General features: G+C 70.7%; 49 protein-coding genes and 1 pseudogene (2 of these 50 cut by a window edge). 22 read left to right on the forward strand and 28 right to left on the reverse strand.

Annotated features, from left to right (window positions below; translation table 11 throughout):
- The 4 genes and pseudogenes from IE307_RS47430 to IE307_RS15360 form a co-directional block, all read right to left on the reverse strand.
- A protein-coding gene (locus IE307_RS47430) for a cold shock domain-containing protein (protein WP_373306018.1) crosses the window boundary here: on the reverse strand, positions 1-189 show its start. 516 nt of this gene lie to the left of the window's left edge; the window shows 189 of its 705 coding nt (coding positions 1-189); the start codon lies at positions 187-189; its stop codon lies beyond the left edge, outside the window.
- A 30-nt stretch (positions 190-219) separates the two neighbouring features.
- Positions 220-423, reverse strand: a pseudogene (locus IE307_RS46740) (cold-shock protein); the annotation flags it as partial.
- 161 nt (positions 424-584) lie between these two features.
- A complete protein-coding gene (locus IE307_RS15355; protein ID WP_191298619.1) occupies positions 585-1,358 on the reverse strand; it encodes a maleylpyruvate isomerase family mycothiol-dependent enzyme in 774 nt (257 codons plus the stop codon).
- Positions 1,359-1,473: 115 nt separating this feature from the next.
- Positions 1,474-2,334, reverse strand: a complete 861-nt coding sequence (locus IE307_RS15360) for a helix-turn-helix transcriptional regulator (RefSeq protein ID WP_191298620.1) — start codon at positions 2,332-2,334, stop codon at positions 1,474-1,476.
- A gap of 101 nt (positions 2,335-2,435) precedes the next feature.
- On the opposite strand from IE307_RS15360, the gene IE307_RS15365 reads away from it, so the two are divergent.
- From IE307_RS15365 to IE307_RS15380, 4 genes are all read left to right on the forward strand, one after another.
- A complete protein-coding gene (locus tag IE307_RS15365) occupies positions 2,436-3,353 on the forward strand; it encodes an MBL fold metallo-hydrolase (RefSeq protein WP_191298621.1) in 918 nt (305 codons plus the stop codon).
- Positions 3,354-3,358: 5 nt separating this feature from the next.
- The gene (locus IE307_RS15370; protein WP_191298622.1) at positions 3,359-4,837 is read left to right on the forward strand and encodes a carboxylesterase/lipase family protein; all 1,479 of its coding nucleotides are present in this window, start codon (positions 3,359-3,361) and stop codon (positions 4,835-4,837) included.
- Positions 4,838-4,942: 105 nt separating this feature from the next.
- On the forward strand, positions 4,943-6,229 hold the full coding sequence (locus IE307_RS15375) for a hypothetical protein (protein ID WP_191298623.1): 1,287 nt from the start codon (positions 4,943-4,945) through the stop codon (positions 6,227-6,229).
- Between the two features lie 44 nt (positions 6,230-6,273).
- A complete protein-coding gene (locus IE307_RS15380) occupies positions 6,274-6,537 on the forward strand; it encodes a hypothetical protein (RefSeq protein ID WP_191298624.1) in 264 nt (87 codons plus the stop codon).
- A 6-nt stretch (positions 6,538-6,543) separates the two neighbouring features.
- Here IE307_RS15380 and IE307_RS15385 read toward each other — a convergent pair whose 3' ends face one another.
- Both IE307_RS15385 and IE307_RS15390 read right to left on the reverse strand, forming a co-directional pair.
- The gene (locus tag IE307_RS15385; protein ID WP_191298625.1) at positions 6,544-6,918 is read right to left on the reverse strand and encodes a hypothetical protein; all 375 of its coding nucleotides are present in this window, start codon (positions 6,916-6,918) and stop codon (positions 6,544-6,546) included.
- Positions 6,919-7,024: 106 nt separating this feature from the next.
- The gene (locus IE307_RS15390; protein ID WP_191298626.1) at positions 7,025-7,492 is read right to left on the reverse strand and encodes a hypothetical protein; all 468 of its coding nucleotides are present in this window, start codon (positions 7,490-7,492) and stop codon (positions 7,025-7,027) included.
- On the opposite strand from IE307_RS15390, the gene IE307_RS15395 reads away from it, so the two are divergent.
- The 3 genes from IE307_RS15395 (at position 7,472) to IE307_RS15405 (ending at position 10,569) form a co-directional block, all read left to right on the forward strand.
- Positions 7,472-8,044 carry a hypothetical protein gene (locus IE307_RS15395; protein ID WP_191298627.1) on the forward strand — a complete coding sequence of 191 codons (573 nt, stop codon included), beginning with the start codon at positions 7,472-7,474 and terminating at the stop codon, positions 8,042-8,044. The two genes, IE307_RS15390 and IE307_RS15395, sit on opposite strands and share 21 nt — an antisense overlap.
- A 249-nt stretch (positions 8,045-8,293) precedes the next feature.
- Entirely contained in the window at positions 8,294-9,127 is an 834-nt protein-coding gene (locus tag IE307_RS15400; protein WP_191298628.1) for an alpha/beta fold hydrolase, read from the forward strand.
- A 44-nt stretch (positions 9,128-9,171) separates the two neighbouring features.
- Complete coding sequence (locus IE307_RS15405) at positions 9,172-10,569, forward strand: cytochrome P450 (protein ID WP_191298629.1); 1,398 nt, start codon at positions 9,172-9,174, stop codon at positions 10,567-10,569.
- A gap of 9 nt (positions 10,570-10,578) precedes the next feature.
- Here IE307_RS15405 and IE307_RS15410 read toward each other — a convergent pair whose 3' ends face one another.
- Together IE307_RS15410 and IE307_RS15415 are read right to left on the reverse strand one after the other, a co-directional pair.
- Complete coding sequence (locus tag IE307_RS15410) at positions 10,579-11,262, reverse strand: response regulator (RefSeq protein ID WP_191298630.1); 684 nt, start codon at positions 11,260-11,262, stop codon at positions 10,579-10,581.
- Positions 11,259-12,488, reverse strand: coding sequence for a sensor histidine kinase (locus tag IE307_RS15415; protein ID WP_191298631.1), 1,230 nt, complete (start codon positions 12,486-12,488; stop codon positions 11,259-11,261). Before IE307_RS15415 ends, IE307_RS15410 begins: the two co-directional genes overlap by 4 nt.
- A gap of 135 nt (positions 12,489-12,623) precedes the next feature.
- Between IE307_RS15415 and IE307_RS15420 the strand changes: the two genes are divergently transcribed.
- The 3 genes from IE307_RS15420 (at position 12,624) to IE307_RS15430 (ending at position 15,596) form a co-directional block, all read left to right on the forward strand.
- Complete coding sequence (locus tag IE307_RS15420) at positions 12,624-13,760, forward strand: serine hydrolase domain-containing protein (RefSeq protein WP_191298632.1); 1,137 nt, start codon at positions 12,624-12,626, stop codon at positions 13,758-13,760.
- A gap of 66 nt (positions 13,761-13,826) precedes the next feature.
- A complete protein-coding gene (locus IE307_RS15425; RefSeq protein WP_191298633.1) occupies positions 13,827-14,750 on the forward strand; it encodes a helix-turn-helix domain-containing protein in 924 nt (307 codons plus the stop codon).
- Between the two features lie 150 nt (positions 14,751-14,900).
- Positions 14,901-15,596: a GAF and ANTAR domain-containing protein gene (locus IE307_RS15430; RefSeq protein ID WP_191298634.1), complete on the forward strand. Its 696-nt coding sequence runs from the start codon at positions 14,901-14,903 to the stop codon at positions 15,594-15,596.
- A gap of 46 nt (positions 15,597-15,642) precedes the next feature.
- Here the strand turns inward: IE307_RS15430 and IE307_RS15435 are convergent, their stop codons facing one another.
- The 5 genes from IE307_RS15435 to IE307_RS15455 form a co-directional block, all read right to left on the reverse strand.
- On the reverse strand, positions 15,643-16,857 hold the full coding sequence (locus IE307_RS15435) for a putative PEP-binding protein (RefSeq protein ID WP_229904728.1): 1,215 nt from the start codon (positions 16,855-16,857) through the stop codon (positions 15,643-15,645).
- Between the two features lie 133 nt (positions 16,858-16,990).
- The gene (locus tag IE307_RS15440; RefSeq protein ID WP_229904729.1) at positions 16,991-18,808 is read right to left on the reverse strand and encodes an FAD/NAD(P)-binding protein; all 1,818 of its coding nucleotides are present in this window, start codon (positions 18,806-18,808) and stop codon (positions 16,991-16,993) included.
- 124 nt (positions 18,809-18,932) lie between these two features.
- The gene (locus tag IE307_RS15445; protein WP_191298636.1) at positions 18,933-19,997 is read right to left on the reverse strand and encodes a cobalamin-independent methionine synthase II family protein; all 1,065 of its coding nucleotides are present in this window, start codon (positions 19,995-19,997) and stop codon (positions 18,933-18,935) included.
- 127 nt (positions 19,998-20,124) lie between these two features.
- Complete coding sequence (locus tag IE307_RS15450) at positions 20,125-20,649, reverse strand: DUF6239 family natural product biosynthesis protein (RefSeq protein WP_191298637.1); 525 nt, start codon at positions 20,647-20,649, stop codon at positions 20,125-20,127.
- A gap of 1 nt (position 20,650) precedes the next feature.
- Positions 20,651-21,205 (reverse strand): hypothetical protein, encoded by a 555-nt coding sequence (locus IE307_RS15455; RefSeq protein ID WP_191298638.1) that lies wholly within the window; start codon positions 21,203-21,205, stop codon positions 20,651-20,653.
- A gap of 181 nt (positions 21,206-21,386) precedes the next feature.
- Here IE307_RS15455 and IE307_RS15460 point away from each other — a divergent pair, with 181 nt between their 5' ends.
- From IE307_RS15460 to IE307_RS15470, 3 genes are read left to right on the forward strand one after another with little or no spacing between them, the layout of a single operon-like run.
- Positions 21,387-22,559 (forward strand): acyl-CoA dehydrogenase family protein, encoded by a 1,173-nt coding sequence (locus IE307_RS15460; RefSeq protein WP_191298639.1) that lies wholly within the window; start codon positions 21,387-21,389, stop codon positions 22,557-22,559.
- A gap of 21 nt (positions 22,560-22,580) precedes the next feature.
- On the forward strand, positions 22,581-22,982 hold the full coding sequence (locus tag IE307_RS15465; protein WP_191298640.1) for an SgcJ/EcaC family oxidoreductase: 402 nt from the start codon (positions 22,581-22,583) through the stop codon (positions 22,980-22,982).
- A complete protein-coding gene (locus IE307_RS15470; protein WP_191298641.1) occupies positions 22,940-25,057 on the forward strand; it encodes a helix-turn-helix transcriptional regulator in 2,118 nt (705 codons plus the stop codon). The genes IE307_RS15465 and IE307_RS15470 overlap by 43 nt, the downstream gene beginning before the upstream one ends.
- On the opposite strand, the gene IE307_RS15475 is transcribed toward IE307_RS15470, so the two are convergent.
- Both IE307_RS15475 and IE307_RS15480 read right to left on the reverse strand, forming a co-directional pair.
- The gene (locus IE307_RS15475) at positions 25,047-26,438 is read right to left on the reverse strand and encodes an NDP-hexose 2,3-dehydratase family protein (protein WP_191298642.1); all 1,392 of its coding nucleotides are present in this window, start codon (positions 26,436-26,438) and stop codon (positions 25,047-25,049) included. The genes IE307_RS15470 and IE307_RS15475 overlap by 11 nt on opposite strands.
- A complete protein-coding gene (locus IE307_RS15480) occupies positions 26,435-27,538 on the reverse strand; it encodes a DegT/DnrJ/EryC1/StrS family aminotransferase (RefSeq protein WP_191298643.1) in 1,104 nt (367 codons plus the stop codon). The genes IE307_RS15475 and IE307_RS15480 overlap by 4 nt, the downstream gene beginning before the upstream one ends.
- A gap of 151 nt (positions 27,539-27,689) precedes the next feature.
- On the opposite strand from IE307_RS15480, the gene rfbA reads away from it, so the two are divergent.
- On the forward strand, positions 27,690-28,565 hold the full coding sequence (gene rfbA / locus IE307_RS15485; RefSeq protein WP_191298644.1) for a glucose-1-phosphate thymidylyltransferase RfbA: 876 nt from the start codon (positions 27,690-27,692) through the stop codon (positions 28,563-28,565).
- Here rfbA and IE307_RS15490 read toward each other — a convergent pair.
- Genes IE307_RS15490 through IE307_RS15500 form a run of 3 tightly spaced genes read right to left on the reverse strand, consistent with a single transcriptional unit; the run spans position 28,515 to position 31,406 of the window.
- Positions 28,515-29,519 (reverse strand): NAD-dependent epimerase/dehydratase family protein, encoded by a 1,005-nt coding sequence (locus tag IE307_RS15490; RefSeq protein WP_191298645.1) that lies wholly within the window; start codon positions 29,517-29,519, stop codon positions 28,515-28,517. The two genes, rfbA and IE307_RS15490, sit on opposite strands and share 51 nt — an antisense overlap.
- Positions 29,503-30,666: an epoxide hydrolase family protein gene (locus tag IE307_RS15495; protein WP_191298646.1), complete on the reverse strand. Its 1,164-nt coding sequence runs from the start codon at positions 30,664-30,666 to the stop codon at positions 29,503-29,505. The genes IE307_RS15490 and IE307_RS15495 overlap by 17 nt, the downstream gene beginning before the upstream one ends.
- A 2-nt stretch (positions 30,667-30,668) precedes the next feature.
- The gene (locus IE307_RS15500; protein ID WP_191298647.1) at positions 30,669-31,406 is read right to left on the reverse strand and encodes a DUF2306 domain-containing protein; all 738 of its coding nucleotides are present in this window, start codon (positions 31,404-31,406) and stop codon (positions 30,669-30,671) included.
- Between the two features lie 290 nt (positions 31,407-31,696).
- Between IE307_RS15500 and IE307_RS15505 the strand changes: the two genes are divergently transcribed.
- From IE307_RS15505 to IE307_RS15515, 3 genes are all read left to right on the forward strand, one after another.
- Complete coding sequence (locus IE307_RS15505; protein ID WP_229904731.1) at positions 31,697-32,980, forward strand: nucleotide disphospho-sugar-binding domain-containing protein; 1,284 nt, start codon at positions 31,697-31,699, stop codon at positions 32,978-32,980.
- Positions 32,980-34,215: a class I SAM-dependent methyltransferase gene (locus IE307_RS15510; RefSeq protein ID WP_191298649.1), complete on the forward strand. Its 1,236-nt coding sequence runs from the start codon at positions 32,980-32,982 to the stop codon at positions 34,213-34,215. Before IE307_RS15505 ends, IE307_RS15510 begins: the two co-directional genes overlap by 1 nt.
- Before the next feature lie 72 nt (positions 34,216-34,287).
- The gene (locus IE307_RS15515) at positions 34,288-35,088 is read left to right on the forward strand and encodes a TIGR03084 family metal-binding protein (protein ID WP_191298650.1); all 801 of its coding nucleotides are present in this window, start codon (positions 34,288-34,290) and stop codon (positions 35,086-35,088) included.
- Between the two features lie 423 nt (positions 35,089-35,511).
- Here IE307_RS15515 and IE307_RS15520 read toward each other — a convergent pair whose 3' ends face one another.
- A complete protein-coding gene (locus IE307_RS15520; RefSeq protein WP_191298651.1) occupies positions 35,512-37,098 on the reverse strand; it encodes an MFS transporter in 1,587 nt (528 codons plus the stop codon).
- Positions 37,099-37,205: 107 nt separating this feature from the next.
- On the opposite strand from IE307_RS15520, the gene IE307_RS15525 reads away from it, so the two are divergent.
- Positions 37,206-40,334, forward strand: a complete 3,129-nt coding sequence (locus IE307_RS15525; RefSeq protein ID WP_191298652.1) for an AfsR/SARP family transcriptional regulator — start codon at positions 37,206-37,208, stop codon at positions 40,332-40,334.
- 77 nt (positions 40,335-40,411) lie between these two features.
- Here IE307_RS15525 and IE307_RS15530 read toward each other — a convergent pair whose 3' ends face one another.
- Positions 40,412-40,858 carry a winged helix-turn-helix transcriptional regulator gene (locus IE307_RS15530; RefSeq protein ID WP_191298653.1) on the reverse strand — a complete coding sequence of 149 codons (447 nt, stop codon included), beginning with the start codon at positions 40,856-40,858 and terminating at the stop codon, positions 40,412-40,414.
- Between the two features lie 87 nt (positions 40,859-40,945).
- On the opposite strand from IE307_RS15530, the gene IE307_RS15535 reads away from it, so the two are divergent.
- The 3 genes from IE307_RS15535 (at position 40,946) to IE307_RS15545 (ending at position 44,017) form a co-directional block, all read left to right on the forward strand.
- Entirely contained in the window at positions 40,946-41,890 is a 945-nt protein-coding gene (locus IE307_RS15535; protein WP_191298654.1) for a carboxymuconolactone decarboxylase family protein, read from the forward strand.
- A gap of 137 nt (positions 41,891-42,027) precedes the next feature.
- A complete protein-coding gene (locus tag IE307_RS15540) occupies positions 42,028-43,014 on the forward strand; it encodes a DUF1702 family protein (RefSeq protein WP_191298655.1) in 987 nt (328 codons plus the stop codon).
- A 7-nt stretch (positions 43,015-43,021) separates the two neighbouring features.
- Positions 43,022-44,017, forward strand: a complete 996-nt coding sequence (locus IE307_RS15545) for a carboxymuconolactone decarboxylase family protein (protein ID WP_191298656.1) — start codon at positions 43,022-43,024, stop codon at positions 44,015-44,017.
- Positions 44,018-44,049: 32 nt separating this feature from the next.
- Here IE307_RS15545 and IE307_RS15550 read toward each other — a convergent pair whose 3' ends face one another.
- The 3 genes from IE307_RS15550 to IE307_RS15560 are packed head-to-tail and all read right to left on the reverse strand — an operon-like array spanning position 44,050 to position 47,578.
- Positions 44,050-45,393, reverse strand: a complete 1,344-nt coding sequence (locus IE307_RS15550) for a cytochrome P450 (protein ID WP_191298657.1) — start codon at positions 45,391-45,393, stop codon at positions 44,050-44,052.
- The gene (locus tag IE307_RS15555; RefSeq protein WP_191298658.1) at positions 45,390-47,051 is read right to left on the reverse strand and encodes an FAD-dependent oxidoreductase; all 1,662 of its coding nucleotides are present in this window, start codon (positions 47,049-47,051) and stop codon (positions 45,390-45,392) included. Before IE307_RS15555 ends, IE307_RS15550 begins: the two co-directional genes overlap by 4 nt.
- Positions 47,048-47,578, reverse strand: coding sequence for a DUF5987 family protein (locus tag IE307_RS15560; protein WP_191298975.1), 531 nt, complete (start codon positions 47,576-47,578; stop codon positions 47,048-47,050). The genes IE307_RS15555 and IE307_RS15560 overlap by 4 nt, the downstream gene beginning before the upstream one ends.
- Positions 47,579-48,219: 641 nt before the next feature.
- Between IE307_RS15560 and IE307_RS15565 the strand changes: the two genes are divergently transcribed.
- Positions 48,220-48,933, forward strand: a complete 714-nt coding sequence (locus IE307_RS15565) for a helix-turn-helix domain-containing protein (RefSeq protein ID WP_308436364.1) — start codon at positions 48,220-48,222, stop codon at positions 48,931-48,933.
- Between the two features lie 66 nt (positions 48,934-48,999).
- On the opposite strand, the gene IE307_RS15570 is transcribed toward IE307_RS15565, so the two are convergent.
- The 5 genes in view from IE307_RS15570 to IE307_RS15590 are tightly spaced (at most 20 nt apart) and all read right to left on the reverse strand, a layout consistent with a single transcriptional unit that may run on beyond the window.
- Positions 49,000-49,509, reverse strand: coding sequence for a flavin reductase family protein (locus tag IE307_RS15570; protein WP_229904732.1), 510 nt, complete (start codon positions 49,507-49,509; stop codon positions 49,000-49,002).
- A 20-nt stretch (positions 49,510-49,529) separates the two neighbouring features.
- Complete coding sequence (locus IE307_RS15575; protein ID WP_191298660.1) at positions 49,530-49,967, reverse strand: acyl-CoA thioesterase; 438 nt, start codon at positions 49,965-49,967, stop codon at positions 49,530-49,532.
- Position 49,968: 1 nt separating this feature from the next.
- Positions 49,969-55,701, reverse strand: a complete 5,733-nt coding sequence (locus IE307_RS15580; protein ID WP_191298661.1) for a type I polyketide synthase — start codon at positions 55,699-55,701, stop codon at positions 49,969-49,971.
- Positions 55,698-56,735 (reverse strand): enediyne biosynthesis protein, encoded by a 1,038-nt coding sequence (locus IE307_RS15585; RefSeq protein WP_229904733.1) that lies wholly within the window; start codon positions 56,733-56,735, stop codon positions 55,698-55,700. The genes IE307_RS15580 and IE307_RS15585 overlap by 4 nt, the downstream gene beginning before the upstream one ends.
- On the reverse strand, positions 56,732-57,671 hold the 3' portion of the coding sequence (locus tag IE307_RS15590) for a CRTAC1 family protein (protein ID WP_191298977.1). It continues 920 nt past the right edge of the window; the window shows 940 of its 1,860 coding nt (coding positions 921-1,860); its start codon lies beyond the right edge, outside the window; the stop codon is at positions 56,732-56,734. The genes IE307_RS15585 and IE307_RS15590 overlap by 4 nt, the downstream gene beginning before the upstream one ends.

Raw genomic sequence — 57,671 nt, forward strand, 5'->3', positions numbered from 1 at the left:
CGGCACCACGTGCTGGGCCTGCGGCCCCTTCTCCCCCGCGGTGACGACGAAGGCCACCCGCTGCCCGGCCGCAAGGACACCCCCGGTGACGATGGCGGAGGAGTGCACGAACACCTCCGCACCCCCGCCGTCCGGCGCGGCGAACCCGTAGCCCTTGGCCGGCTCGTACCAGGACACGGTGGCCAGCACACCGAGGGCCGCGTCGGGCGCGACGTCCCCGGTGACGGCGACGTGCAGCGCCTGCGGACCGCGGGGTCCCTCACCGGTCTCGAACTCCACCGTCTGGCCCTCGCGCAGCGCCCTGGCCGCGCCCTCGCCCTGCACCTGCGAGACGTGCACGAAGATGTCAGCGCTGCCGTCATCAGGCGCGAGGAAGCCGAAGCCCCGCTCGAGGTCGTACCAGCGGACGGTTCCCTGCTGCACAGTGCACTCCTGGTCTCGCGTGTGGTCGAGGGTCCAGTGTCCCAGGCGCCGGATCCCCGCTGCACCTGGTGCGCCCCTGACGTGACCCGCGTGCCGCCGCGTCCGCTACCCGTGCGCGACGATCCGTCGGCACGCGCGACGGCTTCGAACGCTGTGGATGTTCAGAAGCCGGGAAACACGCGGCGCAGTTCGTCGAGAGTGACGCTGCCCTCGACGGTGACGCCGTCGTCGTAGGGCGCCCTGAGACGGCCGTTGATCAGGCGGACGAGCGCCTCCTGGGGCCCGTCGAACGTCGCGGACGGCGACTCGAGGTGGTCGACCACGGTGACCGCGTCGTCGATCACCAGACCGCCACCGGGGACCGCGACGGACACGGGGGCCGCGAGCTCGGCCGGCTTCGCGAGGAAGCTCAGCATGAAGCCCATGGGCCGTGCCAGGAGGTCGACGAGCACCGCGGCCGAGTCTGCGTTCACCCCGGCGTGCGGGTCGAAGGCCACGCGCACGTCCCACGAGTGGTTGGCCACTTCGTTGAGCCGCATGCCCAGGGCGGTCAGCAGCGGGACCGGCTCCGGCAGGAAGCCCAGGTCGACGGTCAGCGACGAGCGCTGTTCGGGCGTGAGCGCCTCGACCATGTCGATCCAGCGGCTGTTGTGCTCCAGGAAGCCTTCGGCCTGCGCTCGGGGCGAGGACGCGTCCCAGCGGGCCCAGATCGTCTGGTTGTCCTCGGCCTCCACGGTCTCTCCGGCGGCCTGGGCGATCGGCGCGCGGCCGATCTCGGCGCCACTGCCGAGGTGCGACAGAGCTTGAGCGACGGTCCACTCCGCCGCTCCGCTGGTGAGGGCCAGTTGCTCGTCGGTGAGGGTGCGGACGAGGTCGGCCAGCACGTCGTGCTCGGCACGCAGGACACTGATCGTGCGGTCCACGAGTTGACTCATGACATCCCCAACTCCGCGGCCCGCGCATGTGTTCCACAGGTGCAACGCCAGGCACGTTCGGAAGCTCTTCTGATGCCGACCGAGTCAAGCAGCCTAGCGACCCGATCCGCGGGGCTCACCTCTCCCCCGGACCGTGCGCGACGGCCTGGGCGAGCAGGGTGAGCGCGGCCTGAGCGGCCGACCCGGGCCCGGCCGTGACGAGGGTCAGCGTCAGGTCCGGGGCGTGCGGGATGCGGAGCGTCTGCTGGTTCACGACGAGCTCTCCCGCGACCGGGTGGTGCATGTGGTGCGTCGTGCTGTCGCAGGCGCGCACCCGGTGGTCCGCCCACATCTTCGCGAACTCGGGACTGCGGGTCGCCAGCTCACCGACGAGCGCGCTCAGCTCCTTGTCGTCCGGGTGTTTGCCGGCGGTGAGCCGCAGATTCGCCACCACGGCACGGGCTTTGAGCGTCCACTGCGGATAGAGGGCGCGGGTGTGCGCGTCGAGGAAGAGCAGCCTGGTCATGTTCGGGCGATCCGCGGGTCGCTGCGGGCCGTCGAAGTCCAGGTGGCCGGCGAAGAAGGCGTGGCCCAGCGGGTTCCACGCCAGCACGTCCCCTCGTCTGCCGAGCAGGACCGCCGGCACGTGGGCGAGCGACGCGATGAGCTGGGCGGTGTCGGGTGACACCCGTTCGGCAGGCGGCTTCGGCGCGGGTCGCCGGCGCCGGGGCGCGGCCAGTTCGCTCAGGTGGGCGTGTTCGTCGGCGTCGAGTTGCAGGGCACGGGCGAGCGCGGTGACGACCTCCTGCGACGCGTGCGACGCCTGCCCCTGTTCGAGCCGGATGTAGTAGGAGGCGCTGACTCCTGCGAGACCGGCGACCTCTTCTCTCCGCAGCCCGGGGACTCGCCGTCGTTCGCCGTAGGTCGGCAAGCCCGCCTGTTCCGGCTGCAGCCGAGCACGGCACGCCTGGAGGTACTCCGCAAGCTGTCCGCTCATCTGGCCAGTATGCGCACAACGCCCGCGTCCAGCCTGACCACGTCAGTGGTAGGCATGAGCGGATCTGGTTGCCGGGCGCGGGCGTGCGCACCATCGAGGTCATGACCCGAACCACGGACACGATCGAACTCGGCGAGGTCTCCGTCACCCGCGTCTGGGAGTACTGCGGCTCGGTGGAGATGACTCCGCAGACCTTCTTCCCCGAGGCCTCTTCTCAGGTGTGGGAGGAGCCGTGGCTGGCTCCGGAGTTCCTCGACCGCGCCACCGGCACCGTGCACGCCGCCATCCAGACCTGGCTGCTGCGTAGCGAGGGCAGGAACATCCTCGTCGACACCGGCGTCGGCAACCACAAGGAACGCCCGTACTCGCCGGTCTGGAGCCACCTCGACACCGACTTCCTCGGCAATCTGGCCCGCGCCGGCGTCCGCCCCGAAGACGTCGACGTCGTCGTCAACACCCATCTGCACGTCGACCACGTCGGCTGGAACACGCGGCTCGACGGACGGGCCTGGGTACCCACCTTCCCCAACGCCACCTACCTGATGCCCAAGGAGGACTTCGACTTCTGGAATCCCGCGAACAACAGGCCGGCGCTGCTCGGCCGCGGCAACCAGAACGTCTTCGAGGACAGCGTGGCGCCGGTGCACCAGGCAGGGCTGGCGCTGCTCTGGGAGGACGGCCACCAGATCGATGCGAACCTTCGCCTCGAACCGGCTCCCGGCCACACCCCGGGATCCAGTGTCCTCACCCTCACCTCCGGTTCGGATCGCGCGGTGTTCGTGGGCGACATGGTGCACAGCCCGGTCCAGGTCTTCGAACCGGACGCGAACAGCTGCTTCTGCGAGGATCCCGGCCAGGCGCGCGCCACCCGCCGCAGGGTTCTGGGTGAAGCCGCGGACACCGGCGCACTCGTGTTCCCGGCGCACTTCCCCAGCGGCGGCGCGGTGGAGATCAGCCGCGACGCGAACCGGTTCACCATCAAGGACTGGGCTCCCTTCGCCCGGCACCAGGAGAGGTGAACCCCATGGAGGTCACCACCACCCGAGGCGCCGTGCGCGGGCTCAGCCTGGACGGCGTCACGAGCTTCCGCGACATCCCGTACGCGGCCGCTCCCGTCGGTGCCGCCCGGTTCGCAGCGCCCGCGGAGCACGAGCCGTGGAAGGGCGTGCGCGATGCGACCGCTTTCGGCCCCACTGCACCACAATCACCCCGTGTGCTCGGCGTCATGGACCTGCGCGCCTACTTCGGCGAGGGATGGCATCGGGGAGAGGACTACCTCACGGTCAACGTCTGGACCCCTGCTCCAGCGCGCACCGGCCTGCCCGTCATGGTGTTCGTGCACGGCGGCGGTTTCGTCGCGGGTTCCGGCCGGGCCGAAATGTACGACGGAACGGCCTTCGCCCGTGACGGCGTCGTCCTCGTCACGGTGAACTACCGCCTCGGCATCGCGGGTTTTCTCGACCTCCCAGGCGCTCCGGCCAACCGCGGCCTGCTCGACGTCGTGGCGGCCCTGCGCTGGGTGCGGGAGAACATCGCGGGTTTCGGCGGTGATCCCGGCAACGTCACGGTCTTCGGCCAGTCCGCGGGGGCCACCATCGTCGGTGGGATCATGGCGTTCCCCCAAGCCGCGGGGCTCTTCCGGCGCGCGATCGTCCAAAGTGGAAGCGGTCTGGGCGCGTTCACCGGCGAGCAGGCGTCTCTGGTCAGCCGCGCGGCTGCCGGTCTGCTCGGTGTGGAACCCCACGCCGACGCGTTCGCGGACATCTCCGACGACCGGCTCGTCGACGCGGCCTCGCGCCTCGCCGGCATCGGCCTGAGCACCGCGACGCACACCGATCCGTTGCTGGGCCTCAGTCCTTTCAGCCTGGTCCTCGACGTGCAACCGGCGGACGCGATCGCCGCCGGACTCGGTGCCGGCATCGACCTGCTCATCGGCACGAACGCCGAGGAGGGCAACCTCTACCTGGTCCCCGTCGGCAAGTACGCGGACTCAACCAGTGCCGACGTCGACGCGGTGGCCGCCCAGGCGCATCAGAACCCCGATCGGCTCACGAAGACATACCGTGACCAACGACCGGCCGCCACCGACGCGGAGATCCGCTCGGCGGTCCTCGGCGACGCGCTCTTCGGCGCGGGCACCTGGGCACTCATGGAGGCACATGCCGCGCGGGCGACCACGTTCGCGTACGAGTTCGCATGGCGATCCCCCGCGCTCAACGGGGATCTCGGTGCAACCCACACGGTCGAACTTCCTTTCGTGTTCGGGCGAACGGACCTCCCGTCCCTGCGAGGACCGAACAGGGTCCTGGGTGACCAGGAACCACCGGCGTCACTGGCCGAACACGTCCACGACAGCTGGGTCCGCTTCGCGCACAGCGGGGATCCGGGCTGGCCGGCGTTCACGGAGCAGAGCCGCACCACGATGCGTCTCGACGTGGACGGTGGCCCGGTCGACGATCTCCGTGGTGCGGAACGCCGGGCGTGGAGCCGCAGCACCGGGTGACCACAGCTCGTTTCCGCCTCGGCAGGCTGGTTTGCCGCGCCGCGCGTCCTGAGTGAGTAGATCTGCGGATGTCCGCGCGGCGGCGACCGGTGCGAGAGTGGCCGGGTGGACGAGATGGGGGCTCGGCGCCGGTGGTGGCTGCAGATCGCGCTGGCGGGGATCACGGGCGCGGTGATGGTGCCGATCGGGACCGGTGCGGTCATCGCCGGCATGTTCGCGGGGACGGCCGGGTTCGCCGCCACGGCGCTCCTCGTCGTGGTGCTGTTCGTGGCGCTGATGGCCCTCGTGGCCCAGGTGGCGCCCGAGGAGTCGCGGTTCGGCGGCAGTGGTGGCGGGCGGGTGTTCTGGGCGGTGCTCGTCGCGACCGCGGGCACCGTGCTGTGGCTGGTGGGCTGGTCGATCAGCGACGAGGCGCGGCTCGGCCTCAGCGACTCGGCGGCCCGGTGGATGCCCGCGACCGCCCTGCTCTTCGCGCTGGTGGCGGGCGTGCTGCTGCGCCGGTGGTACCTGGCGCTCGGGTCGGTGGCCGCACTGACAGTCTCCGGCCTGGTGCTGCTCCAGGCGCTCGCCGCGACGCTGCCGTCCGACGTGGACCGGCGAGCGGAGGGGGTCGACCTCGACTCGCTCCTGGTCGCCACGGTGCCGGGGTACGGCGTGGTGTCGAACCAGCTGTCGTGGCAGCTGAGGCCGCTCGACGTGGATCCCAACGTCACCCCGCCGTCGCCGTTCGTGCAGCTACACGCGGTGGACGACGAGCCGGACTGCCAGATCGACCCGTACCAGACGAGGTACCCGGCCGGCCCGGCCTGCGAGGTCGAGCGCCCCGGCCTGTTCTTCGTGCAGGGCCAGGACAGCAACGCCTACGCCCACCGGGTCGACGGCCGGCGGCTGGTCCTCGTCGCCCCGAAGTCGTTCGACCGTGACGCGCTGCGGAACGCACTGCTCAGCGCACGCGCAACAGAACCCGCCGGGTCGTTCATCGCGACCGTGCCCGCCTACACGGCGACGTCGGTCTCCTCGCAGCTCACCGTCTTCACCCCGGACGACCGGACGCTGCTGCCCGGCGCCCGGAACATCGAGTTTTCCACTCGCACCTCGTTCGACGGCCAGTGCACCTACGGCGCACTGGAGTGCGTGGTCGAGTCACCGTCGTTGCTGCGCTACGAGCGTTTCGAGGACACCCACACGGTCGTCCGGCCGGTGGGCGGCAAGGAGGTGACCGTCCGGGGAGGCCTGGCGGTCGGCCGGGACGTGCTGCGCACCGCCGCCCTGGCCGCGCACCCGCCCTCGGACGACGAGCTGCGGGCGATGCTGCCGCAGGAGCGGCCGTCCACGCCGGATCGTTCCCCGATGTGGCTGGCGCGTGAGGTGGCCCGCACCCTCTTCGGATGACGGCGTCGCCTCCATCGCCGCGGGAACCGCCCTCGGAGTCCTTTGTGGAGAAAACTGGGAACTGCTCGCCCCACCGGACTATTGCCTGCGGTGCGGCCCTGGAACCGACGGGCGGCCGGAGCGGTTTCGCCGCACTCGCCGTGCCCGCAGCACTGGTGAAGGTGACCGTGAAGCTGTTCGACGCCACCGCGGCACCGCTGCTGGAAGGCACGGCGGAGGCGACGGCGACGACCGGGACGGCGCCGTGCGGCGGCGAAGGCAGGCAGATCGCGCTCGTGGTCACCCCGGCCGGAGTCACCGCTTCCTGATCCGGCTCAGCTGGTCCACGGGCGACCTCGCGAGTCGATCACGGTCACGTCCGGAGGAATGCCGAACGCGACAAGTGACCCGAGGATCGTCGGCCTCACCCCCGCCAGTTCGATGAGAACGCCGTTCCCGAGTTTGCGGCGCAACAACTTCACGAGCATGACCAGTTGGGCACCGGGGACGCTGGGAGCGCCGTCCAGATCGATCGTGAGCTTCTTGATGGCGCGAAGACCTGGTTCATCGGGGTCGTCCGCCATCGCCGCCTGCACCCTGGACACGATGGCCGACAGGTACTTCCGCAGTTCGCGAACCTCGTGCGGGGCGAGTCGCAGTCGATGAGCGCCTCGCGGCGGGCTCTGGACGTCGCTGAACGACCTCGTCACTTGATGCCTCCTTGCGTTGTTGCCAGATGAGTCACCGGTAGGCCAGCGAGATGCTTGTACCGATTCCAGGATGCTGCGGATAGAGAGCAAACCGGTTGTCCGGAAACTACAATCGCCGGTCAGTGGTTGTCGGTTTCCGACACCTCCGCCGCAACACGATCTCTTCTACTGAGGCCGTCACCGCGGCGTCAGCACGCCGCCCGGTCCGAGCGTCGCGCCAATCGGCACCACCGTCGAACCCTTCGGGCGCGTCGACCGCCACCCGGTGCTCGGCGGCCAGGCGTCGCAGGGTGGCCAGATCAGCGCCGTGCACCTCGCCGCCGTACTCGTCTTGCTGCTCCACCCGGCGCACCGCTTGCGAATTGAGCTGATGTGCCTTCGAGTTCAGTGTTCGTTCAATCTGCGTCCAGTCCGCCAAGTGAGCCTGGTCTGCGTCAACAAAGGATGTCGGAGCCGAGCAACCAGTGCTTTTCAGGCCGACATCTCCGCACAACGCACGGCGAAACACACCGAACGGCGCTTGTCCGATCACGACAACCAAAGGGGTGTTCCAGTGTTCGCACGCTTCAAACACCTGCTCATCTCCGCCGTGGCGGCCACGATCGCAATCGTGATCGCGGCTCCGGCGGCGTCGGCGGCGGAGCCGCCTGACAAGTCGGCGTTGAACACCGGCTCGTCGTACAGCGCGACGGACGTCAGGACCAACGCGTGGCCGATCACTCCTCCCGGCGCGTTTCCCCCTGGCACTCCCTGCTACCGCGAGGAGGTCGTCGAGCCCATCTACGAGACCGGCCAGGGGCAGTTGATGTACGAGTTCTACTTCGGGGCGAACGTGTGCATCTTCAGCGACCGCATCGTCGTGTACGACCCCGAGTCCGAGGTGATCTACCCCGGCGGACAGCAGGACGTGCGGCTGGCGTCGGTGACGTACTCGATCCGGAACACGATCGTGCCGGTCGACAACCCGTCCACGCCGAACGACGTGTACACCTACTCGGCGCTCAACGTGATCTTCTGTCCCGATCTGCCGCGGCCCAGCGCGTGCCAGCAGTACCACCACCAGTTGGGCCTCGAGTTCACCCGCGGCTGGGTCTACCCCATCGGCCGCTTCGACCGGATCTCCTGATCTCGCGGAGAACCGGGTGCACGAACGGAAGGGCGGGACCGCCGATTGCGCATGGGTAAACGGGCTGTTGTCGAGAGCGCACTTGTCGCTGTGTTGATCGCCATTTAGATTCGACAGGGAGTTCACGGCTGCATGCCGAGTAGCGAACGAAGTGCGAGAAACTACTTCACACCAACACTTCTCGCACTTCGTCCTGCCCGCATCAGCTGACGCGATAGCGAATCAAGACACTGAACAAGAGGACTTCGAGTGCAGCAGTCGAGCGTTGAGATCAACGGGCAGCGGATCAGCTACCTGGAATCTTCTCCCGGTCCGGGGCACGAGGACGCCCGCACGGTGGTGTTCGTCCACGGGAACTCCTCGTCGGCCAAGACCTGGCTTCCGGTGGTGCAAGGGGACTTCGGCAGGCGCTTCCGGTGTCTCGCGGTGGACCTGCCGGGTCACGGTCAGTCCGAACCGGCTCGCGACCACGCCGACTACTCGTTGCCGGGATACGCCTCCGTGCTCATCGGGTTCGCGAAGGAACTCGGGGTCACCGACGCGGTCTTCGTCGGTTGGAGCCTCGGTGGGCAGATCGTGCTGGAGGCGGCTCCTGAGCTGCCGGAGGCGGCCGGTTTCGTCATCTTCGGGGCGCCTCCGGTCGCCACGCCCGCTCAGATGGGTGAGGCGTTCCTGCCCCATCCGGCGATGGGGGCGCTATTCAGCGAGCACGTCAGCAAGGACGAGGCGGAGTTGGCCGCGGCCAGCTTCACGGCACCGGGTTCCGGGTTGGACCTGGACGAGGTCGTCGCGGACATCCTGGCCACTGACGGTGCGGCCCGTGCCGCGCTCGGGGCCAGTGCGGGTGCCGGTCGGTTCGCTGACGAGCTCGCGATCGTTGCGGCGCTGCGTCAGCCGGTGGCGGTCCTGCACGGCGCCGAGGAGCAGTTGGTCAGCCTGGAGTACCTGCGCGGGCTGGACTTTCCCGCGTTGTGGCGTGGTGAGGTGCAGGTCATTCCCGGCGCTGGTCATGCTCCGCACCTGGAGGCGCCGGAGGCGTTCGTCGCGCTGCTCGCCGGCTTCGCGGTGGACCTCGCAGGATGACCGGGGTCCGGAACGAGGCGGTTCGCGGCGGCGAGGTCCGGTCGATGAGCGTTTCCGAGCTGCCTGAGCCGCGCGGGCTTCCGCTCGTCGGGCACGTGCCGGCGTTGGCTCGTGGGGGTGTCATCCACCGGGTGTTGCACGAGTGGTGTGATCAGCACGGGCCGACGTTCCGCATTCGGCTGGGCACTCAGACCGTCGTGGTGACGGCTTCGCCCGAGATCATCGGCACTGTGCTGCGCGAGCGGCCGGAGAAGTACCGGCGCGGGCAGGCGATGGGGCGTTTGATCGCCGAGCTGGGGGCGGCCGGGTTGTTCGACGCGGAAGGTGACGACTGGCGGGCACTGCGCAAGATTGCGATGAAGGGGCTCAACGCCGGCTATCTCCGGGAGTCCTTCGGCGTGATCAGCCGTTCGACCGGCAGGTTGCGCGAGCAGTGGTCGGCGGCTGCCGCGGCAGGTGAGGTCGTGCCGGTGCTGGACGATCTGATGCGCTACACGCTCGAGATGACGGTCGGCATGACCATGGACCACGACCTGGACGCGGTGCGGCGGCGGGGTGAGGACGGGCCGCACCGGCACCTGCCCCAGGTGCTGACGACGTTGGGGCAGCGGCTGAACAGTCCTGTGCCGTACTGGCGGTGGGTGCGGCTGCCCGGTGATCGTCGGGCTGACGCCGCCGTTGAGGAGTTCAGCGCTCTGATCCGGGATCGGTACGTGCGAGCGAAGGAGCTGATCGCCGGCGGAAAGCGGCCCGGCACGTTCCTGGAGTCGCTCGCCGAGGCGGAGCGCGACGGTGGAGACGTCACGGAGGAACGTGTTGTCAGCGCCGTGTTGAACATGATCATCGCGGGTGAGGACAACATCGCCGCGACCACGGCGTGGGCGATGCATTACCTCGCGACCCACCCCGAGGTTCAGCGGCTCGTGCGGGAGGAGGCCGCCGAGGTCCTCGGCGAGGATGCGCACCCGGCGGATCCGTTTGTCGTGGCGCGGCTCAAGTACGCCGAGGCCGTGGTCAACGAGACGATCCGATTGCGTCCGACGGCGCCGTACCTCCTGCTGGAGGCCATGACGGACACCGTCTTGGCCGACAGCACGATGGAACTGTCCGTTGCTCGCGGCACTCATGTCATGCCACTGCTGGGTTACCGGTCGGACAGCGACGCGCAGAAGTATCCGAACCCCGGTGAGTTCGATCCTGGACGGTGGCTGGCCGAGCCTGCGGAACAGGCGGAAGGGGCACCGTCGTTCCTGCCGTTCGGCGCTGGTCCGCGTTTCTGTCCCGGTCGCAACCTGGCGCTTCTCGAAGCCACCGTCTTCGTCTCGATGGCGTGCCACAACTTCGTGATCGAGGCCGACACCTCGGGTGGGCCCGTGGGAGAGAAGCTGACCTTCGTCGTGCTGCCGACCAATCTCAGCGTTCGGCTGAGGTCGGTTCGGTGACAACCGGTGTCACAGGCCAGAGGTGTTGTGCGGTTCTATGAGGCCGTAGTGATGTGCGAAGCGCACGGCGTGCACGCGGTCACGTAGGCCGAGCTTGGACAGGATGCGCGAGACGTGCGTTTTGATCGTTTCGCCGCTGACGAAGAGCTGGTCGCAGATTTCGGCGTTCGTGAATCCCGCGGCCATCAGCAGGAACACCTCGTGCTCGCGTGCGGTGAGACGTTCGAGGCCGGGTGCGGCGGTGCGCGCCGGGGCGCTCGCGGCCAGGGTTTCGGCCAGTCGCGGCGCGAGCCGGCGGGTGATCGTCGGGTCGATGTAGGTGTCGCCCCTGGCCGCGACGCGGATGGCGGTGACCAGTTCTTCGGGGGGCAGGCTCTTGAGCAGGAAGGCGTTCACGCCCGAGGCCAGTGCCGTCCGGACGTACTCGTCGGTGTCGAAGGTGGTCAGCAGGGCGATCTTGAGGGGATCGATCCGCGCGGCGCGGAGTTCGCGGGCCGCCGCCAGGCCGTCCAGCTTGGGCATGCGCACGTCGAGGACGGCCACGTCCGGTCGCAGGGAGCGGGCCGTTTCGACCGCGCTGTACCCGTCCCCCACGTCGGCGACGCACTCCATGTCCGGCTGCGCGTCGAGCACCGCGCGCAGGCCGGACCGGAACACCGCGTGGTCGTCGGCGATCAAGATGCGCAGGGTCATGATCCGCTTCCGGCCGGCATCGTCACGGTGGTCTGCCAGTACTGGCCGTCCCCGGCAGGTCCCGCCTGCACCGAGCCGCCCAGCGCCTCGGCCCGCTTGCGCATCCCGTCGAGGCCCAGGCCCATCCCCTGGTGCCCGGCCGGGACGTCGCGCCGGGAGTGTTCCTCGCCGGACCGGATCCGGTTCCGGGCGGTCACCGAGACGTGGTCGTCGCCGTACTCGAGTTCCACGCGGGCCGTCCCTCCGTCGCCGTGCCGCAGCGCGTTGGTCATCATCTCCTGCACCACCCGGTACAGCATGGTGTCGATGCCGCGCTGCACCGGACGGGGGTCGTGGTAGACGACGAAGCTGACCTGGAGTCCGGAGGCCCGCACCCCGTCGAACAGGTCCGGGAGCTTCGCGAGGCCCGGCTGGTCCGGTGACGCCTCCCCCTCGTGCAGCAGCGAGAGCAGTCGCCGCAGGTCGATCATCGCCGCCCGGCTGGACCCCTCCACCGCGGCGAGCGACGTGTGCACCGGGCCGGTGCCGTGGTCCACCAGGTTCAGCCGCGCGGCCGTGGCGTGGACGCCGATCGCGCTCACGTGGTGCGCGATGACGTCGTGCAGGTCGATCGCGATGGCTTCGCGCTCGCGGGTCAGCGCCTGGTCCAGTTCGGCCTCGGCGTCCCGCACGGCGGCCTCCCGCTGGTTGCGGAGCTCGTCCACGTACTCCTTGCGCGCGGTGGTGTAGCGGCCGACCAGCCACGGCAGCAGCGCGTTGGCGACGACCAGCGACAGCACGGTCACGGGCTCGCTCAGACCGCTGATCAGCAGTGACGACAGCACGCCGGCGGCGAGGACGACCAGCGACCCGGTGGCGGGGCGGCCCCGCAACCACGCGCCGGCGCGGTAGCCCGCGACCAGTTGGCCGGCGGTGCTCGCGCTTCGGCCTGGGAGGGCGACGGCCAGCACCGGGACGAGGACCGCGTGGACGAGCGCGACCCACCCGGACAATCGCGGGGACGTCGCCAGCGCCGCGTCGGCGACGACGATCCCGGCCAGGAACACGAGGTTCGCCGGCCCGAGATCGGGGCCGCGCGTCGCGAAGCTGACCACGTCGGTCACCAGGCACGCGGCCGCCACCACGATCGACTGCCGGGCCAGCGAACGGGCCACCGGCTGATCGTCCTCCGACCGGTGCACCCGTCGGGCCGCCGTCCTGGCGAGGGCCGTCACGCTGCTGAACATCCGGTCATTGTGTCGACGCGCGCAATGGCGGTAGTCACCCCGCAGGGGGATAAATGATCACGGCGCAGGGCGACGATCAGCGCGTTCCGGCTCCCTAGCGTTCTCTCCACCAGCTCATCCGCGGAGGGACCTCTCGTGAAGATCGGTATGACCGGCAAGCTCGCCGCACTCGCCTGCGGCCTGGCGCTGTTGGTGTCGTCGTGTGGTTCGGATGCGGCCCCGGCGGCACAGCAGCCAGGAGGTGTCGTGCAGCCTGAACTGGACGAGCTCACCTCGGCCGGCGGCGTTCCCGGCGCCGAGGCGCTCCTGCGGGACGAGGACCAGGTGCGCACCTCGACCAGCGGTGTCGCGAACCTCGCCGACAAGACGCCGATGATCTCCGACGGCCGGATCCGCGCGGGCAGCATCACCAAGTCCTTCGTGGCCACCGTGGTCCTGCAGTTGTCGGCGGAGGGCAAGGTGGACCTGGACGCGCCGATCGACAGGTACCTGCCGGGGCTGGTGGCCGGCAACGGCAACGACGGCACGAAGATCACCGTCCGCCAGCTCCTGCAGCACACCAGCGGGTTGCCGAACTACCTGGGCAAACTCGCGAGCATCGACCCCGAGACACTCCGCAACCAGGGAGCGAATCCCGCCGACCTGATCGCCACGGCCGTGCAACAGCCCCCGCTCTTCGCCCCCGGCACGGCGTGGACCTACTCCAACACCAACTACATCGTGCTCGGCATGCTGGTCGAGAAGGTCTCCGGTGACCGCCTCGCGCACCAGATCGACTCGCGCGTCGTCCGTCCCCTGAACCTGACCAGCACCTACCTCCCGGAACGCGGCGACACCAAGCTTCCCGAACCGCACCCCGTCGGTTACGTGCCCGGGAAGAGCGGCGTGATCGACTTCAGCGACTACGACTCGACCCTCGCGTGGGCGGCGGGCGGGCTGATCTCCACGTCGAGGGACATCACGACGTTCTACGACGCACTGCTGGGCGGCCGCATCCTGCCGCCCGCCCAGCTGAAGGAGATGAAGACGGCCGTGCCCGCGCCGAACCTCGGGGTGGCGAACGCGTCCTACGGCCTCGGCCTGTTCACCGTGCCCCTCCCCTGCGGCGGCCAGTACTGGGGCCACGAAGGATCCACCTTCGGTTACATGTCGATGGCCGGCGTCGGCCCGGACGGCCGCGTCGCCGTCATCGCGGTGAACGCCTACCCCGTGAAGCCCGAGACCTCGGCCGCCGTCATGTCGACGTTCGCCACCGCGCTGTGCAACAAGTGACCCGCTTTCGGTGGCTGTTCTGACAGCGGTTGACCTTCCAGTGGCTGCAAGGTCGAGGATCTCGGCATGGACGAACGCACGGACCTGCTCACCATCGGCCGGCTCGCACGCAGCACGGGCATCTCAGCGCGCACTCTGCGCTTCTGGTCGAACGAGGGGGTCATCGCGCCGGCAGGCCGCTCAGCAGGTGGTTACCGGCTCTACGACGCCGAGTGCGTGGCCCGCGTCGAGCTCGCCCGCACCCTGAGGGAGCTGGGTCTCGGGCTCGACGAGGTGCGCGACGTCCTCGAACGCAGGGCGACGGTCGCCGAGGTCGCCGCGGCGCACGTGGCCGCGATCGACACGAGGATCCGCGCCCTCAAGGTGAGCCGGGCCGTGTTGTCCACCGTGTCGAAACGTCAGTCCACTCTCGAGGAGACAGCACTCATGAACCGGTTGGCCCGGCTTTCCTCCACCGAACGCGCGCAGATCATCGACGACTTCAAGGCGGACGTGTTCGGACGCCTCGACATCGAACAACGGTTGCGCGAGCGGGTGAGCGCGCTCGACATCGACCTGCCGGACGATCCCACACCCGACCAGGTGGACGCCTGGATCGAGCTGGCGGAACTGCTGCAGGACGCCGATTTCCGCGCTCGCCTGGGAATCTTCCTGGAGCTCAACACGCCCACCGGTGATCGGAAGGCGCCGCCCGGCGCGACCATCTGGTGGGCGCGGCAGGTGGTGAACGAGGTCGCGCGGGTGAGGGAGGAAGGCGTCGCCCCGGACGACCCCGCCGCCACGGAGTTGATCTCCAGGATGTTCGGTGACGCCGATCCGGGCGAGGTGCTCGCCTCCCTGGAGTCGGGGATCAGCGCGGGCGCCGAACGCTACCGCCGGTTGGTCAGCCGGGTGCGGGGACGGGCCGGCGCGCCGGACGCGACCGAAGAACTGCACTGGCTGGCCACCGCTCTGCGGAGCGCGACCGGAGGAGAAGCCGCGCGGAAATGACCACCGCGGTCGAGGTGCGCCCATCGGCATGGACACCTCGGCTCACCTGAGAGCCGTCCCGACGCGCCGGGATGCAACGTGTGGTGCGCTCCATCCGATAATTCGGCAAGGTAGGACGATCAGTGTCCCGATCTTGGTGGTGGAGGCATCATGAGCACGACCGATGGCGGCAGCTTGAGACAACTCGCTGACACGCTCAGCGGAGTCGCACGGACCTTGCAGGCGGAACCGGACGTCGAGACGACCCTGAGCGCGATCGTCAAGGCCGCGATCGACTACGTCGACGGTGCCGAGCACGCGGGAGTCTCACTCGTCGAACGCGGCAGGATCCGGACCGTCGCGCCGACATCGGAGATCGTCAGGACGATCGACCAGCTGCAGTACGACCTCCGCGAAGGGCCGTGCGTGGACGCGATCGCCGAGCACCAGACCTACCGGGTCGGTGACGTCGGTGACGAGCCGCGGTGGCGGGCGTTCGGGCCTGCCGCGGCCGAAGAGGGGATCCACTCCCTGCTGTCGTACCGGCTGTTCGTGACGGATCGGACGCTGGGTGCGCTCAACCTGTACTCGAGCCGTGTCGACGCGTTCGACCAGAAGACCGAGGACGACGGCACGTTGTTCGCCACGCATGCCGCCATCGCGCTGGTCGGTGCGCAACGTGAGGCGCAGCTGGGCATCGCCATCGAGAACCGCGACATCATCTCGACGGCCAAGGGCATTCTCATGGAACGTCACGACGTCGATGACGCTGCCGCGTTCCGCATGTTGGTGGAGGCCTCGCAGTCGGCCAACCTCAAGTTGCACCAGGCCGCCAGGTGGCTCGTGGAGAACCGGCGCGCCACCTAGGCCTGGGGATCGGCTCCGGCGGATCCCCAGGCGGGAACCAGGCGCGCTACGCGGGGAGCTCCACGGGTCCGGCCAGGTGGCGGAGCTCGGCGTTGCACATCATGATCCGGCGCGTCGGTAGTTGGCGCAGGTAGTGGTCGACGTCGATGCCCAGCGCGAACACGTGCACCGGGACGCCCGAGGCGGTGCCCGACTCCACGATGTCGCGCAGGGCGGCCAGCACGGCCGGGTGGCGGGTCTGGTAGGTCGCCGCGACTCTGTGGTTGCCGCGGTCGGCGGCCAGGTAGAACTGGATGAGGTCCTTGGTGCCCACGAACAGTTCGCTGGCACCGGCCGCGCAGAACTCGGCCGCGGAGTGCACGGCTGCCGGAGTCTCGACGAAGACGCCCAGCGGGGTGTCGTCGGTCAGGCTCAGGTGGTCGCGCAGGCGGAGGAACTCGTTGCTGTCGTTGATGAACGGCACGGCGAAGCTGACGCGGGCGGCGTCGGCGCCGAAATTGTCGGCCACGTGGGCGCGCAGTGCGTGGAACGCGGCCGGGTAGTTGCGTTCCGCCAGCAGCCACCGGGCGCCGTGCAGGCCCATTTCGGGGTTGGGCTCGTTGTCGACCTCGATGCCGGTGGTCATGCGGGCGGCGTCGTCGGAGCGGAGGTCGAGCAGTCTCATCACGAGCCGTTGGCCCGGAAGGAGTTCCTTCACCATCGCGTGCAGTTCCGCGGCCACGGCCTTGCCGTAGCGCTCGGCTTCGTGCGGGCCGGCGCGGAGGGCGTCGATGGGGCTCAGGCCCGCGCTGAGGCAGAGGAACTCCTCGCGGATGAAGTAGCTCGCCACGTGGGGCGTCAGGTCGTTGGTGGTCCGGATGTCCGTGGCGTCGGCGATCACCACGCAGATCGACTCGACGTCGTCGATGCCGGACGCGGTGGGTTCTGGCCGTTGCGGCACGTGTCCGGTGGTGCCGTGGATGATCGAGCCCCGGTCGAGGCGGATGGTGATGTCGCCGGCCAGCGCGTCCAGGTCGTCCGGGTCCACGCGCAGGACGGGGATGCCGCGGGAGCGGCAGAGCGACTGCATGTGGCCGGTGCGGCCACCTCGTGCGCAGATCACGGCGGAGGAGGCCATGATGGCTTCGTAGAGGTCCGGGCGCAGCTCGCCGGTCAGCAGAACGGTGCCGTCGACGGGTTTCCCGGTGCGGTTGCACGTGCCGCGGAAGATCTTCGGGTGTCCGCCGACCAGCACGTCCGCTCGTGTTTCGCGAAAGTTCACAGGCGTCCTTCCACCAGTCCCCGACCGAAGCACCTCGGCCGACGGCGTGTCGACCGGACGGTCCAGGTTGATCTGAGGATGGCAGTCGCCGAACCGGCCCTGCATCTTCCGGAATGCTTGGTGCTCCGCCGCTTCAGCCGGTCTGCTCGTCGAGTCCCAGCAGGGAGCGGAGGTCTCTCGGCGTCACCGAGAGGTCGTTGAGCTTCGTCGTGGCGGCCTCGTTCGCGGCGAACCGCAGTGCGTCGGCGGCCGGGGGGACCTGGCCGTCGCGGGCCAGGGCGTCGCGCACGGCCGCGATGCTCTTGTCGAGCCGGGCCGCCAGTTCCTCGCGGTCGCGCCGTCTTCGTGCGGCCATCCTGTGCGCGTCGAGCGAGACCGCGCTCTCGAACGCTTCGCGTGCCTCGAAGTTCGCCGTCACGTCGACGGGCTGGTCGTCGTAGCGGGATTCGAGGCGGCGCAGCACGTTCGCGGCGACGCCGACCGAGTGGTTCTTGATCGCGGCGAGGTTGAACGCGAACGCGCCGATGCGGCCGTGCCGGACGATCTCGTCGCCCTCCCGGGGACCGCCGACGACGGAGATCGGGCCGGACGGGACACCGGCGGGGCCGAGCAGGACGCCGCACTCGTCGACCTCCACACCGCGACCGGTGCGCTGGTGCCGCACGGCGAGGTCGTTGTCCAGGAGGTTCGTCCAGAGCGCGGAACCGGCCCGCTCGTAGTCCGGCTCCCGGCCGAAGTTCGAGATCACCAGGTCGGCCTCGATCGTCCTCGTCGAGTCCGGTGTGGACACCGTCAGCACCAGCGTGCCGTTCCCCGTGTCCTCGACCTCGCTCACCTTCCCGGTCGTGACGGTGATCTGCCCGTCCCCGGCCATCGCCGCGTCGACCACCTCGGTCGTGTACGCGACGGCGCTCACCCTCAGGGTGGCGAGCACACTGCCGTAGCCGTCGAGGAGCGTGCGCAGATCGGCCGTCGGAACGCATTTCAGGAGTTCGGGCAGGTGCGGCTCCCACGACTTGGCGACCCGTTCGGTCACCACCGCCGGCGCCACGTCGGGGTGTTCCTCGGTGACGACCGCGCAGGCCCGTTCCCACTCGTCCTTGACGTGCTGCACGAGTTGGTCGGGTCCCTGGTAGTCGCCTCGCAGCCGCGGAGGAGGCAGGTCGAGGACCTGGTGGCGGTGGTCCGGCGGGTAGGTGCGGATCGTGAGGCCGGACCGCGAGATCATGTGGATCTTCCCGGTGTGGCCGCGGCGCAGCAGCAGCGCCGCCGAGTCGTACCCGGTGAGCAGCGTGCCGATGATCGCGACGACCGCGTCGCGCCGCACGCCGAGCACGCGTTCGACACCGGCCGCGGAGTAGGGCTGCCGGACGAACGACGGGTGGTCCTGCACCTCGGGCGCGAACGGGAGCGCCCGCTGCTCCAGCCCCGTCGCGATGACGAGGTGGTCGGCCCGGATCACCACCGGGGAGGACACGGCGTCGCCGAGTGCCTTCGGCAGCGCGAAGTTCTCCACCACGACGCGCACGTCGTCCGCGCCGGCCGTCACGTCGACGACCTCGCCGTCGACCTCCACGAGCGTCACGCCCTCCGCGGCCTCGCGTGCGGCTTCGGCGAGGCGGTCGGCCAGGTAGTCGGCGTAGATCCGGCGCGGCGCGGGCCCGGACTCGGTGAACGCGACGTCGCGCCACTCCGGTGGCCAGCCGGTCCGGTCGGCACCGGTGTTGGCCCACGCCACGAAGTCGTCGACGTCCTCGCGGAACATCGACATGCGTCCGGCCTGGATGTTGAACACGTGGTGCCAGGGGTTGCCCGCGGGGTGGTAGGCCACCCCGGCGCTGCGGTGCTCCGGGTGCCGCTCGACCAGCACGACCTGCAGGGGTTCCCCGGCGAACCGGAGGAGCCGGACGGCGGTGGCGGTGCCGCCGAGTCCCGCTCCGACGATCACCACCCGCCGAGATCGATCGGAGAATCCCACCCTGCTCGTCACTCCTGTTCCCCCACCACGTGAAAACGCTCGTCCAAGAAAGCGGGCAAGTCCCCGCGCACGGGGGACCTGCCCTGCCGGTGCCGGCTCAGATGCCCAGTGCCTCCCTCGCCAGGGCGGTGCCCTGCACGCGAGCGGTGATCTTGGCGAACGCCGTGTCGCGGGAGGTCGAGGTGTCGTCGGCGAACGGCGAGAAGCCGCAGTCGTCGCACGTGCCCAGGCGGTCGGCCGGGATGTGCCTGGCCGCCTCGAGAACGCGGTCGCGCACCTCTTCCGGCGTCTCGACCCGCGGGTCGATCGGGTCGATCACGCCGACGAAGACCTGGGCGTCGGCCGGGGCGTGCTCGGCGATGATCCGCAGGACCCGCTCCCGGTCGGGCTCGCTAGCCAGCTGGAGGTAGAAGCGGCCGGCGTGCAGGGAGAAGAGGTCCGGCAGGAGCTCCGCGTAGTCGATGTCGAGGCTGTGGGTCGAGTCCTGGTCGCCACCGGGGCAGGTGTGGACACCGATGCGCCGGCGCTCCTCGGCGGAGAAGCGGTCCAGGACCTCGTTGTTGAGCTCCACGAAGCTGCGCAGCAGGCCGCGGCTCGGGTCGAGCTTGAGCGACAGCCTGCCCTCGGTGAAGTCCAGCTGCACCGAGGAGGCGCCGGCGTCGAGGCAGCGGCGGATGTCGGCCTCGCTCTGGTCGGCGAGGTCGGCGAGGAACTCGTCGCGCGAGTACCCGGCGATCTCGTCGGCCGGGTAGAGCAGGCTCAGCGCGGAAGGGGCGATCACCGCCTGCTTGACCGGCAGGTCGGTGTGCTGCGAGACACCGCGGAAGTACTTCTCCGCGAAGGAGGCGTAGCGGAACGGGCCTTCGGTCAGGCGCGGCAGCTGACGGCTGTGACCGTCGGCGAACGGGATCACCGCGCCGTCACCGGCCAGCGACGTGGCACCGTCGAGCGGGTAGGTGGCGAAGCTCGACTTCGCCTGCTCGCCGTCGGTGACCACGGGTGAGCCGGTGGCCTCGAAACGGCTTATGGTGTCGGCGATCGCCTTCTGCGTCAACGCGTCGAGCTCGGCCTGGCCGATCCGGCCGGACGCGAACGCGGACAGTCCCTCGACCAGTTCGGGGGAACGAGGAATGCTGCCGATCGGCTCGGTTGGAATGAGCAAGACAACCCCTTGGAGCGTGGTGCGAGACAAACCGGAAAATTCGCCCGAAAGCTAGCAGCGCGATCATGGGAAAACATCGGCGCGCGATGCTCTCCACCCGTGTGGTGGATCAAACTGCCGGTTGCCGCTACAGCCGGCCACCCGCTGCCGCCACCATCGCGGTGAACGCCACCACCGACAGGGCGAGAATTCCCGCCGCCACGCGCACCAGGACGAGGCCCGCGCGGGACCTCGGCACGCAGAACGTCAGCCAGGACACCGCGGTCAGCGCCGCCATGAACGCTCCGGCCTGGTCGGCCGGAGCACGCAGCACCGCCGTCGCGAACGCGGCGGCCACGAGCCACGGCGCCACGGCCACCACCCGCACGACCAGGTGCGGAGCACGCCACCAGATCGCGAACGGGACGATGCCCGCGGCGAGCAGGAGCACGATCGCCTGTGGTGGCAGCGCGATCGACGGGTGGAGCAGCATCGCCACCAGGAACGTCGTGGTCGACGCGCCCGTCACCAGCAGCGCGTCGACCCGGCGCGGCGGTGGCGTCACGATCCGCATGAGCGCGAACCCCGCCACCGCCGGCGCCGAGAGGTAGCCGACCAGGTAGAGCAGCACCGGCCCGAACAGCACCGGCACGGTCGAGCCGTGGTCGTGCACTTCAGGCCGCCGCGCCGACCGCGCAGGTGCAGCGCATCTCGGCCCTGTCCTGCGGCGAGGGGCGCATGTGGAAGTACATGGCGACCACCATCGGCACGAACACGATCGCGTTGTAGAACAGGTGCAGCTCCACCCGCGGCAGCACCAGCTGCAGAATGCTGACCGGCACCGGACCACCGAGCAGGTTTCGCCCGGTCAACGCCTGGATCAGCAACAGCAAATGCTCGAAGTGGTGCCAGAACTGGATCCACAGAGCGATTTTCCACCATTTCTTCGCCCGGCCGGTGAATCCCGGCGCCAGTGCGAAGAATCCAATCATCATGATGACCGCGTAGCCGTAGTGCATCCATTCGGACGTCACCAGCCACGGGATCCACAGGCCGAGCACGCCGCCCGCCTGGGGACGTGGCCAGCCCAGCACGAACACCTGGATCGCCTGCACGATGTGCTCGGCCCAGTGCGCGATCACCACGAACGCGAAGAGGTTGAGCGCGACACGGTGCCATCGGTCGTTGAGTGAGCCGGGCGCCGACCGCGCCCCGGCATGAGTTGTCATCTGGCGGCTCCATCCGGGGAGGCGACGAGCGAGCCGGACATTACTGGGCGATCAGCGAGGTTCCTTCTTCCAGATTGCGCAGGTTGTGCATCCAATTCTGCAATTCGAGAGAAGCGCTCCGGCACGGCCCGCTGCCAGGATCGGTGAGCGGGACATCCACACACACTTTCCGGAGGACAGGTTGAACTCCCAGTCGCGCACGGAATTCGTGCAGAACGCCTCGAAACTCGTTCCGCTGCTGCAGTCGCACGCGTTGTGGCACGAGGAGAACCGCCGCCTCCACGACGACGTCGTCGACGCCCTGACCGAGGCCGGCGCCTACCGGATGCGGGTGCCCACCCGCTACGGCGGTCTGGAGACCGACGCCGGCACGACGTTCGAGACGATCAGCCAGCTCGCGCTCGGCGACGGGTCGGCCGCCTGGAACGTCGCGGTCAACGCGGTCAGCTGCTGGCTCGCCGGTCTCTTCCCGGACTCCGTGCAGGACGAGGTGTTCGCCGACCCGGACTCGCGGGTGTGCTCGGTGCTCAGCCCGACGGCGATGGCGACCCCGGTCGACGGCGGCGTGACGATCAAGGGCGGCTGGCAGTTCGTCAGCAACGCGCTGCACAGCAAGTGGCAGGTCGTGCTCGCGATGGGGCCGACGCCCGATGGCAGCAGCCTCTGGCCGTTGATGGCCGTCGTACCGATGTCGGACCTCGGGATCGTGGACGACTGGCACCCGTACGGGCTGCGCGGCACGGGCAGCGTCACGACCGTCGCGGAGGACGTGTTCGTCCCCGCGGAGCGCGTGCTGCCGCTGGTCCTGATCCTGCAGGGCCAGTACGCCTCGCAGGCCAACGCGGGCGCGCCGATGTTCCGCGCGCCGCTGATGGTCACGGGCTCGGCGACGTTCACCGGTGCGGCGATCGGCCTCGCCAACGCGGCCAAGGAGAACTTCTTCGACCGCCTGCCCAACCGCAAGATCACGTACACGAAGTACGAGAGCCAGCGCGAGGCCCCGATCACGCACCTGCAGGTCGCCGAGGCCGCCATGAAGATCGACGAGGCGACGTTCCAGGCCACCCGGCTCGCCGAGCACATCGACGCACGGCAGGCCGACGAGCCGTGGTCCGTGCACGAGCGTGCGCGCGCACGGGTCGCTCTCGGGCGCGTGTTCGACCTCTCGAAGCAGGCGGTGGAGGTGCTGGCCACCGCGAGTGGCGGTTCATCGCTCTACAACACCGTGCCCATCCAACGGATCCTGCGCGACGTCCAGGCGCTCAACATGCACGCGCTCATGCACCCCAACACCAACTACGAGCTGTACGGGCGAGTGCTCTGCGGCCTCGAACCGAACACGGACTACCTCTGACCCAGCCGGAAAGGACACACGATGTCGATCACCGAACTCGGTGCGGAGCAGATGCACGAGCTGCCCACCAAGATGATCGAGACCTGGGCCACCAACGACGGCGCGGCGTTCAGCGAACTGTTCACCGAGGACGCCACGCTGATCCTGCCGAACGACATCTTCCTGCGCGGCCGTGACGGCATCCGCGGGTTCATGACGCAGGCGTTCGCCGGCCCGTACCAGGGCACCCGCGTGTTCGGCGAGCCGCTCGACGCGCGCTACCTCGGCGAGGAGGCCGCCGTGATCGTCACGCAGGGTGGTGTGCTCGCACCCGGCGACACGGCGGTCGCGCCGGAACGCGCGATCAGGGCGACCTGGGTGCTGGCCAGGCAGGACGGCCGATGGCTGATCGCGGCTTACCAGAACACGCCCATCGGCGCCTGACCCGATCCGCGCCCCGCCGGTCGAACGACGGTTCCCGGCGGGGCGCGGATCCCCATCCCCTGCTCGAACGCGACACGGCGCTGCACACCGTGTTGTCCGGTCCGCCGCAGGTCGTCGTCAGCGGCGGCATCGGGTGCGGACGCACCACCCTGCTCCGCGCCGCCGCAGAACTGTCGGCCGCACAGGTCGTGGCCGCCACCGCCGTCCGATCCGAACGGACCGTCCCGCACGGCATCGCGAACCAACTGGCACCCCACCTCTCCCGCACCCGGCCGACGCTGGTCGCGGTCGACGACGTCCAGCACGCGGACTCCGAGTCCGTCGCGTTCCTGGTGTGGTTGCGACGGTTCCCGAACATCCGCGTGGTCGTGACGCACTCGGCGACGGACTCCCCTCACCGCGTCGCGTTGTCGGCCTGGCACCAGGTCTGGCTGCGCCCGCTCTCCACCGGCAACCCGGCGCTGCTGTCCGCAGTGCGCGACGACGGCGACGAGGTCGGTCCCGTGACACGGCGGACGTTCCTGGACCTGTTGCGCGACAACGACCTGTTCGAAGTCGCATGTGGACTCGCGGTGCTCGGGCGCCACAGCGCCTTCCTCGGCGCCCTCACGAATCGGCACCCAAAGGCCGTCACCACGCTCACCGACAGCGGGCTGCACGACGGCACCCGCTTCCTCCTCCCCGCAGCGGAGGAGATCCTGCTCGGCGCACTCGCACCCGCACAGGCCGCGGATCTACACCTCCGCGCGGCGGCCTTGTTGCACGACGCGGGCGCTCCGGACCTCGACGTCGCCGAACACTGCGTTGCCGCCCAGGCGGTCGACGACCGCACCGGCGGAGTCCCGCTGCTGCGCCGGGCGGCACGCACCGCCACGTCCGCGTTCGCCGTCGACTGCCTGCGGCTCGCGTTGAGGACCAGCGACGACGAGGCCGTGCGCGTCGAGCTCGGCAGGACCCAGTGGCGCACCGATCCGGCGGCGGCGGCACGCACCCTGCTCCCCTGCGACTCTGGCGATCCCGTGGTGCTGCGAGCACGGTGGTGGCACGGCGACTTCTCCCCCGAGATCAACCGGTGCACGGCAGAACTGTCCCTGTGCCACGAGTTCCTGACGGGCCGGCCGCTCCAGGCGGTCGACGCCGAAGCCGTGTTGCGGCAACGGGGTCCGGACACCGCTCCCGAGGCTCTCGCCCAGGCGCTGCGGCTGGTCAGGTCCGAGCACTGGCGAGCGACCCTCGCGATCGACGCCTCCGGCACCCTGAGGGCGTTGCTCGACGCCGTCCGAGCCGAGGACTCCTGGCGGCGGGGCGACGTCCTCGCCACGGCCGCGGACGCCAGGTCCGCGCTCGACGGGCTGAGCCCGGAGGGCTGGGGTGCCGCCATCGGGTTCCCGCTCCAGTTCGCCCTGCTCGCCGGTGCCGCACTCGGCCACGAGACGTCACCGCTCCCGCAGGCGGTGCCCCGCGGCGTCTTCTGGCCGGAGTACCTGCGGGCTCGTGGCCGCCACCACCTGGCGCTGGGCCGGCCGTACGCCGCACTCGACGACTTCACGGCGGCTGCGGACCGGCTGGGCGAGGCGGAGGCGAGGATCGCGCTCGGCCAGTCCGGAGCAGCGAGAACCCTGTTGGAGGAGGAGATCGCGCCGCCCTCGGACGCGCGCACGACCGGCATCGCCCTGAGGCTGCTCGCGACTGTGGCAGCGAGGACCGACCGGCCCGGGTTGCTGCGCGAGGCGGTGCGCAGGCTGGAGCACGCCGGTGATCACCTCGAACTGTCCCGTGCACTCGCCGACCTCGGCCACGACCGGCGTGACCGGGGCGCGCTCGGCGAGGCGCGGTCGCTCGGCAGGAGGGCACGGCGGGAGTCCGGACTGCCCGAGCGCGATGCGGCGGATGGGGTTCTCAGCGCCGCGGAACGCAAGGTCGCGGCGCTGGCGGCCGCCGGGCACAGCAACCGCGAGATCGGCCGCAGGCTGTGCGTGACCGTCAGCACCGTCGAGCAGCACCTCACCCGCGTCTACCGCAAGCTCTCGGTCGCCGGACGCGACGACCTGCCGCGCGAGCTGCTCACGAGGTGAGGCTGTGCAGACACGCCACCAACGTCCGGGCCTGCACGTTGACGTAGTGGCTGTGCCGCAGCAGACCCACGAGCTGGTGCGGCACCACCCAGCGGAAGTCGGGGTGCTCCAGCTCCTCGTCCACCTCGATGATCACGTACCGCGTGCGCGGGTGGAAGAACCGCCCGCCCTCCTCCGAGAGCACCGCGTCGAACCGGATGGACGACGCCGGGGCGGTCAGGGCCAGGTCGAGGAACGGCGGGCGGGCGGCCTCGGGCAGGACGTCGAAGTTCTCCGGCGTGCACTGCACCGTGGGCGAGAGCTCGGCCACGTCGAGGAAACCCGGTTCGGCGGTCGCGCGCACGAACGCGTGCAGCACGCCGTCGATGCGGCGCACCAGCAACGCGGCGAGGCCCGTCCCGTACGGCTCGATCATCGGCTGGGTCCACGTGCGCACCTCGCGCCCGCTCGCCCGCACCTCGACCGCCATCACGTCGAAGAACCTGCCGGTCTCGTGCGTGATCGCGTGCTCGGTGCGGTGCCACTGCCGCACCTCGTGCAACGGGATCAGCCGGGTGCGCACCTCGGTGCGCGTGCGGACATCCGTGATCCACCGCAGGATCTCGTCCTCGCTGTGCACACCGGGCACCGCGGGCCCGCAGGAGCGGGCGACCACGTCCCGGAACCCGTCCCCCGCGCCGGACAGCTCGCCGGCGCCGGTGAACGGCAGGCACGACAGCACGGTCCGGGCGTCCATGTTGATCAGGTCGTCGAGCAGCAGCAGACGGTGGACCTGGCCGAGCGTGAGCCAGCAGAAGCCGTCCAGCAGCTCGACGTCCTCGCTGACCGACACGATCATGTTCCGGTTGCGCTTCTGGTAGAACCACGCGCCCTGCTCGGACTGCCGCACGTCGGCGACGACGGTGTGCCGGGACGTGTCGCGGAAGTACTCCAGGTACGGCACGTCCTGGCCGCCGTGCACCCGCGTGTAGTTGCTGCGGGTGGCCTGCACGGTCGGCGAGAGCTGAAGTCCGTTGGGGTTGCCCGGTTCCGGCTTCGCCTGCATCAGCAGGTGCAGGCGGCCGTCGAACTCCTTGACCAGGATGCCGAGGATGCCGACCTCGGGCTGGTTGATGATCGGCTGGGTCCAGCGCGGAACGGCGTTGCCCGGCAGTTCGACGTCGATGCCGTTGACGCTGAAGAACTTCCCGCTGGCGTGCACGATGTCGCCGCTGCCCGGCAGGGTGTGCCAGCCGTCGAGGGCGTCCAGCGGGATCCGCCGGGCGGTCGTGAAGCAGCGTTCGGCCAGCCCGGTGAACCAGCGGTGGAAGTCGGGCAGGTCGAGGTGCCTGCCCTCGACGTCGTGCGCGGACAACGCGATCTGGGTGGCGATGTTCGTCATCGGAGCACCTCGCGCAGGGCGTCGATGACCTCGTCCTGCACGGACGGGGCGAGCGAGGGGTACATCGGCAGCGAGAAGATCTGCTTCGCCAGCGCCTCGGTGACCGGCAGCGAGCCCGTCGCGTAGCCGAGGTGGTCGAAGCCGGTCATCGTGTGGACGGGCCACGGGTAGCTGATGTTGAGGAAGATGTCGCGGGCCTTGAGCTCCTCGATGATCCGGTCCCGGTCGGGGTGGCGGACCACGTAGACGTAGTAGACGTGCTCGTTGCCGTCGGCGAGGTGCGGCAGCACGAGTCCGGTGTCCCCCAAGCCTTCCGCGTACCGCCGCGCGACGGCCCGGCGGCCCTCCAGGTACGAGTCGAGGCGGCGGAGCTTGCGGCGCAGGATCTCCGCGTGCACCTCGTCGAGCCGGCTGTTGTGGCCCGGGGTCTCCACGACGTAGTACCGCTCGGCCATGCCGTAGTAGCGCAGCCGCCGCACCCGTTCCTCGAGCTTGTCGTCCGAGGTGATCACCGCGCCGCCGTCGCCGTACGCGCCGAGGACCTTGGTGGGGTAGAAGGAGAACGCCGCCGCGTCACCCATGCCGCCGGCGATGCGGCCGTGGTGCGTGGCGCCGTGCGCCTGGGCGACGTCCTCCAGGATCGGGATGCCGTGCTCCTGCGCCAACTCCTCGAGTGGCGCCATGTCCACGCACTGGCCGTAGAGGTGCACGGGCAACAGGCACTTCGTTCGCGGGGTGATCGCGGCGGCCACCTGGCTCACGTCCATCAGGTAGTCCGACGGCCGCACGTCGACGAACACCGGTGTGGCGCCCACCGAGTCGATCGCGAGCACGGTCGGTGCCGCCGTGTTCGACACGGTGATCACCTCGTCGCCCGGTCCGACCTGCAACGCCCTGAGCGCGAGCACCAGCGCGTTCGTGCCGTTGTCGACGCCGACGCAGTGCCGCACGCCGTGGTAGGCGGCGAAGTCGGACTCGAACCCGGCGACGCTGCTGCCGAGGACCAGCCTGCCGGAGCGGAACACGCTGTCCACCGCGTCCAGGATGTCGTCGCGTTCGGCCTCGTACTCAGCCAGGTAATCCCACACCGACGTTCCCACGGCGATACCTCCGAGTGTGTTTCCGGCGAATCACCTCAATTAGATTCACGGACGCCCCGGCACCCAACCCCTATCGCCCCCTACAGCCCCGTGAAGCGCATTATCGAACAAATAGCACCGGTTTCCGCCGCGGCTGCCGTTAACTGGATTCGTGAAGGGAATCATTCTCGCCGGCGGCACCGGTTCGCGGCTGGGCCCGATGACCGCCGCGGTCTCGAAACAGCTGCTCCCGGTCGGCGACAAGCCGATGATCTACTACCCGTTGTCCGTGCTCATGCTCAGCGGCATCCGCGAGGTGCTGATCATCTCGCAGCCCCGCGACGTGCCCCTGTTCCGCCAGCTGCTGGGCGACGGCAGCCAGTTCGGCATCCACCTCGACTACGCCGAACAACCGCATCCAAACGGGCTCGCCGAGGCATTCCTCATCGGCGAGCAGCACATCGGCGGTGATTCGGTCGCGCTCGTGCTCGGTGACAACGTCTTTCACGGTCCCGGATTCCAGCGCGTGCTGGAGAAGCACAGCACGGCCGTGAAGGGATGCGTGTTGTTCGGTTACCGGGTGAGCGATCCCGAACGGTACGGCGTCGGCGAGCTGGACGACACGGGCCGCCTGCTGTCGCTGGAGGAGAAGCCGGCGCGGCCGAGGTCGGACCTCGCCGTCACCGGCCTCTACTTCTACGACAACGACGTGGTCGACATCGCGCGGCAGGTGCGGCCGTCGGCGCGGGGCGAGCTGGAGATCACCGACGTCAACCGCGTGTACCTCGATCGCGGCCTCGCGACGATGGTCGACCTCGGCCGCGGCTTCGCCTGGCTCGACACCGGCACGCCCGAGGCGCTGCTGGAGGCGAGCCAGTACGTCCGCACCCTCGAGCAGCGCCAGGACGTCGGCATCGCGTGCCTGGAGGAAGTGGCGCTGCGCATGGGTTTCATCGACGCCGACGCGTGCCTCGCGGCCGCGAGCAGGTACGGCAACTCACGATACGGCCGGTACGTCGCGGAGATCGCCCGCGAGCTCCGCGGCTGAGCGCCGGTACCACGCCGCGGTGCGGCGCAGGCCTTCCCGCAACGGCACCGGCGCCGCACCGTCGATCTCCCGCATCCTCGTCAGGTCAAGGTCGCGACTCGACCGGCCCTCCGGCTTGCCCGGATCCGTCCTGATCCGCACCGGCCTGCCCAGCGCCTCGCCCACCATCCGTGCGAGCGCGAGCACGGAAACTTGTTCTCCGGTACCGATGTTCGCCACCCGGTGCTCCGGGTGCGCGACCATCGCCAGCACCGCGCGGACGACGTCGGTGACGTAGACGAACGTGCGGGTCTGCTCGCCGCTCCCCCAGATCTCGACCTCCTCCCCCGCGTGCACGCGGGAGATCAGCCGCGGGATCAGCCGCAGCGACCGGGGACCGAAGTCGTCACCGGGGCCGTAGATGCTGGCGGGCCTCGGCAGGTGCACGCGCATCCCGTGCTCGGCGGCGTACTGCTCGGCGAGCACCTCGCCGTAGACCTTGGAGAGGTAGAAGCCGTCCCGCGCGTACCGCATGTCCGTGTGGTGGTCCTCGGTCTCCCTGATCGGCCACGGCACGGAGCCCGCGTAGATGTCGCTGGAGCTCAGCAGCACCGTGTCCGCGACCCCGCCGCGCCGCGCGCTGTCGAGGACGTTCGACACCATCCGCATGTTCTCGTCGATCATCGTGCCCGCGCGCAGCCGTTTGTCCTCCGGCGTGCCGTCCACGGCGGCGCTGTGCACGAGCAGGTCGACGTCGTGGGCCGCCACGAGCCGTGTCAGGCCGGCCCGGTCCAGCAGGTCGAGCCGGACCGGGCGCACGCGATCGTGCGGCGGCAGCTCGAGCACTCCGGACCGGCACGGGCACAGCACGGTGGCACCGCGGGCGACGAGCTCCTCGGCGAGGTGCGCGCCGAGGAAACCCGTCGCCCCGGTGACCAGGGCCGTGCGGCCGTGCAGGTCAGCCTTCGACCGCACCGAAGAACTCCCTGACCTCGCCGACGAACGCCGCCGGCTCCTCCATCGCCGCGAAGTGGCCGCCGTTGGGCACCTCCGACCAGGAGGTGATCGCGGGGTAGTCGGCCTCGGCGAGCGCCCGGACCGGCGCGACGACGTCACCGCCGAACACGCTCACCCCCAGCGGAACGGGGACGGGCTCGGGCCGCACACCCGGTGTGAAGATCGCGCCGAGCTGCGGGCCCGCCTCGAAGTACAGCTGCGCGGACGACGCGGCCGTCTCCGTCAACCAGTACACCGTCACGTTGGCCAGCAGCATGTCGCGGTTCACCGCGTCCTCCGGGAGTGCGGCCGACGGGTCCGTCCAGTCCTTGAACTTCTCCACGATCCACGCGAGCAGGCCGGCCGGGGAGTCGTTCAGCCCGAAGGAGACCGTCATCGGCCTGGTGGACATCAGCTTCAGGTAACCCGACAGCTCCCGGTCGAACCGCTGCAGCCCGCCGAGCCGCCCGAAGTCCTCTTCGGACAGTGCGGCCAGCTCGGCCGGATCACCGGACGGCACGGTGACGAGCATGTTCACGTGCACCGCCCGGACGTGCTCCGGATCGCGCCGGGCCAGCTCCAGCGAGATGAACGAGCCCCAGTCGCCGCCCTGCGCGAAGTACGCGTCGTACTCCAGCCGGGCCATCAGTTCGGCCCACGCCCCCGCGATCCTCGGCACGTCCCAGCCCGGCTCGTCCACCGGACCCGAGAAACCGTGGCCGGGCAACGAGGGCACGACCAGGTGGAACGCCTGCGCCGGATCGAGGCCGTGTGCGCGCGGGTCGGTCAGCGGGCCGATCACGTCCAGGAACTCGATCACCGAACCCGGCCAGCCGTGCGTGAGCAGCAACGGCCGCGCGCCCGGTTCCGGCGAGCGGACGTGCAGGAAGTGCACGGTCGCGCCGTCGATCTCGGTGACGAACTGGTCGTAGGAGTTCAGCCGCTGCTCCACCGCGCGCCAGTCGAAGTCGGTGGCCCAGTGCTTGGCGAGCTCCCGCAGGTACTCCGGCGGCACTCCGCGCTCCCAGCCCGTGCCGGGCACGGCGGCGGGCCAGCGGGTCGCGGCGATCCGGGCGCGGAGGTCGTCGAGCCGGCTGTCGGGCACGTCGATCCGGAAGGGGCGCATGGTCAGCCTTTCACGTTGGCGGGCAGGACTTTCCGGTGCTTGGTCCGCTCGATCCACCACTGGGCCACGAGCAGGTTGAACACCCACACGCACCACCCGACCATCTCGAACAACAGCGCCTGGTCGATCTGCGCGGTCCACGGCAGCTGCACGCCGAACACCGGCACGACACCGAGCAGGAACAGCACGAGCCGCGTGAGGACACCGTCCATGATCAGCGCGAAGCTGTAGATCATGTACCGGCGGTGGTCCGCGTACCGGTGCTTGCGCGCCATCCGGTACGCGACGAGCGTGCTCAGCAGCAACAGCAGGCCGAGCACGAACCTGCCGACCCTGCCCGGTCCCGCGGCGATCTCGCCGGAGAACATGAGCAGGACGGGGGTCGTCACCGCGACGGGGATGGCGCCGCCGAAGATGTAGACGATCCCGCTCGTCCGGTGCAGCCTCGGGTATCTGCCGCGCACCCACGCCGACATCTGCAGGCAGGCGGTGAGCAGGCCGAGCGTGCCCGCGACGATGTGCAGGATCAGCAACGGGTAGTGGATCGAGGAGCCCTCGACGATCGGCGACAGGGACTTCGCCGGGTCGAGGTCGAGGTAGGGCGGTAAGGCGTAGACCAAGAATGCCACCACGAGCGCCACCAGCGCCATCCACCACGGGTTGCGCCACACGGGCCTGACGGCCTTGCGCGGCGGTGCGGTGGGCGCGCGATCGGTGACGGGGGCGAGCTGATCCGTCATGAACTTCCTCCTCAGCCAGCGAATTCCAACCGATGCGCGCGCCCGCTGACCGTAGCTTTGGACAGCGGCACTTCCTTCTCACAGATTGCGCTGCCGACGCCTTGTAATCCGGGGTCGGAAACCCATGAGTGCCAGCGGTTTCACGCTCCGCAACTTCGGAGATGCGCCGGCCGCTCCGCGCGACTGAGGATGGCCGTCGCCGGGCCTGCGTCATTGCCTTTCCCACGCTGAGGAGCAGCCGCATGCGAGTCGTGTTCACCCCCTGGCCAACGCCATCGCACCTGAATCCGATGGTTCCGCTCGCCTGGGCGCTGCAGAGCGCGGGGCACGAGGTCTGCGTCGCCGCGCATCCGGCGCTCGCCGACGCCGTCGCCGCGGTCGGGCTGACCGGTGTGCCCCTCGGGTCCGCGGACAGCGCACCGGCCCTGATGGGACCGGGACGTCCGACGCCCCCGGCGACGCGGGCGCGGCTCGACGAGACGGGACTCGCGCTCGGCCCGCTCACCGCGGAGGAGCAGAACCTCTGGGACGTCTTCTGCCAGTTCATGCTGCCGCCCATCTGGGACTTCCACCCGGTCGGCGCCCGCGCGGAGGACCCGCAGCCCGTGGTCGACGAGTTCGTGGACTTCTGCCGCGCCTGGAAACCCGACCTCGTGGTGTGGGACGCGTGCTTCCCCGCCGCGGCGATCGGGGCGCGGGTGTCCGGCGCGGCGCACGCCCGGTTGCACTGGGGCCTCGACTACTTCGCGTGGGTGCTCGACCGGATCGGGACGAACTGGAACCCGCTGGCCGAGACCGTCCGCCCCGCCGCCGAGCGGCACGGCGTCGAGGTCGACAGGGACCTGCTGCTCGGCCAGTGGACGATCGACCCGCTGCCAGCGGGCATGCGACTGCCGGTGGCCACCAGGACCGTGCCGATGCGCTGGATCCCCTACTCCGGCCAGACCGCCGTCCCCGACTGGCTGTACGCGCCCCAGGACCGGCCGCGCGTCGCGCTGTCGCTCGGGCAGTCGCGGCGCCTGGTCATGAAGGGCGGCTGGGACCACGTGCCCGGGCTGCTCGAGATGGTGTCCGAAGTGGACGTCGACGTCGTGGCGACGTTGAACGAGACGCAGCTCGCCGGTGTGCGCACGGTGCCGGACAACGTGCGGATCGTCGACTACGTGCCGCTCAACCAGCTCCTGCCCACCTGCGCGGCGTTGATCCACCACGGCGGCGTCGGCACGTTCTCGGCGGCGGCCGGGCTGCGCGTGCCGCAGCTCATCCTCGACTCCGGGGGTGACGAGGGACTGCTCACCGAGGGCGAGGCCGGCACCGAATGGGCGTTGGCCGCCAAGGACATCGAGTCGTCCGACACCGCGGCCTGGGTCGTCGGCCAGGGCGCCGGGCTCACGCTCGACTTCGCGCGGCACTCCATCGACGCGATGCGCAAACGGGTCATGCAGGTGGTCGAGGACCCGTCGTTCGCGGAGGGAGCGCACCGGTTGCGGCTCGACGCCGCGGCCGCGCCGAGTCCGGGTGAGCTCGTGCCTGTGCTGGCGCAGCTCGTCGAGCAGCAGCGGGCGAGGGCGTGATGGACACCGGTCGCAAGAACTCCGTCTGCCACGTGTGCGCCGGTGTCGTGCGCGAGTTCGCCGACTTCGGCTCCCAGCCGCTGTCCGACGCCTTCGTGCTGCCGGGTGACCCGGCCGGGGACTTCCGCTTCCGGCTCGCCGTCGGGGTCTGCGGGTCGTGCACGATGGTGCAGCTGATGTCCGAGGTGCCCCGCGACCGGATGTTCCACCACGACTACCCGTACCTGTCGTCGGGCTCGCGGTTCATGCGCGAGCACTTCGCGGCGCTGGCCGCGCGGTTGCGCCGCGACGAGCTCACCGGGCCGTCGCCGTTCGTCGTGGAGATCGGCTGCAACGACGGCGTGATGCTCGAGTCGCTCGCCGCGGAGGGCGTCCACCACCTCGGCGTCGAACCGTCCGGCGGGGTGGCCCAGCGCGCCGCCGCGAAGGGCGTGAACGTGCGCAACACGTTCTTCGACGAGCCGACCGCCGTGGAGATCCTGGCCGAGCACGGCCCGGCCGACGTCGTGTTCGCCGCGAACACGTTGTGCCACATCCCCTACATCGGGTCGATCCTGCGCGGGGTCGCCACGCTGCTCTCCCCCGGCGGGGTCTTCGTCTTCGAGGACCCGTACTTCGCCGACATCGTCGAGCGCAACTCGTTCGACCAGATCTACGACGAGCACTTCTTCTTCTTCACCGTGCGGTCGGTGCAGTACATGGCGTTGATGCACGGCCTGGAACTGGTCGACGCCGAACGGCTGACGGTGCACGGCGGCGAGCTGCGCTACACCCTGGCGCGCAAGGGAACCCGTGCGGTGTCCCCGGCCGTCGCCGAGCTCGCCGCCGACGAGGAGCTGTCCGGACTCACCCTGCCGTCGACGCTCGCCCGGTTCGCCTCGAACGTCGCGCGGATCCGGACGGACCTGGTGGAGCTGCTGCGGTCGTTGCGCGCGGAGGGCAAGAGCGTCGTCGGCTACGGCGCGACCGCGAAGAGCGCGACGGTGCTGAACTACTGCGGCATCGGGCCGGACCTCGTGCCGTTCATCTGCGACACCAGCGCCACCAAGCAGGACAGGGTCACCCCCGGCTCGCACATCCCGGTGCGGGCGCCCTCCGCCTTCTCCGACCCGTACCCCGACTACGCGGTGCTGTTCGCGTGGAACCACGCCGACGAGATCCTCGCCAAGGAGATCGGCTTCCGCGAGTCGGGCGGCCGCTGGATCCGCTACGTGCCCGACGTCCACATCGTCTAGTGGTGCGGCCCGGAACGCCACCTAGCCGGCGTTCCGGGTCACGCCGCCGAACCGTCCCAGGAGGACAGACGCGTGACCGAAGAGAACGTGTTCCTCGCACTGAAAGCCGAGGGTGAGGACGTCGACCGCATGGTCGCCTCGCTCTCCGAGACGGAGTGGTCGCTGCCGACCCCCGCACCCGGCTGGACGATCGCGCACCAGATCGCCCACCTCGCCTCGACCACCCGCATGGCGGGCCTCGCCGCCTCCGACCCGGCGGCGTTCGGCACCCTCGTGTCGGGCATCGGCGCCGACTTCGACGCGGCCGTCGCGGGCGCGCTGGCCCCGTTCCTCTCACTGGGCCCCCGCAAGCTGCTCGAACGGTGGCGGGCGGAACGCCAGGCCGCGGGTGCCGCGCTGTCCTCCGTTCCCGACGGGCGACTGGTGCCGTGGCTGGTGAACCCGCTGCCCGCGCCGGTGCTCGCGGCCGGCGGCATGATGGAGCTCTTCGCGCACGGCCAGGACATCGCCGACGCCCTCGGCGTCCGCCGCGAGCCGACGGGCCGGCTGAAGCACCTGTGCGGGTTCGGCTTCCACACCATGACCTTCGGCTACCTCGCGCGCGGGCTCACCCCGCCGGACAAGCCGTTCCGGTTCGAGCTGACCGGGCCGTCCGGTGAGCTGTGGACGTTCGGGCCGCCCGACGCCACGCAGCGGATCTCCGGGCCGGCACTGGACTTCTGCCTGCTCGTGGCCCGGCGGCGGCACCACGCGGACCTCGCGGTGGTGGCGAAGGGCGACGAGGCGCTCGGCTGGCTCGAGGTCGCGCAGGCCTACCGCGGACCGGCGGGGGCCGGGCGGGAGGCGGGGCAGTTCGACCCCCTGCCCGCCTGACGCGACGGAGGCCGGGCAGGAGGCCGAGCAGTCCCGGCCCCCTGCCCCCTGACACGGCGGAGGCCGGGCAGGAGGCCGAGCAGTCCGACCCCCTACCGCCGGACACGTCGGAAGCCGGACAGGAAACCGCGCAGTCCGACCCCCGCCCACCTGACACGACGAAGGCCGCGCAGGAGACCGAGCAACTCGACCCCCTACCCGCCAGACACGACGGAGACCAGGCAGCAGGCCAAGCAGCCCGACCCCCTACCCACCTGACACACCGCATGTGAAATAGGGCCGGGACATCCCGGCCCTATTTCGCGTGCGGTCGTGCGAGGAGCCCGGCATCGCGGGGGGCACGATGCCGGGCTCGCTCAGGGGGTGGTCGCGCCGGAACCGGACGATCGGGGGTCGGTCACAACCGGTTCCGGCGCGACCGGTTCACCGGGCTTCCCGTTCCGCCGCAACGGGAACACCCGTGTCGGCCGGGGCCGGTGGCTCCTCGCCGGTCTTGCCGACGTGCCGCAGCAGGGCGACGGTCAGCCCGGACAGCACCACCAGGATCACCGCGGCGACGCCCGCCGCGGTGTTGACGCCGCTCGTGAACGCGGCACGGGCGGAGTCCAGCAGGGCCGCACCCGTGTCGGCGGCCAGGCCTTCCGCAGCGGCCACCGCACCGCTGATCGTCTCCCGCGCGGCAGCTGCGGCCTCGGCGGGAACGCCCGGCGGCACCGCGACGACGTTCTGGTAGACCGCCGCGGCGATCGTGCCGTAGGTCGCGACGCCGATGGCCACGCCCAGTTCGGTGCCCGTCTCCGACACCGAGGCTGCGGACCCCGCGCGTTCCTCCGGCGCCGAGCCGACGACCATCTCCGTGCCGAGCGACCCCATCGGGCCCACGCCCGCCTGCACCAGGACGAAACCGAGCAGCACCACCACGAGGCTCGTGGCGGGGCCTGCCTGGGACACGACCGCGAGCCCGATCGCGGCCACGAGGAGACCGGCGGCGGCCACGTAGGCCGGGCGGATCTTCTGCGCGATCTTCGGCGCCACCAGCGACGTGACGATCAGCGCGGTGGCGGCCGGGATCAGCCACAGGCCGGACTCGACGGCCGAGTACCCGCGCACGGTCTGCAGGTAGAGGCTGAACAGCATGATGCTGGACGAGATCGTGGCCGAGGTGAGCAGCATGATGACCAGCGCGCCGCTCACCGTCTTGCTGCGGAACAGCTTCAGGTCGAGCAACGGGCTGTCGAGCGTGCGCTGGCGCAGCACGAACACCACGCCGAACACGATGCCGACGAGCAGCGCCCCGCCCGCGAACGCGCTGAACCCGTGCTGGGCGACCTCCTTGAAGCCGTAGACCACCGGCAGGATCGCGAGCAGCGACAGCACGACGCTGAGCAGGTCGATGCGGCCGGCGTCCGGGTCGCGCATCTCCGGCAGCAGCACGGGCGCGGTGATCATCAGCAGCACCATGACCGGCACGGCCATGAGGAACACCGAGCCCCACCAGAACCAGCCGAGCAGCACACCGCCGATCACCGGGCCGATGGCCATGCCGCCCATGAACGAGCTCAGCCAGACGCCGATGGCGAAGCCGCGCTGCTTGGCGTCGGTGAACATCGTCATGATCAGCGCGAGGGTCGACGGCATCAGGGTCGCGCCGGCGATGCCGAGCAGGGCCCGCGCGAAGATCAGCATCTCCGGCGTCGTCGAGTACGCGGCGATCACGGACGCCACGGCGAACGCGGCGGAGCCGAACAGCATGAGCTTGCGGCGGCCGATGCGGTCGCCGAGGGTGCCCATCGTGACGAGGAAGCCCGCGATCATGAACGCGTAGATGTCCATGATCCAGAGCTGCTGGCTCGCCGACGGGTTGAGGTCGGCGCTGAGCTGGGGCTGCGCGAGGAACAGCACGCTCAGGTCGAGCGACAGCAGCAGCGTCGGCAGGGCGAGCACCGCGAGGCCGATCCACTCCCGCCGTCCCGCCCGCGTGGTGTTCCCGGCCGGATCGGTCGATTCCATGGAACTTGTCCTTCCGTGTGGTGCCCTGGTCGGCACCCGAACTCATCGATCCGGCTCACCCTGCGCGCCCGCACTGTCGGAATTCTTTCGGCCGGTATCGTGTGCGCATGTTGTTCGCGGTGCTCGGGCCGCTCGCCGTCCGAACCACCGACGGCCGCCCGGTCGAGATCCCCGAGTCGAAGGTGCGGGCTCTCCTCGCGAACCTGCTGGCGCACCGCGACCGCCCGGTGTCCGCGGCCGCGCTGATCGAGGACCTGTGGGGCGACGACCTGCCGGTCAACCCGACGGGCGCGTTGCAGACCAAGATCTCCAAGCTGCGCCAGGCACTGGCCGCCGGCGAGCCCGGCGCACGGGACCTCGTCGCCTCGCAGCGGCCCGGGTACGTGCTGCGGACCGGCGCGGACTCCGTGGACGCCGACAGGTTCGCCGCCCTCACCGCCGCCGCGCGCGCCGCCGCCGACCCGGACGCGCGGGCGCGGTTGCTGAGCGAGGCGCTCGAGCTGTGGCGCGGGCCCGCGTTCGCGGACTTCGCCGGGGAGGCGTTCGCCCGCGCCGAGATAGCCCGGCTGGAGGAGGACCGGCTGGTGGCCGCCGAGGATCTCGGTCAAGCCCGGCTGGAGCTCGGCGAGCACACCGCGCTGCTCGGCCGGATCGGCGACCTGGTGGCGGCCCATCCCCTGCGCGAACGGCTGCGGGCGCTGCACATGCTGGCGCTCTACCGGTCCGGGAGGCAGAGCGAGGCCTTGGCGTCGTTCCGCGAGGTTCGGGCGCTGTTGCACGACGAGCAGGGGCTCGACCCCGGTGAGCAGCTCACCGAGCTGCACCGCTCGATCCTGCGCCACGACCCGTCGCTCGAACCGCTGGGCCGGCACCGCACCACCCTTCCGGTGCCGCCCACCGAGCTCATCGGCCGCGACGAGGCCGTCTCCGGCGTCTGCGCGCTGCTCGGCTCCTCCCGGCTCGTCACGCTCACCGGATCGGGTGGTGTCGGCAAGACCCGGCTCGCCGTGGAGGTGGCCACCCGCACGGCCGCGCGGTACCCGGACGGCGCTCATCTCGTGGAGCTCGCGACGATCTCCGAGGCCGGTCTGCTCACGAGCGCGGTGCTGGCGGCGCTGGGCATCAGGGACGTGCCGGGCACGGACGTGCTCTCCGAGGCCGTGCGGGCGCGGCGGATGTTGCTGGTGCTGGACAACTGCGAGCACCTCGTCACCGAGGTGGCGGTGTTCACCGAACGGCTGCTGGCCGCCGCGCCGGGCCTGCGCGTGCTCGCGACGAGCCAGAAGCCGTTGCGCATCGCGGGCGAGTCGGTGTGGACGGTCGCTCCGCTCGACCTGCCGCCTCCCGGCACGTCACCCGACGTGGTGGAGCGGTCGAGCGCGGTGCGGCTGTTCGTCGCCCGGTCGGCGCCCTCGTTCACGCTGGACGCGGACAACGCCCAGGCCGTCGCCGAGCTGTGCACCCGGCTCGACGGGGTGCCGCTCGCGCTGGAGCTCGCGGCGACCAGGGCGCGGTCGCTCGGGCTGCGCGAGCTGCTGACCCGGCTCGACGACAGGTTCCGGCTGCTCGCGGACGGCTACCGCGACGCGCCGCCGCGCCAGCAGACGTTGCGCGCGGTCATCGACTGGAGCTGGGAGCCTCTCGGTGAAGCCGAACGCGCGGTGCTGCGCAGGCTCGCCGCGCACTCCGACGGCTGCACCCTGACCGCCGCCGAGGCGGTGTGCGCGGGCGGGATCGTCGTGGCGGGCGACGTGCTGGACACGGTCGCGGGCCTGGTCGACCGGTCGCTGGTCACCGTCGTCGACACCCCGGACGGCACCCGGTACCGGCTGCTCGAGTCGGTCGCCGCCTACTGCCGCGAACGGCTGGCGGAGGCCGGGGAGACCGAGGCCGTGCAGCAGGCGCACCGGCAGTACTACACGGCGCTGGCCGAGACCGCCGAACCGCACCTGCGCGGCCCGGCCCAGCGCACGTGGCTCGAACGCCTCGACGCCGAGTCCGCGAACCTGCGCACCGCACTCGACACCGCGGACGGCCCCGGCGCGCTGCGGCTGGTCAACGCGCTGGCCTGGTACTGGTACCTGCGGGGCCGGCTGTCCGAGGCGCGCAGGGCCCTGTCCGCCGCGCTGTCGCTGGACACCACGCCCTCGGCCGAACGGGCCCGCGCCTCGGCGTGGCACGCGGGCATCACCTTCCTCGGCAGCGACGTGGCGGACCGGGCTGCCGCGCGCGCCACCGCGCTCGCCGCCTACGACTCGCTGGACGACCCGCGCGGCAAGGCGTTCGCCCAGTTCTTCCTCGGGCTGGTCGAGGCGGACTTCGGCGCCCAGTCCACCAGCGAGGACCTGGTGAACCGCGCGCAGGAGACGTTCGGCGAGCTGGGCGACCGGTGGGGCGTCGCCGCGACGCTGAGCCTGCAGGCGATCCGCGCACACACGCGAGGCGACCTGGAGTCCTTGCGGCGCAACGGTTCGCAGAGCCTCGCGTTGTTCCGCGAGCTCGGCGACCGGTGGGGCCAGCTGCGCGCGACCGAGGCCCTCGGCGGCCTCGCCGAGATCGAGGGCGACTACGAGGAGGCCACCCGCCTGCACCGCGACGGCCTGCGCATGGCGGAGGAGCTGCGGCTGTGGCCGCAGGCCGCGGACCGACTGAGCTGGCTGGGCCGCGCCTCGATGCTGCGCGGCGACCACGCGCACGCGCGCGAGCTGAACGAACGGGCCCTGCGCCTCTCCCGTGAGCAGAGCTACAAGCCGGGCCAGATCTTCGCCCAGATCAACCTGGGCCTCATCGCCCGGCGGGCGGGAGACCTCGACGCCGCCGAACAGCACCTGCGGACCGTGCTGGAGTGGGACTGGGAGCCGGGCATCGGATTGTGGCTCATCCTCACCGAACTCGGGTTCGTCGCCGAACAGCGCGGCGACACCAGGACTGCTCGTGCCCGGCACCTCGAGGGGTTGACCGTCGCCCGCGCGCTGGGTGATCAGCGGGCCGTGGCCGTGGCGATGGAGGGGCTGGCGGGGGCGTGCCTGGCGGACTCGTTGCCGGCGGAGGCGGCGCGGTTGCTCGGGGCCGCGGCGGCGGCGCGGCAGTCGGTCGGGGCGGCGTTGACGGCAGCCGAGCGGGCGGACCGGGACCGGGTGGAGGCCGGGGTCCGGCAGCAGCTGGGTGAGGAGTTCGCCGTGGAGCACGCACGGGGGTTCGAGTCGAGCGACGGGTCGGCGGTCGTGCCGCTGTAGTGCTCCGGCTCAGCGCGTCCGCACTCGGCGAGACCCCACCACGCTCTGAGCCACACCACTGGCAGGCGAACGCGCGGTCAGGCGCGGTTCCACCTCGTCGCCACCTCACCGGCGCGGGCCGGCCCGCCGCAGTCCGGGCACACCAGGCACGCGACCAGCTCACCACCGCAGGTGGTGTGCAGAGCGGTGCGCGGCGGTCCCTCGGGTGACGGCACGTTCCGGTCGCCCCACTGCATCAGCGCGATCACGACGAGCGCGAGCTCGCGGCCGGCAGCGGTCGGGCGGTATTCGTACCGCGGCGGATGTTGCTGGTAGGCGACGCGTTCCAGCACGCCGTGCTCCACCAGGCCGCTGAGGCGGTCGCTGAGCACGTTGCGCGCGATGCCCAGGCTCGCCAGCAGGCCGTCGAACCGCACGATGCCCAGCAGGACGTCCCGCACGATCAGCAACGTCCACCGCTCGCCCACCACCTCGAGCGCGCGGGCGGCCGAGCAGACCTGGTCGTCGTACGTTCGTCCGAGCATTCCCCATGCTAAACCGCCAGTTGCGTGATCGAACCGACGTACCGTAGCGTTCGGTGAGTAGCATCATGCAACCTTTTGGGGGCTTGGATGGCGCGCTCGCTGCTCCGCAAGGCACTGCGCGGCCTGTCCCTCGCCCAGGTCCGGCACGTCACGCCCGTTCCGTTCCGCCGGGCCGATCCCGAGGTCCTCGAGGTCTACCGCGCCGTGGAGCGGGAGTTCGGTGTGCTGGCGCCGCCGGTCGTGTTGCACGCGGCCTCGCCCGGTGTGCTGCGGGCGTCGTGGGTGATGTTGCGGGAGATCGTGCTGGCGCCGGGTCTGCTCGACCGCGGCACCAAGGAGGCCGTCGCGGCGGCGGTGTCCGAGGCGAACGAGTGCCCCTACTGCATCACCGTCCACACCGGAACAATGGCCAGGTTCGGTGGCACCACGGTGGATCTCGAGGACGAGGGGCGGTTCACCACCGCCGAACTGCCGGAAGCGCTCGGCGTCGCGACCACGTTGCAGTACTTCAACCGGATGGTGAGCGTCTTCCTCACCGAAAAGCCGATGCCGCCGTACGCGCCGGCTTTCATGCTAGGTCCGGTGACGAAGATGCTCAACGGGCTCATCGCGTCCGCCGAGAGCTCCCCACCCGGACACAACCCGCTGCCGGACGTGCCGCTGCCCGACGAGCTGGCGTGGGCTGCGGGCAGCCCGGTCGTCGCGCACGCCCTCGCGCGGTCGAAGGCCGTCTTCGACGCGGCACCGGTTCCCGAGGCCGTCCGGGCGCTGCTCGCCACCGAACTGTCCACGTGGGACGGCAAACCGAAGGGCCTGAGCCGCGGGTGGGCGACCGACGCGGCCGGTCGCGTCGGGCCCGGAGACCGGGCGGCCGCCAGGCTGGCGCTGCTGACCGCGTTCGCGCCGTACCAGGTGGACGACGACGTGGTCCGGGACGTGCGGGCGGACGACGCCGCGCTGATCGAGCTCACCGCGTGGGCGAGCATGGCCGCCGCCGTCCGCGCGACGGCGCTCGCGAAGTCGCCCGCCTGAATTTTCCGATACCGCGCATTGCCGTTGTCCGATGATTTCTTTTCATCGGGAGCAACGTGAGAGAAGCGTCCCGGCCGGAGGGTGTGCCAGCATTGAACGGTGGATAATCGCCTTTCCAAGAGGAGGTCCCACCGGAAATGACAACCACGGGACTGATTCGCAAACGTTTCATCACGCCGGACGCTTCGGACGTCCTCTTCGACCGGCGCGGGTTCGCCGTCGACACACCCGCGCGTGCGCAGCTCGAATTGAGCGCGCTGCAGCTCGTTTTCGGATTCGAGTTCGGCATCGAACACAAAGACCACAACTCGATAATCACGCGCCTCGACGCGTTGTCCCGGGAATACCGCGGTTTCGCCTACGAGGGCGCCACGATGGCCCTGGCGATCCGCGACGCCCTCACCCCGTTGCCCGGACGAGGCCAGGTCGAGCAGTTCCTCGCCGGACCGGACTTCACCTCGGCGCCGGCGTCGAAGCACATCTTCATGGCCTACATCGGCGTCGGGTTCGCCCTCGCAAGACTGCCGCGAATGCTGTGGTCACGAGCCATCCCCGACGCGCGCAAGCTCGCCGACCACCCGTCGCTGAGCTGGTTGATCATGGACGGGTACGGCTTCCACCTGGCCTACTTCGACCACGTCTCGTGGGTGGAGAACCACCGCGTCCCGGGGCGGCTCGCCTGGCCGGGGCCCGCCGCGTACACGAACCGGGTGATCGACCACGGCATCGGGCGGGCGATGTGGTTCATCCACGGCGGTGACGTCGACCGGCTCCTGCGGAGCATCAGACGATTTCCCCCGGACAGACACGCGGACCTGCTCAGCGGCGCGGGACTGGCCGCCTCCTACGCGGGCGGGGTCACCGAGCAGGAACTCGGGAAACTGGTCGAAGGGGCCGGTGAGTTCCTGCCGGAGGTCGCTCAGGGCGCGGTTTTCGCGATGCGCGCCAGAGTGGTCGCCGATCTCGTCACGCCGCACAGCGAAATGGCAGCCCAGGTGTTCTGCGGGCGCAGCGCGGAGGATTGTTCGGAAATCGCCGCGAAGGAGATCGAGAACCTTCCCGAGGACGGTGCCGTGCCCGCGTACGAGGTTTTCCGCCAGCGCGTCCAGAACTACTTCCGGTGAGGCCGCCATGTCCGGAATCGTGAAACACGTCGAGGTCGTCGCCGCGAAACGAGCGACAGGCCTTGTCCGCGAGGTCTACGCGCAGTCCACCCGGGAGGTCGGCCGGCTCGTCGAGGCGGTGACGATGTTCTCCGCCGCACCCGCACTGCTCGCCGCGTCGTGGGCGGCGTTCCGCGAACCACTTCTGGCGGGCACGGCGTCCCGCGTCAGCAAGGAGGCGGTCGCCGCCACCGTGTCCCGGCTGAACGAGTGCACCTACTGCGTGGACGCCCACGCGATCATGCTTTACGGCGGCGGCGCGGGAACGTTCGCCACACAGCTGTTGTCCGGTGCGGGCGGTGACGAGCTCGACTCGGCCCTGCGACCGTTCGCCACCTGGGCCGAGACGCCGGCGCGGCCACCGTTCCCCTCGGCCCACACGGCCGAGTACGTCGGTGTCCTGGTGTACTTCCACTTCCTCAACCGCGTCATCAAGGTCCTGCTCGACGGCACGTTCCTGCCCGGTCCCCCGCGTGCCAAGGCCATCGCCCGGCGGGTGGCGGGCAAGGTGATGGCCGGCAAGGTCACCGCGCGCAACGAGTCCGGTCGCGCCGCCGGCCTGCGCTCCGGCCCACCGCCGGAGGGCTTCGGCTGGGCGGCCGGCTCACCCGCCATCGCCTCCGCCTTCGCCGCCCTGGCAACCGAAACAACCGCAGCGGCCGCCCACGTCCCTGAGGAGACCCACCACACGCTCGGCACCGTCGTCGCGAAGCACGTCGGTCAACCGCAGGGCCTCAGCGCGGCCTGGGTGGACGAGCACCTGCACGCGCTCGGCCCGAAGTCCGTTCCCTCCGCACGGCTCGCCCTGCTCACCGCGCTCGCACCGCATCAGGTCGGCGACCGCGACGTCGCGCGGTTCCGGGACCAGCACCCGGAGGACCGGGACCTGCTCGGACTGCTGTCACTCGCGGCGCTGACCGCGGCCCGCCACCTCGGCGAGCAGAAGGCCGGTATCGTCCACTGAGGACATGCCAGAAGTGNNCACTTCTGGTGTGTTCACCAGTCGGACACGGTCATGGGCAGGCCGTCCCGCATGCGCAGCGTCAGCATCGGCTCCGGCACCGCGGCCCGTCCCGGCACGCCGGTGAGCCGCATCGCCCTGGTGACCGTCGCCAGCACGAACGTCGCCTCCATCATCCCGAGGTGGTTGCCGACGCAGTAGCGCGGCCCGGCGCCGAACGGGATGTAGGCGTAGGTGGGCCGGCCCGCCGCGTCACCGGTGAAGCGGCCGGGGTCGAACCGCTCGGGGTCCTCCCAGAACGCCGGGTGCCGGTGCAGCGTGTACGGGCAGATCAGCACGTCCGCGCCGGCCTCGACGCGGTAGCCGCCGATCACGTCGGCCTCCCTGGCCTGGCGCGGCAGGATCCACACCGGCGGGTACAGCCGCATGACCTCCTGCAGCACCGCCGACGTGTACGGCAACGCGTGCAGGTCCTCGAACACCGGCATGCGGTCGCCCAGCGCGCCGACGACCTCGTCGTGCACCGCGGCGGCCACGTGCGGATGGCGGTCGAGCAGGTGGAACGCCCAGCTGAGCGTGCTCGCCGTCGTCTCGTGCCCGGCGAGCAGCAACGTCACGAGCTCGTCGCGCATCCGGACGCGCCCTACCGACGGGTCGACCTCCGCGCGCGTGGACTCGACCAGCCGCGACACGACGTCGTCACCGCCAGGCCGCGCTCCGTCGGCGACGAGCCGGTCCACCACGCGCTGCAGGTCGGCGCGTGCGCGCCGGAACTTCAGCTGGCGCGGCAACGGCATCCACGTCGGCACGGCGCTGAGCGACATCATCTCGAACATCGCCTGGTCCTGCACGGCCTCGAACGACGCCCCGAGCGTGTGGAACTCGCTGAGGTCGGCGTCGAGCAGCACGCGCCCGAGCACCCGCAGCGTCAGCTCCGTCATCTCCGCCCGGATGTCGACGGTCTCGCCGCGGAACGACCGCAGCCTCTCCGCCGTGTCCGCCGCCTCCTGCGCGATCACCCCGCCGTACCGCGCCATCCGCTTGGCCTGGAACACCGGCTGGATCACCTTGCGCTGCTTGCGCCACAGGTCCCCGTCGCTGGTGAGCAGGCCGTCGCCCAGCGCGCGCCGGGCGTGCGTCAGGCCGATGCCCTTGACGTAGTTCGCGGCGTTCTCCGCGAGGACGTGCTTGGCGTGGTCGGGGTGGTTGAAGTAGTTCAACGTCTTGGGCCCCAGGGGCAAGCGCACGACGTCGCCGTAGCGGGCGGACATCGACGACATGACCTGCAGCCGGTTCCTGGCCATCTTCGCGAGCACCGCGAGGGCCGCCCGCCGCGGTGGGCCGGGAGCCACCGCGGCGGAGGCGAGTGCCGCCGTCATTCCGACACCACGTGCGAGACCAGCGGGAGAACGCCGTTGCGCGCCGAAGTCTCCCCGTCCGGCGAGGGCGCCCCGTAGGACACGTCGACGCCGCGTTGCCGGGCCGCCCGCACGATCGCGGGCACCGCGCGTTCGGCCAGTGCCGCGATCGTCATCGCCGGGTTCACCGTCAGCGCGCCGGGCACCGCGGAGCCGTCGGTCACGAAGATGCCGGGGTGCCCGCGCAGTTCGTGGTTCTCGTCGAGCGCCGACGTCGCCGGGTCGTCGCCGATGCGGCACGACGAGAGCGGGTGCACGGTGTAGGCGCCCACGACGTCGTTCGTCCACGGCATCACGCGGGACATCCCGTCGCGTTCCAGGATGTCGCGGACGGCCTCGTCGGACTCCGCCCAGCCGCGCCGCGTGTTCTCGGTCGGCCGGTAGCTGATCGTGCCGCGGCCGAGCATCTGCTGGGAGATGCGGTGGGCGTTGCCGGTCGGCGGCGGCGGGCCGAAGACGCCCTCGTTGTCGTCCTCGGACATCGTGAACACCGTCAGCCACGACTTCCAGCGGCGCAGGATCTCCTTCTTCTCCACGCCGAACCAGGACGGGCCGGTGGCGTCGGGGGCCTGGGCGAGGATGGTGCCGAGGCCGGGCGGGAAGTACAGCTGTTCCAGCGAGAACCGCGAGTACTCCGGCAGCGAGCCGTCGAGCCGGTCCCAGCTCGCGACGCACGGGCCGCGGCCGATCTGGTTGGCCTGGAAGGTCGTCGCCTCGTCGATGCTGATGCCGAGCACCTCGCGCACCCGGTCCTCGTTCAGGATCGCGGTGTTGAGGCGCTCGCCGTTGCCGGAGAAGTACCGTCCGGCGGCGTGCGGCATCGCGCCCAGGGTGGGCTCGGACCGTTGCAGGATCACGGGTGTGGCGCCGGCGCCGGCCGCGAGGATCACGATCTTCGCGTCGATCGTGCCGCCGCCGGTGGAGACGCGGTAGTCCTCGTTGTCGATCACGTTGTAGTGCACGCGATAGCCGCCACCGTCCGTCATGGACAGTTGCTGGACCTCGTGCAACGGGCGGATCTCCGCGCCGTGGGCGAGGGCGGCGGGCAGGTAGTTGAGCAGCAGCGAGCGCTTCGCGTCGAACTTGCAGCCGGACATCATCCAGTTGCAGTTGGTGCACAGCGCGGTGTCGATGGCGGCGGGCACCGGGTTCGCGGTGTGGCCCGCGTGGGCGCAGGCCGCGCCGAAGAGGCCACCGCCGTAGGTCATCGTGTCCCAGTCGGTGGTGCTGATCGGCAGGGCCTCCGCGACCCGGTCGTACCACGGTTCGAGGCTGTCCCTGGAGATCGCGGCGGGCCACATGCGCCGGCCGATCGAGCCCTGGCGGTCGAACACGAACTTGGGCGCTCGGGGCATCGCGGCGAAGTAGACGACGCTGCCGCCGCCTACGCAGTTGCCGCTGAGCACGCTCATGCCGTCGCCGACGACGAACTCGAACACGCGGGTGGACGACGAGCCGAGCCGGAAGTCGTGGTCGAACTCGTCGGCCTGCAGCCAAGGGCCGCGTTCGAGCACCACGACCTTCGCGCCCCCGGCGGCGAGGTGGTAGGCGGTGATCGCGCCGCCGAACCCGCTGCCGATCACCACGACGTCGGTCTGCTCCACTGTGGACGCACTCATGCCGGGCTCCCTGAAGATGTCGTGTCCGGGTGGCGCTGCGCGAGCGGCTTTCCGTAGGTGTAGTCGGGAAACCGCCACACGCCGTCGGGGTCCGGCGGCGCGAACCCGATCGTCAGCAGCCCGGGATGACCCGCCGCGATCGCGTCGGTCGTGTGCATGTGGGCGCCGGTGTCGAAGGCCATGTTGCTGAACAGCGCGATCCCGACCCAGGCGTCCTTCTCGGGGTGGCCGGGTGTCGTCAGCAGCTGCACCAGCGCGGTGCGGTCGGCGAACGGCAGCGCGACGAACGCCGGGAGCGCGGGATCGAGTTCCGTGCCGTGTTCGGCCGCGTACGTCGCCGCGTGCGTGTTCAGCAGGCCCGCGAGCGGGTCCAGCAGCGCGGCCATCCCGCCTTCCGGCATGCGCAGCAGCTCGATGGCGCCGGCCGCCACGGCACCGGGACCGGCGCTCGCCCCCGCGACCGCGACGTCCTCCGGCCACCTCTTCTCACCGGGCACGATCGTGTCCGCGAACGCTTCGAACGTCATCGTCGTGACGTCGTTCTGCCCTGTCCCCGTTTCGGTGGCGGTCACGTGCGCGTCCTCCTGTCCTCTTGGGTCGGGCGAACGCCCGTCGATGGTGCGAGCAATGACTTTCACCGGCCGAACAACCCGTTCGGCGGAAGACGCGGAAGGCGGCCTGTACTCGGCCCCGGCTTTCCGCGACACCATTCTCGCGAGCATCGCCCGAACGGCGCATCTCCCGGATTGCGGTCTCAGATGAATTGGAGCCCGGACAGGAGGTGGGATGATCCCCTTGTGCGCACGGAGAGCGACAAAGCGCTCAACACCCCTGGGAGCGGGCCCACAACTCCAGGCGGTCCAGATCATTGGACTGTACGGACCAGCAGGCTTTGTGCCCGGCAGTGCACGACCATGCTTTTCGTTCATAGCAAAAACGTAGAGGTGACATAGGCACCGCAAATCGCCTACCGAGAGTGAGGAGATCTGCCGGGCGCTATGCCGGAATCGCACCTTGCCTGGCGTTTTGCCCGCTGCTAGCTTCGGTTGGAGCGATTCCAACGCACTTTCCCAACAACCGGATAATCCACCACATCCACCGCAATGGCCGAATCGGGGGGCCAATGGACAAGCTCGGTGAACAAGCAGTGGCAAGGGTCGTCGGCGCCATGCAGACGAACCTGGGCGAACGCATAACCATCGACGACATGGCGAAAGTCGCCATGTTCAGCAAATTTCACTTCACCCGCGTGTTCCAGCGCGTTACCGGAGTATCGCCGGCGCGTTTTCTCTCCGCGTTGCGGCTACAAGAGGCCAAACGGTTTCTGGTGGCGACGGACCTGAGGGTCACGGAGATCAGTCACCGGGTCGGCTACAACAGCCCGGGAACGTTCAGCTCGCGGTTCAAAATCAGTGTCGGACTCTCCCCCACCGAGTACCGGCAGCTGCGCGGCCGCACGACCCGCATCTCCGTCGACAACCGCAGGAACATCATGCAGCGGCGCACGAGCTCGGTCAGCGGCCGGATCCACTGCCCCGCCGAGTGCGAGCCCGGCCCCACGTTCGTCGGCTTGTTTCGCGACCCGATCCCGCAGGGCGCGCCGATCAGCTGCGCGGTGCTGCCGGGGCCAGGTCACTTCCAGCTGGAGAACGTGCCCGAAGGCGCGTGGCACCTGCTCGTCCACACAGTGCCGCCGGGCAGCGAGCACACGGCGGACCGCAACCCGTCCGTGGGCTCACACGGGCCGTTGGTCGTCTCGAGCAGCACGGTGGCGCACGTCGTGGACGTCGTCCTGCGTCCCATGTCGGCCATCGACCCGCCGGTGCTCATGGCGTTGCTCGACGTCCGCACCACCGCGCTGGAGGCATCCCGCGCGAGCTGAGCGGAGACGGGAAGAAGGCGGGCCGCCGGTGGCGACCCGCCTTCTTCCGTTGATGTGCAAGGTGGTTCAGGCCGACAGGCCGGAGTGCTCCAGCGCGTGGAAGGCGCCGTTGAGGAACAGCAGCGCGGTGCGGCCGGCGGGACCGTCGGCGGCCAGGAGCCTGCCGAGGAAGATCGTGTGGTCACCGCCGTCGTAGGTGCGCCACAACGCGCACTCGAACCGGGCGAGCGCGCCGCCGATCAGCGGCGCGTCGATCCTGCTGCCCGGCACCCAGTCCACCTCGTCGAACTGCGCGCGGCCCGCCGGACGCCACCGGCTGGCGAAGTGCCGTGCGACGTCCTCCTGGTCCGCGGCGAGCACGGACACCCCGAACGTCCCCGCGTCGGTGAGGTGCCCGTGCATCGACGCGTCACGACCGACGCACACGAGCACCAGCGGCGGGTCGAGGGACACTGACGTGAAGGAGTTCGCGGTCATGCCGTGCGGCGACGGGCCTCCGACGGTGACCACGGTGACACCGGTCGCGAACGTGCCGAACATCCGTCGCAACGTCTTCGGGTCCTCGAACTCGTTCATGCGGGCCTCCCCTGTCATGATCAGGCCGCCGCCGGCGCGTACCGCTCGAGCGCGAGGCGCAGCGAGTCGGGCACCCGCGCGGGCCTGGTCGCGTTGTTCGGGCCGCGCATGCACGCCACCCGCTGGGCTCCCCGCGCCACGAGCTTCTCCGACCCGTCCGGCCCGGCCAGCACGTAGTCGAAGCCGAACTCGACCTGCGTCTGCGCCAGCTCGACCAGGGTCATCCTGACCGCCAGCTCGTCGAACGCGGTGAGCTCGGCGTAGAACTCGCAGTCCACCTTCAGCGTGAAGAGCTTCAGGTCGTCCTGCAGCTCGGTCAGCACGTCGGGGGCGTGCCGCACCAGGAACATCTCGCGGCACCGGCCCTGCCAGCGCAGGTAGTTCACGTAGTACACGTTGCCGACGAGGTTGGTCTCCTCGAAGCCGACCGTGTGCCTGATCTCGAAGTACGACTCCACGTCAGCTCCCCTCCGCCAGCAGCACTGCGGCCACCACGGGTTCCGCGACCCCGCGCAACCTCGTCACCAGCGTCGCGATCCTCAGCCCCGGCGCCGTGAACACGCGCCAGCCCTCCGGCCCGCCCGGCTCCGGCGTGAGCGGGGTGTCGAGCGAGAGACCGGCCTTCTGCAGGCACTCGACGGCGGACCACACGCGGGTGGCGGCCACCGCGAACGGCTCACCGGCCTCGGCGAGCAGTGCCGCCGTGCGGTGGCGGCGGCCGAGCAGCCCTTCCCACACCTGGTCCTCCTGCTCGGGCACGTCCTGCAGGTCGCAGGCCGTCACGCGGTCCGCGGCCACGCACAGGGTGACCCCGGCGGCGTGCGACGCCGACACGATCAGCCCACCGTCGACCTCCGGCCGGCCGTCGGCCCGGTACCGGACCTCGGTCTCGCGGCCCAGCACCCGGCTCACCGCGAGCGCCGTGCTCCTGCGCCGGACCGCCCGGTCGGCACCGGGCTCGCGGTCGGGTTCCACGACCACCGCGACCCGGTGGCCCAGCAGCTCCTCGACCTCCCGTTCCAGGTGCGAGCCCAGCAGCGGCGCCACCCACGGACCGGCGGACCCCTTGCGCCGCACGGCGCGCAGGTGCAGGCCCTCCCAGCGTTCGACGACCTGGTCGCCGTTGAGCACCGCGATGTCGTAGACGTAGGTGTCACCGTCGCGGTGGCGTTCGGTGGCGCGCATCCGCACCTCGCCCGCGCCGAGTCCCGAGCCCGCGGGGTGCAGGCGGTCGATCCGTTCGGGCAGCAGCGTGCCGTCCGGGACGCAGACCTGGTTGCCGTGCATCAACGCGTCCCGCATGCCGGGGTCGGCCAGCAGCAGGTCGGCGGGCAGGTAGCCGGCGAACCCGTCCGGGTTCGGGCTCACCGCCACGTCGGCGTCGACGTCGCGCGCACGGGCCTCGTGGAAGCGCCGCAGCCGTTGGAACCTCGGGCCCTGGAACATGGTGTCGCCGTACAGCTGCGCCGCCGGGTCGAGCGCGACCGGGGGCAGACCGGTGTCCACCACCGGATCTCCCTGGGGCACGGTCGTTCCGTACGAGAGCCGGGCCACGAAGTGGTCCGCCTCGAACGCGGTCTCGGAGCTGCGGATCGCGACGTCCACGACGTCGTCCGCGGTGAGGACGGCGGCGATCCGGATGGTCGTCGTCCCGCGCGGCGGCACCACGATCGGCCGGAGGAACCGGATCCCGGACAACGCGGGCGTGGACTCGCGCCCGGTGAGCGCCGCGGCGACCTGGGTCATCGCCTCCATCCCGTAGACGGCGGGGAACAGCAGGTTGCCGTCGAGCAGGTGGTCGGTGAGGTAGAGGTCGGTGCCCGCGTTCAGTTCGACCTCGGTGACGAGCTCGACACCGTGGTAGCGGACCAGCGGCTTGTCCACGAACCGCAGCAACGGCAACGGTGGCAGGTCGTGCCGCACGGTGTCGACGCCTTCGGTGCGGCCGCTGACCACGACGACGTTCGGCGTCCGCGGGTCGACGAGCAGCCGCCGCAGGATCCGCACGCCCTCGTCGGGAGGGATGGGCGCTACGCCGTCGCGCGAGAGCGACTCGACCACGGCGAGCCGTTCCCCCATGCCGACGCCGGACCACACCGACCATTCGAGACACAGGGCCCGGCAGGACGGGTGGGCGTCGGCGAACTCGCGGGTGAGCGCGGCCAGCCAGTCGTTGGCGGTGCCGTAGTGCGCCTCGCCGCGCAGCCCCGAACGGCCGATGATGCTGCCGAACGTCACCAGCAGCCGCAACGACCCCGCGTCGACGGCACCGAGCACCGCGCGCAGGCCGTCGAGCTTCGGCGCCATCGTCGACCGCAGCCGTGCCGCGTCCACCGCGGGCAACGCGGCCGGCTCGTTGCGCCCGGCCCCGTGCAGCACGGCGGTGACCGGGCCGAGCGCGGCCTCCAGCTCACCGACGGCGGCCCGCAGCCGTTCGGCGTCGGTCACGTCGGCCACCGCGTAGGCGACCTCGACGCCCCTGGCCCTCATGCGGTCGAGGTTCGCGGCGAGCTCCGCGTCCGCGGAGGGCTCGGACCTGCCGAGGACCGCCAGCCGCACTCCCCACTCCTGCGCGAGCGAGATCGCGCACTCGGCCGTGATGCCCTTGCCACCACCCGTGATCAGCAGCACGTCGGTGTCGGTGAGCGGCCGGACCTCGGCGGACGGAGCCACCGGCAGCACCCGCATCGTCGGCACCGTGCGCGTCATCTCGCGGTCGTAGCGCGCTTCGCTGAACGCCGTCGTCGCCAGCACCTCGGGCAGCACGACGTCGGAGCCGGCACCGGCGGGCAGGTGCACGACGGTCACCCGCACTCCCGGTGCCTCCAGCCGCAGCGTCTTCGCCATCGCCGCCGCGCCCGTGTCGTGCTGCACCAGCACGAACCGGCCGTCACCTCGTGCGGCCGCGGACTTCGCGCCCCGCAACGCCAGCTCCAGGTGCCGTTCCTCGCACTCCTCGGGCAGGCACACGAGGACGCCGTCGCCGGCCGCCCCGCGTTCGAGGTCGCGCCGCAGCCGTTCGGCGAACGGGTGGTCGTCCTCGGCGTAGAGCTGCCACTGGCCGTTGTCCTCGGCAGCGGCGACGGGCCGCAACCGCACCGGGTCGTCGTCCACGACGAACGCCCGCGCCCACGGTCCGGCACCTGTCACGACGGCCGCCGCGGTGTCGGTCTCCCTGGCCGTCGCGCTCAGGTCGTCGAGCGCCTCGGCCAGTTCCCGCACGGTCGCGGTGGCGAAGTTCGTCGGCGCGCTGGCGGGCGGGATGCCGAACCGCTGGGCCGCCTCGTTGACCAGCTGGCCCACGGTGATCGAACTGAGGTGCAGGTCGTCGAGCAACCTGCTCTCCGGGGCGACCGCCTCACTCGGCAGTTCTGCCCGCGCGGCGGCCATCTCCCGCAGGACGTCCACTGTGGACGTCGCGGTGCCGGCGACCGTCATGCCCGCCACGGCCGTCACGACCAGGTTGGCCGCACCGACCGACGACTCCGGCGCCTGCTCGCAGGGACTCGCGAAGAACGAGAACTCCTGGCCCACCTGCAGCGGCCGCACGAGCCGGTCGGCGAACAGCGCCGACAGGTCCAGCGCGGCACCGGCCACGTGCGCAGCGCCGACGACTCCGAGCAGAGACACCAGTGACTCGTCGTCGGTGTCCAGCGCGACGACGGGCACCTGGGCCACGTCAGCAGCGAGCGTCGTGAGCACCCGGCCGGGACCGACCTCGACCAGCAGGTCCGCGTCCTTCGCCGCCACCCCGACCGCCTGCGCGAACAGCACGGGGTCGGTGATCTGGGCGCGCAGCAGTGCGGGAACGTCGACGTCGGCCGGCAGCGCCTCGCCCGTCACGGTCGACACGACGTGCCCGCCGACCGCGCCGAACGTCTCGGCGCGGAGCTTCGCGTGCAACGCGTCGGCCGCCGGTGCGACGAGCGGCGAGTGGAACGCGTGCGAGACCCGCAACGCCGTGCCCCGCACGCCTTCCTCCGCGGCCGCCTCGACCGCGGCCGACACCGCCGCCTCGCTGCCGGCGACGACTGTCTGCTGTGGACCGTTGAACGCGGCGATGACCACCGGCAGGTCGCGGACGAGTTCGCTCACCACCTCGGCGGACGCGTTGAGGCTCGCCATCGTGCCCGAGGCGCTGTGCTCGGTCATGGTCGCGCCGCGCACGGACGCCACGCGCAGCAGCGTTCGCTCGTCGATGGACCCGGCCCAGTGCAACGCGGTGATCTCGCCGAGGCTGTGGCCCACGGCGACGTCCGCCGTGACGCCGAGCCCGGCCAGCACGCGCAACCCGGCGACCGAGCCGGTGACGATCCGGGGCTGGGCGACGGACGTGGCGACCATGTCACCGGACGTGGGCAGCGCCGCCCGTTCGTAGACCTCCCGCGCGGCCCTGAAGCGCCTGCGCATCGCGCCGCCGCTCGTTCCCCGCCCGGAACCCTGGCCGGGGAACAGGAACCCGACCGTGGCCGGTTCCGCGACGTGGCCGAGGAAACCGCGGCCGTCCGGCGCGAACCACGTGACCGCACCGGAGTTCGCGGCCTCCAGCACGCGGGTGAGCCCCGCCACGGCGTCCTCGGGCGAGCGCGCCACCACGGCCGCGCGGTGCGGCAGGTCCGACAACTCGCCGTGCAGCGTCGCCGCGAGATCGCCGAGCTGGGCGTACGACACCTGTGCCGCGAACGCGGCGAGCTCGGTCAGCCTGGCCCGCAACGCCTCCGCCGACTCGGCGTCGACCAGCAGCACCTCGGCGTCCTGCGCGGCTGAGGAGATCTCCAGAGCACGGGTGTCGGGTGCCCGCAGAGGTGCGGACGACTCGAGCACGACGTGGGTGTTGATGCCGCCGAAGCCCATCGCCGTGATCCCGGCCCGCAGAGGGGCTCCGGCCGGCCACGGTTCGGCGTTGCGCAGGACGCGCAGGGTCGCCTCGTCCCCGGTCAGCACGGGGTGCGGCTCGACGCAGCCGATCGTCGGCGGCAGCGTCTGGTGGTGCAGCGCCAGAGCGGCCTTGATCAGACCGGCCACGCCCGCCGCCGCCTTGGTGTGCCCGATCATGCCCTTGATGGTGCTGATCGCGGCCGGTGCCGCGTCCGGGTTCGCGGCGGCGCGGGCCTGCGACAACGCCCGCAGCTCCGTCGCGTCACCGACCTCGGTGCCGGTGCCGTGGCCCTCGAACATCGGCACGGTGTCGACGCCGAACCCGGCCCGTTCGTAGGCGCGGTCGAGCGCGAGCCGGTAGCCGCTGACCTCCGGGCGGGTCATGCCGCCCCAGCCGTCGGACGACACGCCCCAGCCGGCGACGGTCGCGTAGACCCGTTGGTGCGGCTGGACGTCCTGCTCGCGCATCAGCACGACCATGCCGCAGCCCTCGCCCGGCCAGAAGCCGTTGGAGCCGCGGTCGTACACCCGCATCTCCGACCGCGCGAGCGCGCCGGTCTTGGCGAAACCGACGATCTCGAACGGGTCGATCGACAGGTCGACCCCGCCCGCGACGGCGACGTCGAGGTCGCCGTCCACGAGCCTGCCCGCCGCCGTCGCCACGGACAGCAGCGACGAGGAGCAGGCGCCGTCGACGGTGTAGCCGCCGCCGTTGAGGCCGAAGTAGTTGCAGACCCGGCCGGCGATCGTGTTCGCGAGACCGCCGGCGAGGCTGTCCTCGTCGATGGCGGGGAACGGGTTCTTGTAGGTGGCCTCGAGGTCGGCGAGGAAGCCTTCCAGCTCGGCGTCCGCCCACCCGCGGGCCTTGAGCGACGCGGCGACCGTGCGGCGCACGTACGGCCACCGCAGCCGCATCAGGTTGGCCCTGGCGAACTCCCCGGTGAGCGTGTTGCCGACCACGACACCGGTGCGTTCGCGGGGAAGACCCTCACCACCTGCGAACCCGGCGTCGGCGAGCGCCCTGCCCGCCGTGTCGAGCGCGAGCCAGTGGGTCAGGTCGGTGGAGCGGTAGGTGCTGCCCGCGATCCGGTGTGCCACCCGGTCGAACTCGTAGCCCTCGATGACGGCGGCCGTGCGGGCGTAGAAGCGGTCGGGCGTCGCGGGGTCCGGGTCCCAGTAGTCCTCCAGGCGCATCCGCTCGTCCGGGAGCCGCCGGAACGCCCTGCGGCCCGCGAGCGCGTTCTCCCAGAGTTCCGCCGCCGACGTCGCGTCCGGGTAGCGGCAGGCCACACCGACGATCGCGATCTTCGTCATGCCGGTACGACCTCCTTGCCCAGTGTCGACGGGGGCGAGACGACCTTGCCGTTCTCCGTGGAGGCCTCCGCGTCGGTCTCGGGGTCGGTCTCGGCCTCCTTCGCCGCGAGCGCCTGGCTCGCCTCGAACTGCTCACGCGACTTGTTCACGAAGTGGAGGCCCCACAGGAACATGCCGCGGATCAGGCACACCAGCGCCGTCGCGAAGAACAGGCCGTACGCGATGTGCACACCGGTGAAGAAGCCGTAGGCGAGGGCCACGCCGCCACCGAACGCGATCTGCGAGAGCGGCTTCGACGGGCTCGTGCCGGGGTCGGTGATCATGTAGTTCGTGAACAGCACGAACGCGACGCCGGTCATGGTGAGCAGGGCGCCGGGGATCGACGTGCCGAACAGGATTCCCCTGACCACCGACTGCACCACGAAGAAGAACAGCCACGCCATGATCAGCCACATGCGGCCGGTGAGCTTGGCGTTGATCATCGTGCCGGCGGTGACGATGATCGCGGGGATCAGCCAGTCGAACAGGCCGTGCACGTTCTCGGTGAAGTGGTAGGGCGGCACGATGCTCGCCCAGGGGAAGATCAGCAGGATGATCGCGATGCCGAAGTTCGACGGGTTCATGTAGTGCCGCAGCCGGCCGCGCACCGGTGCCCGCAGCACCCACTTCGCGCCGACGGCCACGGTGACGCCGAAGATCATCACCCAGACCTGGTCGTTGACGTAGATGAGCATGTTCATCGCGAGGCTCGTGATGTGCGCGGGGAAGAGGAACTCCACCATGCCGCGCACGCCGCCACCGAGGAACCTCGGCGCTCGTCCGTCCATCCTGGACCCGACGAGCTCCAGCACGATCTCGACGGTGTAGCCGGTCAGCACCGCGATGAACGGCCAGAGCCACGGTTGCTCGAACCCGAGCACGGAGTAGCCGATGATGTTGAACACGGTCATCGACATCGCGAAGTTGCGCAGTGCCTTGATGACCTTCGGGTCGTGCCGGGGCACGGTCGCCGCCACGTCCGCCACGTCCGTCACCTCTCCTTCGCTTCAGTGCCGAGTTCGAGCGTGTGCCTGCCGGGGCGGAGCGTCACCGTGTCCTCGCGGGTCTCGCCCGAGCGGTCGCGCCAGTTGAGCCGCACCTCGACGGGTCCGTCCGTCTTGCCGAGTCCGATGTGGACCTCGTGGCTGCGCTTGCCGGAGTGCCCGCCACCGCCGTCGACGTGGCCGATGAACGTGCGGCCGTCCGCGGTCTTCGCGGTGACCTGGGCGCCGACCGCCGGCGATCCGCCGTCGTGGCACAGCCGCAACGTCAGGGCGCTGCCCTGCGACGGGCCGGAGTTGCGGTAGAACACCGGCTCCGCCCACTGCCGTGCCACGGCGAAGTCGAGCTTGCCGTCGCCGTCGGCGTCCCCGGTCGCGATGCCGCGGGTGGGCACCGGGATGGCGAGGCCGAGCTGCTCGGCGACGTCGACGTACCGGTCGCCGTCCTTGACGTAGAACGCGAGGCGGTGGTTGCCGCCGACGTCGTCGCCGACGGTCACGCGCGGCCAGGACACGGGGTGGCGCAGCGCGAGGTCGTTGGCGGTGGCCAGCTCCTGCAGCTGGGGCCACCTGTTGACCTGGCCGCGGACGAAGCCGGTGGCCTGGGCGATCGCGGGTTCACCGGAGTTGGCGAAGTCGGCGATCTTGACGTCCCAGCCCCAGCCGGACCACGCGGTCCCGGCGGGCGCGCTCACGTCCTCCCACGGCGCCTCGCTGTTCGAGAGCTTGGCGCGCAGCACGTCGCGGTCGCCGGACTGGGACATGAACTGGAAGTTGCTCTCCTGGATGCCGTACGAGGTGGTGATGTTGCTGACGAACATGTCGTAGACGCCGTCGCCGTTGAGGTCGCCGAAGTCGACGCCCATGCCCTTGAACGAGTCCTTGCCGACGACCTTCGACTTCGGGGTGAGCGCGGTCCGCACGCCCTCC

It is taken from the genome of Lentzea cavernae (assembly GCF_014653695.1).
In the GTDB taxonomy this organism is placed as follows: Bacteria; Actinomycetota; Actinomycetes; order Mycobacteriales; family Pseudonocardiaceae; genus Lentzea; species Lentzea cavernae.

Bases quoted from the DNA above. Each gene is read 5' to 3' on its own strand.
- IE307_RS15355 (WP_191298619.1), bottom strand. From the start codon at position 1,358: ATGAGTCAACTCGTGGACCGCACGATCAGTGTCCTGCGTGCCGAGCAC.
- IE307_RS15360 (WP_191298620.1), bottom strand. From the start codon at position 2,334: ATGAGCGGACAGCTTGCGGAGTACCTCCAGGCGTGCCGTGCTCGGCTG.
- IE307_RS15365 (WP_191298621.1), top strand. From the start codon at position 2,436: ATGACCCGAACCACGGACACGATCGAACTCGGCGAGGTCTCCGTCACC.
- IE307_RS15370 (WP_191298622.1), top strand. From the start codon at position 3,359: ATGGAGGTCACCACCACCCGAGGCGCCGTGCGCGGGCTCAGCCTGGAC.
- IE307_RS15405 (WP_191298629.1), top strand. From the start codon at position 9,172: ATGAGCGTTTCCGAGCTGCCTGAGCCGCGCGGGCTTCCGCTCGTCGGG.
- IE307_RS15410 (WP_191298630.1), bottom strand. From the start codon at position 11,262: ATGACCCTGCGCATCTTGATCGCCGACGACCACGCGGTGTTCCGGTCC.
- IE307_RS15415 (WP_191298631.1), bottom strand. From the start codon at position 12,488: ATGTTCAGCAGCGTGACGGCCCTCGCCAGGACGGCGGCCCGACGGGTG.
- IE307_RS15425 (WP_191298633.1), top strand. From the start codon at position 13,827: ATGGACGAACGCACGGACCTGCTCACCATCGGCCGGCTCGCACGCAGC.
- IE307_RS15430 (WP_191298634.1), top strand. From the start codon at position 14,901: ATGAGCACGACCGATGGCGGCAGCTTGAGACAACTCGCTGACACGCTC.
- IE307_RS15455 (WP_191298638.1), bottom strand. From the start codon at position 21,205: ATGACAACTCATGCCGGGGCGCGGTCGGCGCCCGGCTCACTCAACGAC.
- IE307_RS15465 (WP_191298640.1), top strand. From the start codon at position 22,581: ATGTCGATCACCGAACTCGGTGCGGAGCAGATGCACGAGCTGCCCACC.
- IE307_RS15470 (WP_191298641.1), top strand. From the start codon at position 22,940: ATGGCTGATCGCGGCTTACCAGAACACGCCCATCGGCGCCTGACCCGA.
- IE307_RS15475 (WP_191298642.1), bottom strand. From the start codon at position 26,438: ATGACGAACATCGCCACCCAGATCGCGTTGTCCGCGCACGACGTCGAG.
- IE307_RS15495 (WP_191298646.1), bottom strand. From the start codon at position 30,666: ATGCGCCCCTTCCGGATCGACGTGCCCGACAGCCGGCTCGACGACCTC.
- IE307_RS15500 (WP_191298647.1), bottom strand. From the start codon at position 31,406: ATGACGGATCAGCTCGCCCCCGTCACCGATCGCGCGCCCACCGCACCG.
- IE307_RS15505 (WP_229904731.1), top strand. From the start codon at position 31,697: ATGGTTCCGCTCGCCTGGGCGCTGCAGAGCGCGGGGCACGAGGTCTGC.
- IE307_RS15510 (WP_191298649.1), top strand. From the start codon at position 32,980: ATGGACACCGGTCGCAAGAACTCCGTCTGCCACGTGTGCGCCGGTGTC.
- IE307_RS15520 (WP_191298651.1), bottom strand. From the start codon at position 37,098: ATGGAATCGACCGATCCGGCCGGGAACACCACGCGGGCGGGACGGCGG.
- IE307_RS15525 (WP_191298652.1), top strand. From the start codon at position 37,206: ATGTTGTTCGCGGTGCTCGGGCCGCTCGCCGTCCGAACCACCGACGGC.
- IE307_RS15530 (WP_191298653.1), bottom strand. From the start codon at position 40,858: ATGCTCGGACGAACGTACGACGACCAGGTCTGCTCGGCCGCCCGCGCG.
- IE307_RS15535 (WP_191298654.1), top strand. From the start codon at position 40,946: ATGGCGCGCTCGCTGCTCCGCAAGGCACTGCGCGGCCTGTCCCTCGCC.
- IE307_RS15540 (WP_191298655.1), top strand. From the start codon at position 42,028: ATGACAACCACGGGACTGATTCGCAAACGTTTCATCACGCCGGACGCT.
- IE307_RS15545 (WP_191298656.1), top strand. From the start codon at position 43,022: ATGTCCGGAATCGTGAAACACGTCGAGGTCGTCGCCGCGAAACGAGCG.
- IE307_RS15550 (WP_191298657.1), bottom strand. From the start codon at position 45,393: ATGACGGCGGCACTCGCCTCCGCCGCGGTGGCTCCCGGCCCACCGCGG.
- IE307_RS15555 (WP_191298658.1), bottom strand. From the start codon at position 47,051: ATGAGTGCGTCCACAGTGGAGCAGACCGACGTCGTGGTGATCGGCAGC.
- IE307_RS15560 (WP_191298975.1), bottom strand. From the start codon at position 47,578: ATGACGTTCGAAGCGTTCGCGGACACGATCGTGCCCGGTGAGAAGAGG.
- IE307_RS15565 (WP_308436364.1), top strand. From the start codon at position 48,220: ATGCAGACGAACCTGGGCGAACGCATAACCATCGACGACATGGCGAAA.
- IE307_RS15570 (WP_229904732.1), bottom strand. From the start codon at position 49,509: ATGAACGAGTTCGAGGACCCGAAGACGTTGCGACGGATGTTCGGCACG.
- IE307_RS15580 (WP_191298661.1), bottom strand. From the start codon at position 55,701: ATGACGAAGATCGCGATCGTCGGTGTGGCCTGCCGCTACCCGGACGCG.